Genomic DNA, 57,671 nt, shown 5'->3' with positions numbered 1-57,671 from the left:
GAGGAACAGGGTGCCGCCATCGGCCCGCTCGAAGCGGCCCTGATGGCGCTTGGCCGCGCCGGTAAACGACCCCGCCTCGTGACCGAACAGCTCGGTCTCCAGCAGGCTCTCGCTCAGGGTGGCGCAGTTGATGGTGACAAAGCTTTGATCCCAGCGCGCCGAGAGATAATGTAGGCGGTGGGCGATCAGCTCCTTGCCCGTCCCCCGCTCACCGATGATCAGCACGGGTTTGCGCAGCGGGGCGAGCCGTGAGGCCTGCTCGATGATTTCGAGGAATGCGTTGGATTCCCCCAGCAGGCTTTCCGTGGCCGTGGTCATAGTGATCCCTGTCAGTTGTTAAAGCTGGTCAATCTTACCAAAAGGTGGTGATTTTTATCACCACCTGCATGACATCTATTGAAACGGGGCAAAGCAGCCCCATATAAATCAACAAGTTAAATTTTGTTCCAGATTGGCACACAAGTTGCCATTGTCAATGGAGAAACAACGCCATGCCAATAACAGGAGTGCAATCATGAGTATTTTTTCCCGTCTGGCCGACATCATCAATTCCAACCTGACGGCCCTGCTCGACAAGGCAGAAGATCCCCAGAAGATGGTGCGCCTGATCATCCAGGAGATGGAGGACGAGCTGGTCAAGGAGCGTTCCAATCTGGCCCGCTTCCTCGCCAGCCAGAAAGAGATTGGTCGTCAGGTCGCCCGTCATCAGGAGCGGGTCGACGAGTGGCAAGCCAAGGCCGAGCTGGCTCTGACCAAAGGGCGTGAAGATCTGGCCCGCGCCGCCCTTATCGAGAAGAAGAAACAGACCGAGTTGTCAGAGACCCTCTACCGCGAGCAGCAAGCGGTCGACAGCGGTATCGAGAAGCTGGGTGAAGAGATCCGTCAGCTCGAAGCCAAGCTGGAAGATGCCCGCGCCCGTCAAAAGGCGATGGCCATTCGCACCGAAGCGGCCAGCAGCCGTCTCAACGTGCAGAGCCAGGTAGCCCGTGGCGAGAGCCAGGCGGTGGTGAGCAAGTTCGAGCGGATGGAGCGTCGCATCGACGAAATGGAAGCGCGCGCCGATTTGGGACAGTCCGACAAGGCGCTGGCGCAGCAGTTTGCCGAGCTGGAAGTGGACGATCAGATAAGCCGCGAGCTGGAAGCGATGCGCCAGAAGCTGGGTCAGGGCGACAGCAAAAGCGAAGGCAAACAGGGGGAGTAACAGATGGAAGATCTGCTGGGCGTATTGATGGTTCCCATGGTGGTCTTCATGGTGGTGGTGGCCCCCATCTGGCTGGTGCTGCACTATCGTGCCAAGGGGCGGATTGGCGCCGGTCTTGCCGATAGCGAGCGGGAACAGCTGCAAGGGCTGCTGGCTCGCACCGAGAAGATGCAGGAGCGAGTGGGCGCGCTGGAGTCGATTCTGGACGCGGAAGTACCCGGTTGGAGGAACAAGGTATGAGCAGTGTCAGTCGTGAAGGGCGTAACCTCTATCGCGATCCCCAGCGCGGCAAGATAGCCGGGATCTGTGCCGGTTTGGCAGAGTATTTCGGGGTGGAGACCTGGATCGTGCGGCTGCTCGCCATCAGTGGCCTTATCTTCGCCGGTTTCATCACCTTCACCGCCTATATCGCTGCCTGGTTCCTGCTCGATAAAAAGCCGGTCACCCTCTACTCGCAAGAGGATGCCGACTTTGCCGAGGTGCGGATGAAAGCGCGCAGCTGGCAGGCGGGGATCACCCCTCATCAGGCGCTGGGCCGCATCGCGCAGGAACTTGACGCGCTGGAGCCCAGAGTTCAGCGGATCGAGAAGCTGGTGACCTCCAGGGAGTTCACCCTGCAGCGGGAGTTTCGCAAGCTGTAGTGCTTGCCAAAGCACTCAATGTCGATGGTGGAATCTTCTGTGATGATCCACCATCGACGACAACTATCCAGACGTGGATAAGCGGTCGACCTCTCGCACGGCCAATCACGCCGGATGCAACCACCAAGGGAGAACGGATCAAGCCTTGATACTCAATAAACTGGAACAGAAGTTGACTCGCCTGCAACACAAGGCGAACGACGTGGTGAACCGGGTGCGGGATCGCCATATCCGGCTGGCGGTGACCGGCCTCTCTCGCAGCGGCAAGACCGCCTTTATCACGGCACTGGTCAACCAGCTGGAACACGCGGCCATCGACGGCCGTTTGCCGTTGTGGGATGCCCTGCGTCAGGGGCGTATCCTCGGCGCCCGCCGGGTGCCGCAGCTCAATGCCCACATTCCCACCTTTGCCTACGAACGTGGCCTCGACTCCCTGTTTGGCGTTCCACCAGCCTGGCCCGAGCCCACCCGCGGCGTGGCCGAAGTGCGTCTCGAAATTCGCTATCGCACCCGTCATCCTCTGCGCAAGCATCTGGGGGAGATCTCCACCCTCTACGTGGATCTGGTGGACTACCCCGGGGAGTGGCTGCTCGACTTGCCGCTCCTTGAGATGAGCTACGAGCAGTGGAGCGAACAGGTGCGCGAGCAGCTTCGTCGCCCAGAGCTGCAGGCACTCGCCGCCAGCTGGCTGACCCCCGGGTGGCAGGCCGAGCAGCGCTTCGAAGAGCGGCCGGTGGCTGAGCTGGCCGAGCGCTACACTGCCTACTTGCATGCTTGCAAACAGGAGCTGGGGCTGCACCTGATCCAGCCCGGCCGTTTCGTGTTGCCGGGGGAGTATGCCGGTGCCCCCATGCTGCAGTTTGTCCCCTGGGTGTGGGAGATGCCTGCCAGCGATCCCGCCGATGGCACTCTTTACGCCACTCTCAAGCAGCGCTTCGAGCAGTACAAACAGCATCTGGTGCAGGGTTTTTATGAGCAGCACTTTGCCGGCTTTGATCGCCAGATCGTGCTGGTGGATTGCCTGCAGCCGCTTAACGCAGGGGCAGCCAGCTTTGGCGATATGCAGCAGGCCATCGCCCGCATCATGGAGAGCTTTGCCTACGGCAAGAGCAACTGGTGGCGGCGACTCTTCTCGCCCCGTATCGACAAGCTGCTGTTTGTGGCGAGCAAGGCCGATCACGTCACCCCCGAACAACATGCGCCCATGGTCTCACTGCTGCAGCATCTGGTGCGCAGCGGCCGCGGCCAAGCCCGTTTTGAGGGGATCACCACTGAGTGCTTGGCGCTTGCCGCCATCAAGGCGACCGAAGTGGGCAAGGGGGTGGCCAATGGCCGCGAGTTCCCCGCCATCCGCGGCACCAGTCTGAGCGGTGAGCCGCTGCTGCTGTTCCCGGGTGAAGTGCCGCCCCATATTCCGCCCGCGCAGTGGTGGAACAGTCAGGGCTTTGATTTTCAGGCGTTTCGCCCTATGCCCATGAGCCCCCATCAGGCGTTGCCCCATATCCGGCTCGATGCGGCGCTGGAGTTTCTGCTCGGGGATCACCTCGAATAACGGTGTGCGGTCTTGGCACCTGAGCCGAAGGCTGCGCACAGGAGAACAATGCGATGAACGATCAGTTAAAAGAGCGGCCACCGCTGCAGGGCAAGGTGATCCTTGAGCCTGCCTTGACGGTGCCCAGTGACGAGCGCCCGCCCGCACCGTCCCAGCGGCTGGAGGAGGCGAGCTTCGAGCGCCTCGACGAGCTGGACGAGTTCACCGAGGTGGAGAGCGCCCTCGTCATCAAACCGCGTCGCCGTCATCGGCTGCTGGCGTGGGGGCTGGGGGCGGTCGGTCTGCTCTCGTTGGGCCAGTATGGCGCCTTTCTTTACGATCAATTCCTCACCACCCCGCTCTGGGGCAGCGCCTGGCTGGCGGCCTCGGCGCTGGTGGCGGCGGGGACCGCCAGCGTGGTGGGGCGCGAGTGGCTGCGACTACGCACTCTCAAGCGGCGTCAGGATGTACGCTCGCGAGCAGAAGATCTGCTTGCCCATCAGGGAGTCGGGCAGGGGCAGGCCTTTTGCGAAGGGTTGGCGGTCAAAAGTGGCGACAAGGGGCGCGAGGGGTATCAAACCTGGCTGGCCCAGCTCGATGAGAGCCACAGCGATCGGGAAGTGCTGACCCTCTACAGCCAGCTGGTGCTCGCCGAGCGCGACAAGCTGGCACAGGCGCGGGTGGCAAAATGGTCGGGGGAGGCCGCTGTGCTGGTGGCGCTGAGTCCGCTCGCTACCGTCGACATGATGCTGATGCTGTGGCGCAACCTGCGGATGATCGAGGATATCGCCGATGTCTACGCCATCGAACTTGGCTACTGGAGCCGCATACGTCTGATCCGTCAGGTGTTTCGCAACATGCTCTACGCCGGTGCTACCGAGCTGGTGACCGAGGTGGGGATGGACTTGCTGGGCGCCGAGTTTGCCGCCAAGCTCTCTGCCCGCGCGGCGCAAGGGGTGGGGGCCGGGCTGCTCACCGCTCGCCTTGGCCTGCGCACCATAGAGGCGTGCCGTCCGCTGCCCTGGTGTGCGGACGAGAAACCCAAACTCGGCGAGCTGCGCAAGCGGCTGATCGGCCAGCTGGCGGGGTACCTCAACAAATCCTGATAGCCCTGTCTGCACCTTGCTGCGATGATCCATGCCCCTGTCGTGCTCGCCAAGCCACAGGGGCATGGTTTTAATCGGCAGATCATTGAGTTGGCAGCAGTGCCTGGTTTTGGCGAGGCGCCCGTTTACGGTTAAGCTGGCAGTCAATCTTACCAATCACACTCATCGTACCAATCGGCAAGGATGCCCGATGAACTTTACCTTTCGCCAGATCCGTTATTTTGTGGCCGTGGCCGACAGCTTTTCAGTGAGCCGTGCCGCAGCCGAGCTTCATATCTCCCAGTCGGCGGTCACCAGCGCCATTCGCGAGCTGGAGACCGAGCTCGGCGCCCCGCTATTCGAGCGCAATCCGCGCGGCGTCACCCTCACCACTCAGGGGCACCAGTTTTTGCTCCACGCCCGCCGCATTCTCGGCGCCATGACCGAGGCGAGCCACTCCCTCAAAGCAGTAGCCCAGCAGGATCAGGGACGGCTCACTATCGGTGTGACCACCTTGGTGGCGGGTTACTACCTCTCAGAGGCGCTTGGCCGCTTTCGCCGCGCCTTTCCGGCGGTACAGATCGAGGTGAAGGAGGATGAACAGCCCTTCCTTGAGCACCAGATCGTCAACGGCGAGGTGGATGTGGGGATCCTGATGACCAACCGCACCATCCGGCAAGAGGCGTTTGATACCGAATTGCTGACCCGTTCGCCGCTGCGGCTCTGGCTGGCCGCCAACCACCCGCTCTGCGCCGAGTCGACCCTCTCGCTCATCGCGCTAGGGGAGGAGCCGATGATCTCGCTGACCGCCGATCAGCTCGATCAGATCATCGGTGGCGGCCTGCGTCGCTACGGCATCTCCCCCCGTATCGTGCTGCGCACCGCATCGGTGGAGGCGGTGCGCAGTCTGGTGGCGAGCCAGCTCGGGGTCGCCCTGTTGCCCGATTTTGCCTATCGCCCCTGGTCGCTGGAGCAGGAGCGGGTCGAGGCGCGCCCCATCAAGGAGCCCATTCCCGCCATCGATATCGGGCTAGTGTGGCGCCGTGGTTCTCGGCTGGATTGGACGGCGCGGGAATTTATCGATATTGCGCGGGATCAGAGCCGGTTGCGTGCCCGTCAGGCGCTCCCTCGCTAGCCATCTCTTGCGGGGGAGCCACCAAAAATCAGATTCATCTGCACTCGATATCGATTTAGCTGATACCTGAGCCACCAAAAATTGAAATATTCATCGTATTGCCACTCCCCTAAGCTCATTGCTGGTTAACAGGATGTTAACGCCGATGGTGGCGTTCCTTCACCTGATGCAAGTCAACACAATGCAAGGAGTGCATGATGAAATTGACCCCTCTGATGCTGGCTCTTGTGCCGGCGCTGCTGGCAGGCCAGACCCAGGCTGCCCCGACCGAGCTCGGCAAGGGTGAAGGCCAGCTCAATATCGTGGCCTGGGCTGGCTACGTCGAACGTGGCGAGACCGACAAGAACTACGACTGGGTGACCGGATTCGAGAAAGAGACCGGCTGCAAGGTGAGCGTCAAGACGGCGGCCACCTCGGACGAGATGGTGGCCTTGATGAACGAGGGGGGATTCGATCTGGTGACCGCCTCCGGCGATGCCAGTCTGCGTCTGATTGCCGGTGGCAAGGTGCAGGCGCTCAATCTGGCACTCATCCCGAGCTACAGCAAGATTGATCCCCGGCTGCAAAATGCCCCCTGGCACACTGTGGATGGCAAGCACTACGGCGTGCCCTACCAGTGGGGCGGCAATATCCTGATGTACAACACCAAGGTGTTCCCCAAGGCACCGGACTCCTGGAACGTGGTATTCGAGGAACAGACCCTGGCGGATGGCAAGTCCAACAAGGGGCGAGTGCAGGCCTTTGACGGCCCGATCCACATCGCCGATGCCGCCCTCTATCTAATGACCCATCAGCCTGCCCTGGGCATCAAGGATCCTTACGAGCTGAACGAGGATCAGTACAAGGCCTCCCTCGATCTGCTGCGCAAGCAGCGCCAGCTGGTGGGACGCTACTGGCATGATGCTTTCGTTCAAATCGATGACTTCAAGAACGAAGGGGTGGTCGCGTCAGGGTCCTGGCCGTTCCAGGCCAATGCCCTGATTGCCGACAAGCAACCCATCGCCACCACTGTGCCTAAGGAGGGCGTCACCGGTTGGGCCGATACCAGCATGGTGCACAGCGATGCCAGGAACCTCACCTGCGCTTACAAGTGGCTGGAACACTCCCTGAGCAACAAGCTGCAGGGGGATCTCGCCGCCTGGTTTGGCTCGGTGCCTGTGGTGCCTGCCGCCTGTGAGGGCAATGCCCTGCTGGGCCCGACCGGGTGCAAAACCAACGGTATCGACAACTTCGATCGGGTTCGCTTCTGGCGCACTCCGGTCTCCCAGTGCAAGAGCCAGGGAACTTGCGTGCCCTATTACCGCTGGGTTTCCGACTATATCGCCATTCTGGGCGGTCGCTGAGGCGGCGTGAGCAAGGTGGTCGGAACCACTGCCACCTTGCCAACGGCAGGGGAGCTGCGCCTCCTCTGCATGACTGCCAAAACCGGATAATCAAGCGGGCCGGACAGGAGTCCGGCCCATCCCAGTACAGACAAGGACGCCCCATGAACGCCGTACAATTTGACCGGGTCAGTCGCCACTATAGCGAGGTGAAGGCGGTCGATGACATCTCTTTCCAGATCCCCTCCGGGGAATTCTTTACCCTGCTGGGGCCGAGCGGTTCCGGCAAGACCACTTGCCTGCGGATGATCGCGGGCTTCGAGTACCCGAGCGATGGGGAGATCCGCCTGTTTGGCGAACCCTGCTCCACCGTGCCCCCCTATGATCGCAACCTCAACACCGTGTTTCAGGACTATGCCCTGTTTCCCAACATGGATGTGCGCGACAACATCGGCTATGGCCTGATGCTCAAGGGGGTCGCCAAGGCACAGCGTTACCGCAAGGTGGACGAGATGCTGGAGCTGGTGCGATTGCCCGGGGTCGGCAAGCGCCGCCCAAGCCAGCTCTCCGGCGGCCAGCGCCAGCGCATTGCCATCGCCCGGGCGCTTATCAACCAGCCACGCATCCTGCTGCTGGATGAGCCGCTGGGGGCCCTCGATCTCAAACTGCGCGAGCAGATGCAGCTTGAGCTCAAGGCGCTGCAACGCCAGCTGGGCATCACCTTTATCTTCGTCACCCACGATCAGCAGGAGGCGCTCTCCATGAGCGACCGGATCTGCATCTTCAGTCAGGGCAAGATCGAGCAGATCGCAGCCCCCGATACCATCTACGACGCTCCGGCGACGCCGTTTGTGGCCCGCTTTGTCGGCACCGTCAATCTGTTCGAAGGGGAGCAGGCCAGACGGCTGTGCGGTGACGGCAGCCAGATGATGGTGCGCCCGGAGCGGATCCGGCTCGCTGAGGCGGGCGCGCCGGGCTGGTCGGGGGAGATCCGCGAGGTGGAGTATCTGGGCCCCTTCGTCCGTTATCGGGTTGATCTCGGGGAGCAGCTCGAGATCATCGTCAATCACCCCAATGAGGGGCAGGCCCGTCTGGCCCGTGGCAGCAGGGTCAGTCTCAGCTGGCCGGAGCAGGCCATCCATCGCCTGAGCGGCGCCCATCAGGGGGCGCAGCCATGAGTGCCCCTCACAGTGCGAGTCTTGCCATGAACCATCAGCCCGAACCTGCCCGTTTCAGGCCGCTGCGGCGCCTCTCGACCCTGCTCTATGGTCGGCCCGGCCTGCTGCTGGCGATCCTGCTGGGGCCGCCGCTGCTGTGGCTCGGCATCATCTATGTCGGCTCCTTGCTGATGCTGCTCTCCAACTCCCTGTTCGGGCTGGACGAGTTCAGCGGTCAGGTGCGCCACGAGCTGGGGCTGCAAAACTTCGTCGCCCTGCTGCGACCGGAGAATCTGGATGTGATCGGCCGCACCGTCGGCATGTCGCTGCTGGTGACCCTGGCCTGCGCCCTGCTCGGTTTTCCGGTTGCCTACTACATGGCACGCTACACCAGTGGCAAGACCCGGGCGCTGTTCTATGTAGGGATCATGCTGCCGCTCTGGTCCAGCTATCTGGTGCGGGTCTACGCCTGGAAGCTGATCTTGGCCAAGGAGGGGGTAGTGAGCTGGCTGGCAGACAGCATGGGGCTGGAGTGGCTGCTCGATGCCATCCTCTCCCTGCCGGTGATAGGTGGCCCGTCGCTCTCCTTCTCGCGGCTCGGCACCTTTATCGTGTTCGTCTATGTCTGGCTGCCCTTCATGATCCTGCCCATTCAGGCGGCGGTGGAGCGTATTCCGCGATCCCTGCTGGAGGCGAGCAGCGATCTGGGGGCGACACCCGCCCAGACCTTTCGCAACCTGATCCTGCCGCTGGCGTTGCCCGGTGTGGTGGCGGGCTCCATCTTCACCTTTTCGCTGACCCTCGGTGATTACATCATCCCCGGCATCATCGGCAACTCGACCATGTATATCGGTCAGGTGGTCTACATGCAGCAGGGAACGGCGGGCAATCTGCCCTTTGCCGCCGCCTTCTCGCTGGTGCCGATCCTTATCATCGCCATCTATCTGGCGATTGCGAAACGGTTAGGAGCCTTTGATGCGCTTTGACCCTATCGCTTTGAACCGGCAGCAAGGAGGCCGTCATGTCAGCTAGCTCAGTGAGCCGTCAGGGAGAGCGCCCTTCGGGCCTGCTCAAGTACGCCTCCATCGGTGGACTCTTGTTCCTGCACTTTCCCATTCTGTTTATCTTCCTCTACGCCTTCACCAGCGAGAGCAAGAGTTACCAGTTTCCGCCCCCCGGGCTCACCCTCAAGTGGTTCGAGGTGACCCTCAATCGTCCCGATGTGTGGCGTGCTATCCAGCTGTCACTGGAGGTAGCGGGGCTGGCGACGCTGGCAGCCATGATCCTCGGTACCTTGGCGGCAGGGGCCATTGCCCGCAGCCGCTTCTTCGGTCAGGAGGTGGTGTCGCTCTTGCTGGTGCTGCCCATCGCGCTGCCCGGCATCGTCACCGGTATCGCGCTGCGCTCCGCCTACGGCTTGATGGAGATCCCGTTCAGCTTCTGGACCATCGTTATCGGCCACGCCACCTTCTGTGTGGTGGTGGTCTACAACAATGCGCTGGCCCGTTTTCGCCGCACCAACCAGAGCCTCATCGAGGCGTCGATGGATCTCGGGGCCGACGGCTTCCAGACCCTGCGCTACGTGATCCTGCCCAATCTGGCCACGGCGCTGCTGGCGGGGGGCATGCTGGCCTTTGCCCTGAGTTTTGACGAAGTGATCGTCACCACCTTTACGGCGGGCCAGCAGACCACGCTGCCCATCTGGATGTATCAGGAGCTGATCCGTCCCCGAGACAGGCCGGTCACCAACGTGGTGGCCCTCATCATAGTGGCCTTCACCACTATCCCCATTTTGCTTGCCTACTACCTCACTCGCGACACCCATGATGTTGCTGGCAGTGGCAAATGATGATTCAACGCGTGCGCAAGGATGCAACCATGAAACTCTCAACCCAACTCTTGATTGATGGCCAGTTTGTGACCGGCGAGGGGCAGGCCGAACCCATTCTCAACCCGGCTAACGGCGAACAGATCGCCGCCGTGCCCGAAGCCTCGTTCGAACAGGTGAACCGGGCGGTGAACGGTGCCCAGCGCGCCTTCGCCCAGTGGAGCCGCACCACCCCGGCAAGCCGCAGCAATCTGCTGCTGCGTCTGGCGGATCTCGTCGAGCGCCACGCCGAGGAGTTTGCGGCGCTGGAATCCCTCAACTGCGGCAAACCCTATCTGGCTGTGCTCAACGACGAGCTGCCCGCGGTGGTGGACTGCTTCCGCTTCTTTGCCGGGGCGGCCCGCTGCCTGCAAGGGCCGCTGGCGGGGGAGTATCTCGAGGGGCACACCAGCATGATCCGCCGTGATCCCATAGGTGTTGTGGGCAGTATCGCCCCCTGGAACTACCCGCTGATGATGGCGGCCTGGAAGATGGCGCCGGTGCTGGCGGCGGGCAATACGGTGGTGCTCAAACCCTCCGAACAGACCCCGCTCACCGCGCTGCGTTTGGCGGAGCTGGCCAGCGAGATCTTCCCCCGCGGCGTTATCAACGTCATCTGCGGGCGGGGCGAGAGTGTAGGGGCGCCGCTGGTGGAGCACCCGCTGGTGCGGATGGTGTCGCTCACCGGCGATATCGCCACCGGCCAGAAGATCCTGCAAAGCGCCGCCCGCACCATGAAACGCACCCACCTTGAACTGGGGGGCAAGGCGCCGGTGATCATCTTCGACGATGCGGATCTGGAGGCGGTGGTGGCAGGCATTCGCACCTTCGGTTTTTACAATGCAGGGCAAGATTGCACCGCCGCCTGCCGTATCTATGCCCAGGGCAAGATCTACGACAAGTTCGTCGCCGCCATGACCGATGCGGTGGCCTCCATCAAGGTGGGAAGCCAGTACGAGGAGGGGGTGGAGATGGGGCCGCTTATCTCGGACAGACAGCGCAACCGGGTTGCCAGCTTTGTCGAGCGGGCCCAGAGCAGCGGTCATGTGGAGGTGACGGCGGGGGGCAAGATCCGCCCAGGCAACGGCTTCTTCTTCGAGCCGACCCTGATTGTCGGGGCCCGGCAGGAGGATGAGATCGTGCGCCGCGAGGTGTTTGGCCCCGTGGTGTCGGTGACCCGTTTCAACGATGCCGAGCAGGTGGTGCAGTGGGCCAACGACTCGGACTATGGCCTCGCCTCGTCGGTCTGGACCAAGGATCTGAGCCTCGCCAGCAAGGTGGCCAGCCACCTGCAATATGGCTGCACCTGGATCAACACCCACTTCATGCTCACCTCCGAGATGCCCCACGGCGGCATGAAGATGTCGGGCTACGGCAAGGATCTCTCCCTCTATGCGCTGGAGGATTACACGGTGCCGCGCCATATCATGGTCAAGCTGTAGTGGGGATTGGTTAGCGGGTTGTCACAATTTATTTACAACTGTTTCAGGCAGCCGACTCATGGGTCGGCTGCTTTTTTTGTTGCCATTTCGTTACAGTGAAATCGTGATGAAACGGCAAGGCGCCTTGATGTGGCGCCAGAGGATGGAACCGCTATGGCAACCTTCTACACCGCCCACCAGCCGGATGCTGACGGGGTGATCCACTACTCGGCCGAAGAGCACGGCACCTGGCAGATCCTGATCGAACGTCAGCTGGCGGCGCTTGAAGGCAAGGCGTGTGACGAGTATCTGGCGGGCCTTGAAAGACTGACATTGCCGCGAGATCGCATCCCCCAGCTGGCGGAGCTCAACGAGGTATTGCTGGCGACCACCGGTTGGTCGGTGGCGGCAGTGCCCGCGCTTATCTCGTTTGACCGCTTCTTTGCCCTGCTGGCCAACCGCCAGTTCCCGGTCGCCACCTTTATCCGGCGCCGCGACGAGCTCGATTACCTGCAGGAGCCCGATATCTTTCACGAGATCTTCGGCCACTGCGCCATGCTGACCAATCCCGCTTTTGCTCACTTTACCCACCTCTATGGCCAGCTTGGCCAGCAGGCGAGCAAGGAGGAGCGGGTCTTTCTGGCCCGTCTCTACTGGTTCACCGTGGAGTTTGGCCTGCTGGCCACGGCGGACGGGCTGCGTATCTACGGCGGTGGCATTCTATCCTCCATCGGCGAGACAGCTTATGCCCTTTCCGGCAAGCCGCTGCTGCAACCCTTCGATCTACTGACTATGCTGCGCACCCCGTATCGCATCGACATCATGCAGCCCACCTATTTTGTGCTGCCGAGTCTCGATCATCTCTACCAGCTGGCCGGGGAGGAGATCATGGCTGCTCTGGCGGAGGCCAGTCGGCTTGGCCTCTATCCGCCACGTTTTGAGGTTGCCGCAGGCAAACAGGCGAGCTGACCAAAAGCAAACAACCCTATTTCATTTTCATTAATTTTTCATTAATTCAAGCAGGAGTAACCCATGTCCGAACTGGCCAGCCAACAGTGTGAAGCGTGTCGCGCCGATGCCCCCAAGGTGAGCGATGAGGAGCTGCGCGAGCTGATGCAGCTTATTCCCGACTGGCAGCCGCTGGTGGAGGAGGGGGCGCTGCAACTGCGACGGGAATTTACGTTTCGCAACTTCAAGGAGGCGCTGGCCTTTACCAACCGCCTGGGCGAGCTGGCGGAGGCGGAGTTCCACCATCCGGCCATCCTGACCGAGTGGGGTAAGGTGACCGTCAGCTGGTGGACCCACAAGATCGGCGGCTTGCATCGTAACGACTTCATCATGGCTGCGCGTACAGACCAATTGCCCAGATAATCTGAGAACAGGTTGAGGCGGAGTATCCCCCTTCCTGCATTTCTGACCGAATGGGGGAAGGTGACCGTCAGCTGGTGGACCCACAAGATCGGCGGATTACACCGCAACGACTTCATCATGGCAGCGCGTACCGATCAGTTACTCCGGTAATCGCGCCCCACACCAGCGTCATCGGTTGACCCGGGCCTGCCTGCGAAAGCGGGGCGGGCCCGCATTTTTATGGGCTGGCGCTCGCACTGGGGGGATCGAGACTGTATTATCCGCTCATTCATAGAGTTAGCTAGGAAGTGTGTCCCGAATGCGTCTTGAAGTCAGCTGTGAAGACCGCCTGGGCCTGACCCGGGAACTGCTCGACCGCCTGGTGGAGCACAATATCGATCTGCGCGGCATCGAAATCGATACCTCAGGCATCATCTATCTCAACTTTCCCGAGCTGGAGTTCAGTGATTTTCAGCACCTGATGCCGGAGATCCGCCGTATTCCCGGCGTCTACGACGTCAAGACCATCCCCTACATGCCTTCCGAGCGAGAGCATCACGAGATCGAGGCGCTGCTCAAGGCGCTGCCGGATCTGGTCTTCTCCCTCGACAGCAAGGGCAAGGTGACCCAGGCCAACCAGTCTGCCCTCACCACCCTCGGCTTGCCGGTGGAGGAGGTGCGCGGGGTGGCGCTCGGTTCGCTGGTCAAGGGTTTCTCCTTCACCCGCTGGCTGGAGGCGAGCGAGATCAAGCCGCAGACCTGCAAGCTCAGTTTCAATGGCGAAGAGTATCTGGCAGATCTGATGCCGCTGTTCGTGGCAGAAGCCCGCGGCAAGCAGGCGCTGGCCGGGGCCGTGGTGGTGCTCAAATCTGCCCGTCGGGTCGGTCTGCACTTCAGCGCGCTTCATGCGGTGGAAGTGGGGGGCTTCGAGCATCTGCAGGCCGAGAGTCCCAAGATGAAAGAGGTGCTGTCGCAAGCGCGCAAACTGGCGATGCAGGACGCGCCGCTGCTGATCGTCGGCGAGACCGGCACCGGCAAGGAGCTGCTGGCCCGTGCCTGTCACGGGGCCAGCCTGCGCTCCAGCCACCCCTTTATGGCCCTCAACTGCGCCGCCATGCCCGATAACGTGGCCGAGAGCGAGCTGTTTGGTTATGCCCCCGGCGCATTTGGCAACAACACCGAGGGCAAGCGCGGCGTGCTGGAGCTGGCGAGCGGCGGCACCCTGATGCTGGACGAGATCGGCGACATGTCTCCCCATCTGCAGACCAAGTTTTTGCGGGTGTTGCAGGATGGGGTGTTCCGCCGGGTCGGTGACGAGCAGGAGGTGAAGGTCAACGTGCGTTTCATCTGCACCACTCAGAAGCAGTTGCTGGATCTGGTGCACGAAGGAACCTTCCGCGAGGATCTCTACTATCGCCTCAACGTGCTCAGTCTGGCGCTGCCCCCCCTGCGCGAGCGCAAGGCAGACATCATGGTGCTGGCCCAGCAGTTTGTCACCCGCTTTGCCAGCGAGTTGCAGCGACCCCGTCCGCGCTTTACCCGCAACATGGCTGACTACCTGACCGCCTACCGCTGGCCGGGCAACGTGCGTCAGCTGCGCAACTGTCTCTACCGCGCCATGACACTGCTGGAAGGGGATGAGCTGGGGCCCGAGCAGATCGACCTGCCGGTGGCGGCCGATACCATGCCGCTGATCGACGAGTGGTTTGAGGGGAATCTCGACGATGCGGTGAAGCGCTTCGAGAGCCAGCTGCTGGCCCGGCTCTATCCCGCCTTCCCGTCGACCCGTCAGTTGGCCAAACGCCTGGGCGTGTCGCATACCGCCATCGCCAACAAGCTGCGGGAATATGGCATCAGCAAGAAGTAAGTTGTTCCGGATGCCAGCCAACAGAGAGCCCGTCACCAGACGGGCTCTCTGTTTTCTTTACACGGCTTCCGGGCGGGAGGGCTTCGGGAGACTTGTCAGGCCAGTGTCCACCAACTTACTATCTGGATACATGTACCCGAACCGCTATGCCACTGCAGCGGTGTTGTCAAGGCGGCCACTTCCCGATCATGCTGTTACTCTTTTCTCCCCGTTTCGCCGCTCGCCTGGCGCCCTTGCTGTTAGGGTTTGGTCTGCTGTTGCCTCACGCGCTGGCGGAAACGGCCGCAGAGAGCCGGGCGACGGCGGTCAGAGAGCTGGTGCTCGATATCCTGAGTTACACTCGCTGGCCCACCGAGCCTGCGGTGCTGCGCCTGTGTGTGGCGGCGCCGACGGAGTATGCCGGAGCCCTCTTTACCATCGATCGTCAGGCCAATGGCCGTGCCGTGCAGGTCAATCGCTACGACGCGAGTGATCCGGCCATCAGTGATAATTGCGATGTGCTCTATCTCGGCGTCGTCGACGAGCCGACCCGGATTGCGTTGTTTGCGCGCTTGCAGGGTCATTCAGTGCTCAGCATCAGCGAATACAACCACGACTGTTCCACCAGCTCGGTGTTCTGTCTGCAGACCGAGCCACAGAGTGTGCGAGTGCGGTTTAAAGTGAACCTCGATGCCCTGGCCCTGAGCGGCGTACGAGTACATCCCGCTGTGCTCAAGCTGGCCCGTGCCGACAAGGGGGTCCCATGAGGCGACAGGTCAGCGCGGATCCCCGTCTTCCGACCCTGCGTCAGAGCCTGGGGCGAACCCATCTGGTGGCCGCCATCACGGCCGTCAGCGTGGCGGGACTCTTTTTTACTCTGATTGCCTTGCTGGTAGTACGCTTCTACGCCGATCACAATCTGGAGCTGGTGGCCCGCGCAATCAGCTACAGCGCCGAGGCGGCGGTGGTGTTCCACGATGAAGAGGCAGCGAGCGAGGCGCTTGGCGGTATTGTCGCCCATGAGGAGGTGGCCGAAGCCAGTATCGTGCTGGCCAATGGTCAACAGCTCGCTAAATGGGTTCGTCCCGTCAGCAATCCGCTGGCCACAGTCGAAGATTATCTTGCCCGCCTGCTGTTACCGGGGCCGGTCACCTATCCCATGCTGCGGGGAGGTGATCAGATTGCCACCATAGAGCTGCGCGGTCATGGCGAGTATCTGTTGCTGTTCTTGCTCTCGGTGCTGCTGGTGATGGTGATTTGCCTGGTGTTGAGTGTGATGGGCGCCTTCTATGTCGCCGGGCGGATGCAGGTCGCGATCACCTCGCCACTGCGACAACTGGCACAGGTCGCCCACTCGGTGCGTCGACAACGCACTCTGGGGATGCGGGCGCCACCGGCCGATATCGTCGAGCTCAATGAACTGGGAGAGGATTTCAACGCCCTGCTGGATGAGCTGCAAGCCTGGCAGGCTCATCAGGCGCGGGAGAACGCCAGTCTGCTCCACCAGGCGACCCATGATGCGTTGACCGGGTTGCCCAACCGGGCGTTATTCGAAGCTCGCCTCGAGCATGCCATTGGCGAGGTAAGCGAGGGGGGGGCCCCGTTCGCCCTGCTTTATCTCGATTGCGATCGTTTCAAACAGATTAACGACACCCTGGGGCACAACGCCGGTGACGATGTGCTGGTGACCCTCTCCCGGCGGGTACAGCATCAGCTGCGCCCCGGAGATCTGGTCTGCCGGCTGGGGGGGGATGAGTTCGCCATACTGCTGACACCTGTGCATCTGGGGCAGGATGTGGAAGAGGTGATCGACCGCATTCAGCAGGCGATGAGTGATCCTGTGGTATTGCGGGATGGACAGCAACTGGTGGCAGGGATCAGCATCGGTTTTGCCATCCATCAACCCGGGACCCGCGCCAGCGAGCTGTGCGAGCTGGCAGACAAAGCCATGTATTTGGCAAAACGTACACGCCGTGAGGAGGTTGAGGCCGCCAAATCGGCGTGAGTCAAGGTGTAAAGGAGTCATAACAATGAAACTATCCCTCTCCATCAAGGCGGTCGTGCTGGGCCTGTTGTTCTCTCTGCTGGCGGGTTGTCAGAGCACCCCCAGGGGGTTGACCCCGGAACAGCTGGCAGTATTGAAGGAGCAAGGTTTCTATCTGACCGATGAGGGCTGGACACTGGATCTGGCCAACCGGGTGCTGTTTGCCAACAATGTGGGTGAACTCAATCCGCAGACCCGGCTGATAGTGGAAAAACTGGGCAAGGCCCTGCTTGGGGTCGGGCTCGACAAGGCGAGGGTGGATGGCCATACCGACAATACGGGCGAGAGCAGCTACAACCAGCAGCTCTCTCTGAAACGAGCCCAATCGGTGGCAGATGTGCTGATCTCGGTGGGGATGATGCCCGCCAATCTTGAGATCCGTGGCCGCGGTGAGACGGCCCCGGTTGCGGACAACAAGAGCGCAGCCGGACGAGCAGAAAACCGCCGGGTTGCCATTGTGATTGCCAACCAGTGATCTCTATCCGGCAGCATGCCGTGTGCATAACAAAAGAGCGCCCCGAGAGGCGCTCTTTTTGATCCGGCGACACTACTTCCCTGTGTCGACCTCGCTGTGCTTGCGCAAGCGGATGTTGATCATCTCCACCACCAGCGAGAAGGCCATGGCGAAGTAGATGTAGCCTTTCGGTATGTGCAGATCCATCCCCTCCGCCATCAGGGCAAACCCCACCAGGGTGAGGAAGGAGAGGGCCAGCATCTTGATGGTGGGGTGGTCATCGACGAAATCGCCAATAGACTTGGCGGCAAACATCATGATGAAGACGGCAATCATGATGGCCAGCACCATCACCGGCACGTGATCGGCCATGCCGACCGCGGTGATCACCGAGTCCAGGCTGAACACTATGTCCAGAATGGCGATCTGGATCAGGGTGCTGATAAAGCCCGAGGCCGCTTTGCTGACGCTCTCCGGCTCGGCGGCGCCTTCCAGAGTGGCGTGGATCTCGTGGGTACTCTTGCCGATAAGGAACAGACCACCCAGCAGCAGGATGAGATCGCGGCCCGAGATAGCCTCGTTCAGCACGGTGAAGAGCGGTTCGGTGAGACGCATCACCCAGGCGAGCGAGAGCAGCAACAGGATCCGGGTGCCCATGGCGAGCCCCAGACCCAGAATGCGCGCTTTTTGGCGCTGAGCCTCCGGCAGGCGACCTACCAGGATGGAGATAAAGATGATGTTGTCGATGCCCAGCACGATTTCGAGCAGGGTAAGGGTAGCGAGAGCGACCCAGGCGGAGGGATCAAGAACCCATTCCAGCATGATTGAACCTTGATTGAACATTGGTTGGAAAATTGAAGATGCGAATTCTAGCAGGGGTGCCACTGCTTGTCCCAGAGGGGCGAAAAGATAAAAATGGGGGCCATCGCAAGGGAGGCAGGCATGTTTCGATTAGGGTTCATGATTAATCCGGTCGCCGGGATTGGCGGCGCAGTGGGGCTCAAGGGGAGTGACGGCGTGGTGGATGAGGCGCTTGCTCGTGGTGCCGTGCCCAGAGCACAAGATCGAGCGCGGCAAGCCTTGTTGCCACTGTGCGAGCTGAGCATCCCGTTCGAACTGCTGACGGTGGCGGGAGAGATGGGGGAGGCGGTGGCCCGCGAGCTGGGGTTGCCCTGTCGGGTCATCTATCAACCGGTCGGGGAGAGCACCTCGGCCGATGATACCCGCCACGCCGCCGAGTTGATGCGCGAAGCCGGGGTCGATCTGCTGCTGTTTGCCGGTGGCGATGGCACGGCGCGGGATATCTGCGCCGCGGTGGGGGAGTCTTGCCATGTGCTCGGCATTCCGGCGGGGTGCAAGATCCACTCCGGCGTCTACGGGGTGACGCCCGCTGCCAGCGGGCGGGTGGTAGCGCGGATGATCGCAGGGGAACTGCTCAGCCTGATCGATGCCGAGGTGCGCGACATCGACGAGGAGGCGTTTCGCGTGGGCAAGGTGCGGGCCCGCCACTACGGCCAGCTGAAGGTGCCCGGCGATCTGCGTTACGTACAGGCGGTAAAACAGGGGGGCAAGGAGTCCGAAGAGCTGGTGTTGGCGGATCTCGCAGCCGGTGTGGTGGAGCAGATGGAGCCCGATACCCTCTATCTGATGGGCTCCGGCAGCACGGTGGCAGCCTGTATGGCTGAGCTCGGTCTGGAAAATACTTTGCTCGGTGTGGATCTGGTGGAAAATAGCCGACTTATCGGGCAGGATCTCAGCGCCGCCGAGATCCTGACCCGGATCCGCGGCCGTCGCTGCCGACTGATCATTACCCTGATAGGCGGACAGGGACATCTGTTCGGGCGCGGAAATCAGCAATTGAGTCCTGAGGTGATTCGGTGTGTCGGGCTGGACAATATCCAGGTGCTGGCAACCAAAGCCAAGCTTGCCGCCCTTGCGGGCAGGCCGCTGCTGGTGGACACCGATGATCCGCAATTAAACCGGGCGTTGCGTGGTTATCTGCGAATAACCACGGGATACAAGGATCAGGTCATCTACCCGGTGGCCAACCCGGAATAGGACGCCAAGGACGCTGCTGGCCTGGCGCCAGAGAGCCGCAATCAACCGGATTGCGGTTCCATACCCCCGAATTTTTTGCCGCAAATGAGGCTGCGTTACATGACGATTCACGATTTTGAGCACAAGTTGTTGGGACTGATCGACAGCATGGTTGCCACCGCGACCGACGATGAGCTGTTTGCGGGGGGTTACCTGCGAGGTCATATCTCATTGGCCGTTGCCCGGGCCGAGCTGGAAGGCAAGACCCTGGTGCGGGACGTCAAGAGCTATGTGCTGCGCAGCCTCAACGAGGCGATCTTGCAAGGTGAGCTATCTGAAGAGGATGAAAAACTGGTGCAGGCGATGTGGAGTCGTTTGCAACAAGATGCAGAAGCTTGATCGGATACACAATTCAAACTGAAGTTTGAGTTTATCCTTCCCCTGAAGTTAGTGAAAGGTTAATAATAAGTTTCGCCTTTTGTTTCAGGGATTAAACTATGGCCTCCTCCTCACGCATTGCCAATAAACTGCCGCTCGAGATGCTCTATCACTGGGAGCGGCAGTGTCCTGATCGAACCTACCTGCGTCAAACCATCAACCGCGAATATGTCGATTTCACCTGGGGTGAAGTGGCCGATGAAGCGCGGCGGATGGTGACGGCCTTGCGTCACCTCGGTCTGGTGGCCGGTGACAAGGTGGCGCTGCTCTCCAAGAACTGCGCCCAGTGGTTTATCGCCGATCTGGCGATGCAGATGGGGCAGTATGTGAGCGTGCCCATCTACCCGACTGCCAACGTCGATACCATCGAATATGTGCTGCGCCACAGCGAAGCCAAGGCGATCTTCGTCGGCAAGCTGGATGACTGGAAGAGTCAGGAGGCGGGCGTACCCGCCGATCTGCTGCGCATCGCCTTCCCCTATGACACCATGCCAGCCAGCCACCAGTGGGATGACCTGCTGGAGGCGCACGAGCCGATCCCTGACAGCCCGGTGCAGGCCCCTGACTCCCTGCTGAGTCTGGTCTACACCTCTGGCAGTACCGGCAAGCCGAAAGGGGCCATGCTGAGCGTCGAGCGCTACGCCTGGTCGTGCGAGAAGCTGGTGGAGACGGTGAGCCTGAGCCAGGCCGATCGGGGCTTCTCCTACCTGCCGCTGGCCCATATTACCGAGCGGGTCTACATCTATGGCGGCAGTCTCTATGGCGGCGCTACCATCGCGTTCCCCGAATCCCTCGACACCTTTATCGAAGATGTCAAACGCTGCCGTCCCACCGTCTTTATCTCGGTGCCGCGGCTGTGGGCCATGTTCCGCATCAAGATCCACGAGAAGCTGCCCCAGAACAAACTGGCGTTGCTGCTCAAGATCCCGCTTATCTCCGGCCTTATCAAACGCAAGCTGCAAAAGGGGTTGGGACTGGATCAGGCCCGGGTACTCGGCTGCGGCTCCGCGCCTGTCTCCCCTGCGCTGCTTGAGTGGTATCTGAGCATTGGCCTCAAGGTGACGGAAGCCTGGGGCATGACCGAGAACCACGCCTACTCCACCATCAACTACCCATTCCGCGCCGACAAGATCGGCACCGTCGGCAAGGCGGGGATCGGAGTGACCATCAAGATCTCTGACGAAGGGGAGATCCTCTGCCGCTGCGAAGGGATGATGCTGGGTTACTACAAGGACCCCGAACACAGCGCCGAGGCCATCGATGCCGAGGGGTGGCTCCACACCGGTGACATGGGCAAGCTGGACAAGGAGGGTTATCTCACCATCACCGGCCGGATGAAGGATGTGTTCAAGACCGCCAAGGGCAAGTATGTGGCGCCGGTGCCCATTGAGGGGCTGCTGGGTCAGGAGCCCATCATCGAACAGCTCTGTGTGATTGGGTACGGCATGCCCCAGCCCATTGCGCTGGTGCAACTGGCCGAGAGCGCCATGAAGGGCAATCGGGAGGAGGTCAACGCCAGACTGGAAGCGGCGCGGGTTCGGGTCAACGATCAGCTGGAATCTCATGCCAAAATTCGCGGCATTCTGGTAGTGAAGACACCCTGGAATATCGAGAACGGCGTGCTGACCCCCACCATGAAGATCAAGCGTCACCTGCTGGAGCAAAAGTACGCCCAGGTCGGGGATCGCTGGCCCTCATCCCAAGTGGTGGTGTGGGAGGAGTAAATCCCGTCTTTCCATAGCCTAACAAACAACAACGGCCCTTGATGGGCCGTTGTTGTTTGTTGGGCATCTCACTCGCCGCCATTTGGCGGGCAAGTGAGATGCGTGCTCCCGGTTAGATCTGTGCCAGCGCGGCGGCCAGATCGGCGATCAGATCGTCTGCATCTTCCACCCCGATGCTGAAGCGGATGAGGTCGTCATTGACCCCGGCGGCGAGGCGGCTCGCCTCGTCCATGGCTGCGTGGGTGGTACTGGCCGGATGGCAAGCGAGACTCTCGAGATCCCCCAGACTCACCGCCTGCACGAATAGTTGCAGGTTATCGAGCAGGGTGGCGCAGCGTTCAAACCCGCCTTCAAGTTCAATACTCACCATGCCGCCAAAGCCGCTGGCGAAGGCGCCGAGGGCATCGTGGCCCGGATGGTTGGCAAGCCCCGGGTAGATCACCTTCTTCACCGCCGGATGGGCCGCCAGAAACTCGGCCACTTTCTGCGCATTGTGCAGGTGGGCATCCATCCGCAGCGGCAGGGTCTTGACCCCACGCTGCAGCAGGTAGGCCTCCTGCGGGCCGATGGGAGAGCCGATGTGCTTGAGGGCCACGGTGCGGATCGACTTCATCAGAGCGTGGGAGCCCGCCACCACCCCGGCGATGATGTCGCCGTGGCCGCCCAGATATTTGGTACCGCTGTGCATCACCACGTCGACCCCGAGCTCCAGTGGGCGCAGCAGGTAGGGAGTAAGGAAGGTGTTGTCACACACTGTGATAGCGCCCACCTTGCGGGCCGCGTCCACCACCAGTCGCGGATCCACCACCTTGAGGGTGGGGTTGGTCAGGGTTTCGAACAGTACCACCTTGGTGGCGGGGCGGATATTGGCCAGCAGATCCCGGTCGCTCTCGTAGGCGGTGACCTTGATGCCGGCGCGGCTGAAGGTCTGCTTGAGGAACGCATCGGTGCCGCCGTAGAGCGGGCCTATATAGGCCACCTCATCGCCGCTGTCGGCCAGGGCATACATGATGGCGCTCACCGCCGCCATGCCGCTCGCCACCACCAGTGCTTCATCGGCACCTTCAAGCGCCGCCAGCTTCTGCTCCAGCTCGGCGGTGGTGGGGTTGCCAAAGCGGCTGTAGATAAAGCCGGGGGCCTGACCTGCGAAACGATCCTTGCCCGCTTGAGCGTTGAAGTAGCTGAAGGTGCTGCTCTGGTAGAGCGGGGTGGTGAGGGCGCCGGTCTGGGGGTCGATCCGCTGGCCGCTGTGTACGCTCATGGTTTTGAATTTCATCGTGTTGCTCCGTGATGGCCAGGCTCTGGCCATGACTTGTTTTGTTGTTCGTTGCTTGTTGTTTTTGTCAGCGCGGGTATGTGCATGCGGCTTGTGGCTTATGCATATACCCGCCTGCGGATCTTTACGCTGCTTAGGCCGTTATCGCTTCGCTTTCAGTGCGCGGGAGGCGAGCGGGTTCCACCGGCCCATAGTGCCGCGCCGCCACATCCGGGTGGGAGCGCAGCCGCCCTTTCAGCACGTTCTCCCCCACCTGATAGAAGAGCGGGTTGGTCGGGTCGCTCTCGGGCCCCTGTGCCTGCGCCGCCAGCGCGGGGGAGAGGCTGAGCAGGGGCACGGTGGCATCGAGCCGCGCCGCCATAAAGAAGGCGCAGGAGAGGCGCGAGACGCCGGGCGGCGGGCTTACCACCCGATGCAGGGTCGCCTTGAGATAGCCGTTGGAGGCCAGCTCCAGCAGCTCGCCGATATTGACCACCAGGGCTCCCGGCAGGGGGGGCGCGGAGATCCAGCCGTCGGCCGTCTCGACCTCAAGCCCCGAGTGATTGTCCTGCATCACCAGCGTCAGGTAGCCGGGATCCTTGTGGGCGCCGACCCCCTGACTGCTGCTGCCCGCCTCTTGCCCAGGGTAGTGAATCAGCTTCATGTGGTGGTAGGGGGCGCCGCGAATACTGTCGTCAAACACTTGGGCCGGTTGCTCCAGCACCTCGGCAAAAGCGGCCAGCAGGGTGAGGGTGATATCGCTCAGCCGATCTTGCCACGCCAGCAGATGGGCTTTCATCTCTGGCAGGGCGGTTGGCCACTGGTTGGGGCCGACCAGCCGCTGCCAGGGTTCACGGATCAGGGCCGCAGGCAGGGCTTGCGCCTCGTTCATGATATCGAACTGCTCACGCAGATCCGGCCGCTGGCGGGTCAGCTCGGCACCGACCCGGTTGTAGCCGCGAAAGTGGGGGCTGTTGACCATCTGCACCGCCAGCTTCTCCTGCTCCGGCAGGGCAAAGAAGCGCTCTGCCAGCGCCAGGGTTTCCCGCTGCTCGGCATCACTCAGGCCATGCCCTGTCAGATAGAAAAAGCCGACGTCGCGGGCGGCTGCGGCCAGCCTGGCCAACATAGGGCGACGCAGGTCGGGTGCCCCGTTGAGGGCAGCCAGATCGATGATCGGCAGTGGTGAATGTTCCATGTGCACCTCCTCACTCTTTCGTTATCTCTGGCGCCATCTCTTGCACTGCCTCCGCTGTTGGCAGACCTGATAAGCGGCAAACGGGATGGCGCGACAGTGTGGCGCCATCTGGGATAAAGGGGATGCTACTGTTCGGTGTTATAAGACGGAAACAACAAATTATTCTTAGTTATATACAAAATTCGAAATGGAATTCGGTGCCTGATGGGCTGAAGGTTTTTTGCGCAGCCATTGCGGGGTAAAGGGGCAACGATGAGGGGGAGAGTGATAACCAGAGGCAAGCTACCAGTGGCAAAAATGACCAAAACAGAAGGGAGGCGGATGCCTCCCTTCTGGTTGAGCGGGTGTTCACCTGACCGAAAGCACAGGCGAGTGACCGCGCATTCTGGCCTTAACCGCCTGCTGGCTCTCAGTAACCCAGGGTAAAGCGCTGGCGCAGGTGAGTCGGTTTTTCCACCTCGTTCAGCACGCCGTCGGCCAGATCACCGGCGGTGATCCCGGCAGGCTGTTCGCCGCTAAAGAGCACCTGATCGCCACCAATCCGATAGCCGCCGCGCTTCTCGCCCGGTTCGAGGAACACCGGGGGAGAGACAAAGCGCCAGTCGAGAGCGGTTTCACGGCGCAGGGCGGTGAGACCGTCACGGGCCGCCAGTGCCCCCTGTTTCCACTCGGCCGGAAACTCCGGGGTATCCACCAGTTGCACGCCGGGGGCGACCTCCAGACTGCCGGCGCCACCTACTACCAGCAGCCAGCTGTTGGCCGCTTTGGCTGCTGCGACAATCGCGTTGGCGCCCTTGAGGTACTGGTCGTAGATATCCGGTGTGGTCCAGCCCGGGTTGTAGGCGCTGATCACCCGATCGTGCCCCTTGAGCACCTCGGCCAATGCCTGCGGGTTTTGGGCATCCACCGCCACGGCGGTGACCTGCGGATGGGCGGCCACCTTGCTGACATCGCGTACGATGGCGGTGACGTGATGGCCGCGGCTGATGGCCTCGTTCAGGATGGCTGAACCGACAAAACCGCTGGCACCGATCAGGGCAATCTTCATGGGGAACTCTCCTTCACTGTTGGAATGGGGCTATCCTACGCTGCCATTTATGATTTAATAATCACCTCAAAAATGCATTTACTTATAAGCTGGATTTAATAATGGAACAGCTCAGACGTTACGCCATCTTCGCCGCCGTGGTGGAGGCGGGCAGCATGACAGGGGCGGCCAAATCCCTTGGCATGACCCCCTCTGCCGTCAGTCAGCATATCAGCCAGCTCGAAAGCCTGCTCGGGCTGCCCCTGCTCCATCGCTCCACCCGTCGCCTCAGTCTGACCGAGGCGGGAGAGGTGGTGTGGCAAGGGTGCCGGGCGTTGCAGCAGACCCTGAGCGAGACCGAGCTGCGCCTCTCGGAGGTGCGCGACGCCCTGCTCGGGGAAGTGCGGATCACCGCCCCGGTGGGGATGGCGGGCCAGCCGCTGGCTCTGGCCCTCTCGCCGCTGTTGCAGGCCCATCCCGGCCTCACCATCCAGATCATCGCCGACGACGAGAAGCGGGATCTGATTGCCGAGCGGATCGATGTGGCGCTGCGGGTCGGCACCTTGCCTGACTCGACCCTGGTGGCCCGCAAACTGGGACAGACCCGGATGCTGCTCTGCGCCGCCCCCGCCTATCTGGCGCGCAAGGGAGCGCCGCGCACGCCCGACGATCTGGCGACTCACGACTGGCTCTGTGGCGACATGCTGGGCAACGGTTTGCTGCTGCTCGATGAGAAGGGGGGCGAGCACAGGGTGAGGTTCAAGGCCAAGGTGCTCTGCAATAACGTGTTGCCCTTGCGCCAGTTTGCGCTGGCGGGGCAGGGGATCTCGCTGCAGCCGGAGGGAGAGATTGGCGAGGATCTGGCGCAGGGGCGTCTGCTCGAACTGTTGCCCGGTTTTCGGGTGGCGCCGATGGAGATCCACGCCATCACGCCGCAGCGGGAGATCCCGGAGAAGGTTCGGCGGGTGGTGGAGGCGCTGCGCAGCTACTTCGCAGGCACTTCCTGACACATATCAATGCAGCTTGGCCTAGCTGTCAGTTGGGCTCTTGCCCGCCAATGGGCTGGCGGCGCCACAGATAGAGTCCGATTGCCAGCAGCAAGCCGCCCAGAAAGAGCCAGCGAGCGCTCCCCCAATGGCCGCTGTCCGTCATCAGGGCCGCCAGCAGCAAGGGCCCCAGCAGCTGACCGAGGTTGGCGAGCTGGACAAAAAAGCCCTGCACGATGGCCAGTTGCACCGGCCCCTGACTCACTCCCTGCGCAGACGAGAGGATCGCCGGCGGCGCCATGCCACCCGAAAGGGAGAGGACGAGGCACAATCCATAGGCCCACCACGGCGACAGGCCGGGCCAGAAGGCGAGCATGCCGCACAGCGCCATCAGACCCAGTGCCCAGCAGATGAGCCGGTCTCGCGCTACGCCCCGGCGCAGCAGCCATGCCCCCATCAGGTTGCCGGGAATATTGGCGACCACCGCCAGCGCCGAAAGCAGGGCGATCTGGCTTTGGCCAATCCCGGGGCTGCCTTGCAACATGGTTGGCAGCCAGACAAAGAGCGCCCAGAGCATCAGGCTGTAGAGCGTGAACGCCAACCCGCAGCGCCAGAGTGCCTTCTGCCGGAGCACCGTGAGCTGGCGCAGCGGGTGGCCCGAGTTGATCGAGTTTTGGGGTGCCCAGACCCGCAGTTTATCTGCTGAGCGACTGGCGAGCAGAAGCAGCAGGGCAGAGAGTTGCGGGATCATCAGGAGCAGCCAGGCCAGCCGCCAGCCACCTTGCGCCGTGAGCCAGGGGGTGAGCAGCATACCCGCCGCCGCCCCGAGAGGCAGGTTGACCGCCCACAGGCTCAAGGCCAGCCGTTTATCCTCCTCCCGGGTCACCGCCACGATAAAGGCGGGCATAGCCACCGAGACCAGCAAAAAGCCAATCCCCTCGACAATGCGCGACAGCAGCATCATGGCCAGCCCGGTGGCGGGCAGCGCCAACGCACCGCCTGTGACGATAACCAAAAGCCCGACAACCCCGGTTTGCCGCCCACTCCAGCGGGTCAGCAACAGGCCGAGAAAGAGACTGCAGAGGATCGCCAGCGTATTGAAAGCTGAGGCGAGATAGCTGGCTTCAACCAGTGTCAGCCCCAGCTCGTTGCGCAGTATGCCGAGTACGGCGGGCACTTTGCCAAGGCAGAGGGCGCCGCTGGCACCGGCAAAAATGGCGAGGAAGACCAGAGGCCAGCGCGTGCTTTGTGGCTGGTGGCCAGCGAGCGTGCTCATGGCCGATATTGGCCGTTGCGCAGCCACTCATCGTTGAGCTGACCAAATTCGCCGCGCTGATAGGCATGCAGCCGATCTGCAATGGCGTCGTGGCTGTTCATGACGACGGGGCCATGTTTGACCAGGGGTTCATTGAGCGCCTGGCCTGAGAGCAGCACGAAGTGGCAGCGCTCGGTGGCCTCCAGTTGCAGAGCCACCGCCTCGCCGCCATCGGCAGGCAGGCTGACACCCATCCCGTGACCTGCCGGGATGAAGTGCCGCTCTCCCTCCGCCTGCAGGGTCAGCGATCCGGTCAGGGGATAGATCATGGCATTCCAGCCTGCCGCCAGCAGATGGGTGAAGCGGTTGCCGGGCGCGCAATGGCCATCGAGCAGGGTAAAGGGTTGGGGCAGTTCTGCCGAGTGTGGTGCCGTTATCCCGTTGCTGTGGCCTGCGACCAGCCGTACTCGCACCCCTTCGTCATGAAACTCGGGGATGGTGGCAGCGGCTGCGTGGATGGCAAAAGGCGACGCCATCTTCTGACGGGCAGGCAGGTTGACGAAGATTTGCAGGGCGTGGACATAGGGCGATGCCCCTTCCGGCTGCTCGGTATGCACGGCCCCGCGCCCGGCCGCCAGCCAGTGGAGCGCCCCCGGTTCGATGGGGCCCTGATTGCCGAGGGAGTCGTAGTTGACGTGGGGGCTCGTCGAATCCTCGAACAGATAGGTGACGGCAGAGATCCCGGCGTGGGGATGGGGCTCGAAGGTGGGGGCGGTCATCTGGAAGTGATCCGCCATCACCACGGGGTCTATCAGACCGTTGAAAAAGTGTTCGCCAAAATGGCTGGCTTCAAAGCCGCTGCCAATGCGCAGCGGTTGGCCCTTGACGGGGGCGGAGAGAGTCAGGCGTCTGGTCATCGATATAACCTCTTGAAGACATAAAGAAGCCTTCGGTCATCTGACCGAAGGCGGGCGAGTTACGACTTCTTGGCACCCTCTTGCATCTGCCACACCAGGGTGGCGAAAGGCATGTCGAGGGCGTTGTAGACATCGTGCGCCTTGGGGTCGACGTTGCTGCGTAGCATCTCGACCGCGGCAGAGGCGTAGTCGGTGACCGGGATACCGGCCCCCAGCAAGCGTTGCAGCCCAGTGGTGCGCTTGGCTTCGTTGAAGGTGCCGGAAGCATCGAGCACCACCCGGGCATCATAGCCGGCAGCCTTGGCAGAGAGGGCCGGGAAGCTGGCGCAGATCTCGAGGGATACCCCGGCGATGATCAGCTGTTTGCGGCCGGTCTTCTCAATGGCGGCGTGCACGGCGGGATCGTCCCAGGCGTTGATGACGGTGCGGTTGATCACCTTCACATCCGGCAGGGCACTGGTCAGTTCGGGCATGGTGGGGCCCCACATGCCATCGGGCATGGTCGCGGTCACGATCACCGGCACGCCGAGGGCGCGGGCGGCGTTGGCCAGCGCCACCACGTTGTGCTTGAGCTCGCCCACCGTGGTGTCGCGCACGCCGCTCAGCAAGCCGACCTGATGGTCGACCAGCAGCAGTACCGCATTGTCTCGGGAGAGCATCTCCAGATAGCGGTTGGGTGATACAGTCGGATGGCTGGCAGCCTCGGCAGCTATAGCCGGTGTCGCTGTGGTGGCCAGCGTGGCAGTCAGGGTCGCCAGACCGAGCAGGGTGGCAGAGCAGATTTGTCGCAGTTTCATGGTGAACTCCTTGTGATATCGGAACAGTCAAACGGCCCTTGCTGGTGCGGCGGATTGCCCGCGCAGCAACCGTCTGATGGGGACAGGGCCATTATGATGGCTGCAAAAATGGCGACAATCTGGTGAAATAGGTTCTTATCGTTCCATGAATGGAACGATGTAAATGCACCTCACCCTGACCAAGGCTGCCCGATGACACCACTGGAACTTGATTTGAATGATCTCTATCTCTTCACCCATGTGGTACAGCGACAGGGATTCACTGCCGCTGCGCGGGCGCTTGGCGTGCCCAAGTCGCGGATCTCGCGCCGGATCCGGCTGCTGGAGGAGCGGCTGGATACCCGTCTGCTGCAACGTACCTCACGCCAGCTCAGCCTGACCGATGCCGGTGAGGTGCTCTATCGCCACTGTCAGGCGATGCTGGCCGAGGCGCAGGCCGGAGAGGCGGCTGTGCGGCAACGGCAGCAGGAGCCGAGCGGTCTGGTGCGGATCAGCGTGCCCATTACCATTGCCGATGCGCTGCTTGCTCGCTTGCTGCCCGCTTTTATGGCGCAATACCCCAAGGTGAGGCTCGCCGTGCAAGCCAGCAACCGGCAGGTGGATCTGCTGGAGGAGGGGCTGGATGTGGTGATCCGCGGGGTGGCCTTCGAGCAGCCCCCCTCCAGCTTGGTGCAGGTGCCGCTCTGTACGGTGCAGTGGGGCGTGCTGGCGACCCCGGCGTGGCTCTCGCGCCACAATGCGCTGGCGCATCCACGGCAGCTGGAAGGAGAGGATGCCCTACTTTTCAGCTCGCTGGAGCGTCAGGCCGATCTGCTGCGGCTGCGGCACGACAGTGGGGAGAGTGAGGAGGTGGTGGTCAATGTGCTGCTGCGCAGCGACAATGTGCAAACCCTCAAACAGGCGGCGCTGGCGGGGCTCGGGATGGTGGGCTTGCCACTTTACGCCTGTGTGAGTGAGTTGGCGGATGGGCGGCTGCAACAACTGCTGCCCGAGTGGCGTCCCAAAGATGGCAAGCTGGTGATGCTCTATCCCGCGCGGCGCGGTCTGTCACCGGCGGTCAGGGCCCTCATCGACTTCATCAAGGTGCAGTTGCCTGCACTGCTGGCAGAGGTCGGTCAGCCACGCTGAGGAGAGCTATCCCTCCATCTTGCGGCGAATGCGCTCGAACAGGCTCTGCAGGCAGGCTTGATCCCGATCGGCGGCCCGCACCGCGCCGTACATATGGCGACGGATACCGCTGCCGAGGGGGCGGGCGCAGAGCATCCCCTGTCTGACAAACTCGTCGCTGGCCCAGCGTGGCAAGGCGGCGACGCCGAGGCCGGCGGCGGCCATCTGCAGCATCACCGAGGTGTTGTCCACCGGCTTGCAGCGGGCGGGCTCCACCCCGGCGGGTTGCAAAAAGCGGCTGAAGATATCCATGCGGCTGCGCTCCACCGGATAGACCAGCAGCACCTCCGGCCCCAGATCGCTCGGCTCGATGCGGCTCTGGTGGCAGAGGGGGTGATACGGCGCCATCACCAGAGTCAGATCGAAGGCAAACAGCGGCTCGAAGTGGAGATCGCCGCGGGCCTGCACATCGGAGGTGAGCAGCAGGTCGAGCTGGCCGCCGAGCAGGGCATTGATGGCATCAAAGCCCGGCACCGACTCCACCTCCAGATCCACCCCAGGCCACTGGCGGCGAAAATCTGGCAATAGCGGCAGTAGCCACTGGATGCAGCTGTGGCAATCGAGCGCCAGATGCAGCCTGCCCGCATCGCCGCTCTGCAAGGCCTGCAACTGCTTCTCGGTCTGGGCCAGGGCGGGCAGTACCTGACGGGCGAGGGCGAGCAGCTGGCTGCCTGCCGCGGTCAGCACCAGCGGGCGGCTTTTGCGCAGGTAAAGCTCCAGATTGAGGCGGGTCTCCAGCTCTTTGAGCTGGTGGGAGAGGGCGGACTGGGTGAGGTTGAGGGTCAGCGCCGCACCGGCCAGCGAGCCCTGCTCGGCCAGCGCGGTCAATGTTTTCAAGTGTTTGATCTCTATCCCTGCATTGCTTGGCACTGCCATAAGATGGCTCCTTGTGAGATTGCGTATGGCGCTGAGGTTGCGGCCGGCGGTTACCCTGCTGCGTTTCTTGACTCCGCCACCTTTTGCACCTGTAAAAATCGGCCTCTGTATCCTCGCGGTGAACCTGATTGGCGGTCAGTTGAGGATTATTTGAGAGCCACTTGAAGAGGATTCAATAGCCAGCGTCACCTTATCTTGTCATTTTGGATGTGTAAACATCTGGATGGCTAAACCATCCAGTTTCCATCAGATGAATGAGCATAAGGAAATGAACCTATGACACGAGCACACACCCTGGGCTTCCCCCGTATCGGCGCCAAGCGCGAGCTGAAATTTGCCCTCGAATCCTACTGGCGTGGCGAGACCACTCAGGCCGAACTCGTTGCCGTGGGCAAGACGCTGCGTGAACGCCACTGGCAGGCCCAGCACGGCGCCGGGGTCAATCTGCTGCCGGTGGGCGACTTTGCCTGGTATGATCAGGTGCTCGGCACCAGCCTGCTGGTGGATGCGGTGCCTGCCCGTCACCGTCATGGCGAGACCGATCTCGACACCCTGTTCCGGGTGGCCCGCGGTCGTGCGCCGACCGGCCCGGCGGCGGCTGCCGCCGAGATGACCAAATGGTTCAACACCAACTATCACTATCTGGTGCCTGAATTCAGCCGTGATCAGCGCTTCAAGCTGGGCTGGCGCCAGCTGTTTGACGAGGTCGAAGAGGCCAAGTCGCTGGGGCTGCCGGTCAAGGCGGTGCTGCTGGGGCCGGTCTCTTATCTGTGGCTCGGCAAGGAGAAAGAGAGCGGCTTCTCCCGCCTTGAACTGCTCGATCGCCTGCTCATCGTCTATCAGGAGATCCTGGCCAAGTTGGCCGCCCAGGGAGTGGAGTGGATACAGATCGATGAACCTGCGCTGACGCTGGACTTGCCGGACGAGTGGCGGCTGGCCTACCTCAACGCCTACGAGCGCTTGAGCGGCCCCTGCAAGCTGTTGCTCACCACCTATTTCGGCTCGGTGGCCCATCAGCGCGACATCATCACCAGCCTCAAGGTAGATGGCCTGCATCTGGATCTGGTGGCCGCCCCCGAGCAGCTGGAGACCCTGTTGCCGCATCTGCCCGCCCAGTGGGTCATCTCAGCCGGGGTGATCAACGGCCGCAACGTCTGGCGTGCCAATCTGGCCAAGCTGGCGCCGACTCTGAAGGCACTGAAAGCCAAACTCGGCGAGCGGCTCTGGGTGGCCTCATCCTGCTCATTGCTGCACAGCCCGGTGGATTTGACTCTGGAGCAGGAGCTGGATCCCCAGACCCGCAGCTGGTTCGCCTTCGCCTTGCAAAAATGTTTCGAGTTGGGACTGCTCAGAGAGTATCTGGATGGGGGCGAGCTCGACAAAATCACCGCCTACAGCCAGCCCATCGTGGATCGGGAGTCCGACAGCCGGGTGCACAAAAAAGCGGTGCAGTCACGGCTCGCCAGCCTCACCAACAGCGATTTTGATCGCCACAGCCCCTATCCGGTCAGGGCCGAGCTGCAGCGCTCGGATCTCAAGCTGCCGCTGCTGCCCACCACCACCATCGGCTCCTTCCCGCAGACCTCCCAGATCCGGGTGTTGCGGCAGGATTGGCGCTCCGGTCGCATCGATGACAGTGCCTACGAGGCTGGCATTAAGGCCGAGATCCGCGATGCCATCGCGCGTCAGGAGGCCATCGGGCTGGATGTGTTGGTACATGGTGAGGCTGAGCGCAACGACATGGTGGAGTATTTCGGTGAGCTGCTGGATGGCTTTGCCATCACCCGCTTCGGTTGGGTACAGAGCTATGGCTCCCGCTGCGTCAAGCCGCCGGTGATCACCCGCGATATTGACCGCCCGACTCCCATGACGCTCGAATGGACCCGATTTGCCCAGAGCCTGACCGACAAGCCGGTGAAGGGTATGCTGACTGGCCCTGTGACCATCCTCTGCTGGTCCTTCCCGCGGGAAGATGTGAGCCGCGAGCAGTCCGCCCTGCAAATCGGGCTGGCCATTCGCGACGAGGTGGCTGACTTGGAAGCCGCCGGCATCAAGATCATCCAGATCGACGAACCGGCGATCCGCGAAGGCTTGCCCCTGCGCAAGCAGGATCATCAGGCCTATCTCGACTGGGCGGTGCGCGCCTTCCGTCTGAGCGCAAGCCCGGTGGCGGACCGCACCCAGATCCACACCCACATGTGCTACAGCGACTTCAACCTCATCATCGAGGCGGTGGCGGCGCTGGATGCGGATGTGATCACCATCGAGACCAGCCGCAGCCAGATGCAGCTGCTCGAAGCGTTCGAACGCTTCAACTACCCCAACGAGATTGGCCCGGGCGTCTACGACATCCACTCGCCGAACGTGCCGAGCCAGAGCTGGATTGAGGGGTTGCTGCGCAAGGCGGCCAAGCAGATCCCGGCCGAGCGGCTCTGGGTCAACCCGGATTGCGGCCTCAAGACCCGGGGCTGGGAAGAGACTGAGGCCGCCCTCAAGGTGATGGTCGATGCCACCAGGGCGCTGCGGGCCGAGCTGGCGTAACCGGCTAGCCGTGACCGCCATCGGTAAGGTGGCGTGCTGACAAACGAACGAGAGAGGGGAAGCCATTGCTTCCTCTCTCTTTTTTCGTTGGCCACTTTTCCACTGGATCCTGAACCTTGCCGCAGCCCGCTTTGCACTAGGCTCAGAGTTGGCAGAAGTGGATGGAGTCGCGGCCATGAGAGTCAGTCTGGGGAGCGCAATCCTGTGGGGATTGCTGATGTGGCAGAGTGCATGGGCGGCACCAGCGGCCGAGTTGAAGATGGTCTACTTTGACGACTTTGCCCCATATTCGTGGCGTGACGAACAGGGCAGGATGCGCGGGCTGATGATAGACGTGATGGATCGGGTGGCAGCGCAGATGGGGCTGCGGGTGCGCCATGAAGGTTATCCGTGGCAACGGGCGCAAAAACTGGTGCGGATGGCGCAGGCCGATGGCTTTGTCACCATCGCCACCCGGGAGCGCCGCTCTTACACATTGGTGGTGGAGGAGCCCGTTACCACGACGGTTTTGACGGTATTTACCCGGCTTGGCCACCCCCGGATGAGCGATTTTCAGCGTGCCAGCCGCTTGAGCGACTTCAAATCACTTACCTTTCTCGACTATTTCGGTAACGGCTGGGGCAAGGAGAACCTGGCGGGCTTCACCGTTCATCACACCATCAATGTCGATAATGTTTTCAAAATGCTGGCGGCGGGTCGGGGGGACCTGATGGTGACCGACCCACTGGTGGCACGTTTCAAACTCAACCAGCTGGGATTGTCCGGGCAGGTGGTCGAGGTGCCGCTGCAGCTTGCCTCTACCCCGTTCAATCTCTGCATCGGCAAGCACTCCCGCTTCAATACCCGGATAACCGAGTTCAACCGTGCCCTGCAACAGCTGCGACAAAGCGGCGAGTTGGCGCGTATCGTCGAACGCTATCGTTGATGCGTTGCCGCCATCTGCTGTTTGCCATCGGCGTGTCTATCTTGGCGTCATATCGGCGATGGTTGCCCAGAAGGCATCGATCAAGGGCCCCTTGCTGTGGGGCGGACGGATAAGGCCAATGGTCCAGCAGGCTTCCCCATCTCTAAGGGGGAGGGTGAGTACATCCGGGTGCTCTATGGTGGTGGAGGAGGGGACCAGGGTCCAGGCGATCTCTGCCGCCGCGGTGGCGACGCCTGCGGCGAAGTCGTTGACGTACTGGATATCGCGAAAACGCAGCCCGCTCTGGGCCAGATAGTTCATCAGGTGATCGTAAAACGACGGGGCCTTGTCCCGACGCAGGATCGCCAGCGGCTTGTCCACCAGATCCGCCAACTCCCTCACATCGCGGTAGCTGGCGGGCAGTACGGCGACAAAGTGGGCTTCGACCACCGGCAGGGCGTGCCACCCCTTGGGGGCGGGCAGGCGGCAAAAACCGAGATCCAGCTTGCCTTCACTGAGCGCCAGCAGCTGGTGGTGGGTGGAGAGATCGTTGAGCTCGATGGTCACTTGCGGCCGCTCGGCGCGAAAACGGGCGATGGCCGCGGGCACCAGGATTTTGGTGGCCACGCCAAAGCCGATGCGCAGGGTGCCGACATTGCCCGCCAGCACGTCGCGGGCGGTGCGCGAGAGCTGCTCGCTCTGGATGACCACAGCGCGGGCATCCTCATACAGCGCCCTGCCCAGTCCGGTGAGGCGAGTGGTACTGGCGTTGCGCTCGAACAGCTCGCCGCCCAGCTCCTCCTCCAGCCGCCTGATCTGTTTGCTCAGGGCCGACTGGGTAACGTGTTGACGTACCGCCGCCTGGCCGAAGTGCAGTACCTCCCCCAGAGTGACGAAGGCTTTCAGATCCCGTAGCTCCATCAGGGCTCCTTTCATTCCTGTTGGGAATGTTGAGTGGTCAAATTTGTCATTGGACGGAATTTTAGAAGTGAAGGATGCTTATGCCAATTCATTTCGGGTGCCCCGACAGGGGGCATCGAGTTATCAGAGATGGTTGACACCATCAGCGCAGAAGGAGCAACACCAGGTGCATCACCACAAGTTCAACGACTTCCCGAGCGATTTTCTGTGGGGTGCCGCCTCCGCCGCCTATCAGGTGGAGGGGGGGTGGAATGCCGATGGCAAGGGGCCCTCGGTGTGGGATCTCTTCACCAAGCTGCCGGGCAAGACCTTTGAGGGGAGCAACGGCGATGTGGCGGTGGATCACTACCACCGCATGGAAGAGGACGTGGCGCTGATGGCCGAGATGGGGCTCAAGGCTTACCGCTTCTCGGTGAGCTGGCCGCGCATCTATCCCACCGGTCGGGGGGAGGTGAACGAGGCGGGTCTGGCCTTCTACGAGAAGCTGATCGACACCCTCTTGGCCCACCAGATCGAGCCGGTACTGACCCTTTATCACTGGGATCTGCCGCAGGCGCTGCAGGATGAGTACGGCGGTTGGGAAGACCGACGCATTATCGAGGATTTCGAGCGCTACTGCGTGACCCTCTATCAGCGCTTTGCCGGCAAGGTGAAGTACTGGGTGTCGCTTAACGAGCAGAACTACAACCTGACTAACGCCTATCAGCTCGGCACCCATCCGCCCGCTGTGCAGGATCGCAAGCGCTTCTTTGCCGCCAACCATATCGCGTTTTTGGCCAACGCCCGGGTGATCAAGGCGTTTCGCCAGCATGTGCCAAATGGCCTCATCGGCCCGAGCTTTGCTTACTCTCCTGCCTATCCGGCGTCGTGCGATCCGAAAGATATGCTGGCCTACGAGAACGCCGAGGAGTTCAACAACCTCTGGTGGCTGGATGCCTACTGCTTTGGCCGCTATCCGCAGGCGGCGCTCGCTTACTTGCGGGAAAACGGTGAGGCGCCGGAGATCCTGCCGGGCGATATGGAGCTGCTGCGCGAGGGGACGCCCGACTACATCGGCGTCAACTACTACTACACCCTGACCTACACCGATAACCCCTTGGGCGGTCAGACCCTGCAGCGGATCAACACCACCGGCAAGAAGGGTACTACGCCATCGAGCGGCATCCCCGGCCTCTACAAGACGGCGCCCAATCCGCACCTGGAAACCAGCAACTGGGACTGGGCCATCGACCCGACCGGGATGCGCATCGCGTTGCGTCGCCTCTCTTCCCGTTATGGTCTGCCGCTGATGATCACCGAGAACGGTCTTGGCGAGTTCGACAAGCTGGAGGCGGGCGACAAAGTGAACGATGAGTACCGCATCGATTACCTGCGCAGCCACGTAAAGGCGTGCCAGGAGGCGATGCAGGATGGGGTGGAATTGCTCGGCTACTGCGCCTGGTCGTTCACCGACATCCTGAGCTGGCTCAACGGCTACCAGAAGCGCTACGGCTTCGTCTATGTGGAGCGTGACGAGCAGGGGGGCTCCCTTCGCCGGATCAAGAAGGCGAGCTTCCACTGGTACAGCCAGGTGATCGCCAGCCAGGGCAAGCAGCTCTGACGGTTTATCGCGTCGCGTAACCAGGGGGCCCGGGCAATCCCCGGGCCCGTGCTGTTTGTGGCGGGGGAGAGGGGGCAAGCCGGTTTCTCACCGTGCGACTCATCCCTGTTTGCTGATTTTTGTCCTGCCAAAGCTGCCGACCCCTGCTATTATCTGCGGCCGAACATGAGCCAATAAAAATCAGGATATCGTGATGACTGACCACACTTTTATTCCCGGCAAGGACGCGGCGCTGGAAGACTCCATCGAACGCTTCCAGACCAAGCTGCAAGCTCTGGGCTTTGATATTGAAGAGGCCTCCTGGCTCAACCCCGTGCCGAACGTCTGGTCGGTGCATATTCGGGACAAAGAGTGCGCCCTCTGCTTTACCAACGGCAAGGGTGCCAGCAAGAAGGCGGCACTCGCGTCTGCCCTTGGCGAATATTTCGAGCGTCTCTCCACCAACTACTTCTTCGCCGACTTCTATCTGGGCGAGCAGGTCGCCAACGGCGATTTCGTTCACTACCCGAACGAGAAGTGGTTCCCCATCGAGGGTGACCAGTTCCCGGCCGGTCTGCTAGACAGCTTCACCCGCAAGTTCTACAACCCGGACGGTGAAGTGACCGCCGACATGCTGGTGGATCTGCAGTCAAACAACGAGGAGCGCGGTATCGTCGCCTTGCCGTTCGAGCGCCAGTCAGATCACGAGACCGTCTACATCCCGATGAACATCATCGGCAACCTCTATGTCTCCAACGGCATGAGTGCTGGCAACACCAAGACCGAAGCGCGCACTCAAGCGCTCTCCGAAGTGTTCGAGCGCCACGTGAAGAACAAGATCATCGCCGAGGCCATCAGCCTGCCGTTGATCCCGGACGAGGTGATTGCCCGTTATCCGGGGATTGCCGCCTCCATCGCGGCGCTCGAAGCGGAAGGTTTCCCCATTTACAGCTTCGATGCCTCTTTGGGTGGCCGTTATCCGGTCATCTGTGTGGTGCTGCTCAACCCGAGCAATGGCACCTGCTTTGCCTCCTTCGGTGCCCACCCGCGCTTCGAAGTGGCCTTCGAGCGGACCGTCACCGAGCTGCTGCAGGGCCGTGGTCTCAAGGATCTCGACGTGTTTGTGCCGCCGTCATTCGACAACGAGCAGGTGGCGGATCACCACAACCTCGAGACCCACTTCATCGACTCCTCGGGCCTTATCAGCTGGGATCTGTTCAAGCAGGATGCGGACTTCGAGTTTGCCGACTGGGACTTCCGTGGCACCTCGCAGGAGGAGTTCGATCACCTGATCGGCATCTTCCATGAGCTGGAGCAGCCGGTCTATATCGCCGACTACGAGCATCTGGGTGTCTACGCCTGCCGCATTCTGGTGCCCGGCATGTCCGACATCTATCCGGCCGAAGATCTGTTGCTGGCCAACAACAATATGGGCGCCAACCTGCGCGAAGTGATCCTGGCACTGCCATCACTTGATTGGGATGCCGAGCAGTACATGGCGTTTTTTGATCAACTGGATGAAGAGGGGCACGACGAGCGTACCCGTGTACGCGAGCTGCTGGGCATCGCCGCTGCCAAGGGGACCGCGCTGCACACCCTGCGCGTTGGCGAGCTGAAAGCCATGCTGGCGCTGGCCGCCGGTGAGCTGGAGACCGCACTGGATCTCATCGACTGGACCATGGAGTTCAACCAGTCGGTGTTTACTGCCGAGCGTGCCAGCTACTACCGCGCCCTGCGTGCCTGCGTCGAGTTGTTCCTCGACGAGGAGCGGGATCCGGAGCAGTATCGCGCCGTCTTCACTCGCATGTATGGTGAAGAGACGCTGGCACAGGCATGGGCCAACGCCACTGGCGAAGCACGCTTCCACGGGCTGGAGGCGGCCGATCTGTCGCTCTCCCAGTTCCCACTGCACCAGAAGCTGCTGGCGGCCTACGAGAAGCTGCAGAAGGCCAAGCGAGCCCATCACTGGGCGTGATCGTTGCTGTAAAGGAAGGGGCCGTGTGGCCCCTTCTGTTTATCGTGCGGCAAGGCACGGGATAGTTATTCAAAGATGAAATAAAAAACAAAAAATACCCCTAAGGGGGTTGATGGCAGGGCAGGGGATGTGCTGTCGATCTGCAAAGATATCTTGCCAATACCATATTTCCATGATCGAAAATAAATTCTTTAAAATCATTGCATTAAAAATGTGATATTTCTGTTTCAGCTGATACATGGTGTAAAGTGGCGAAGCCATCGCACTAAAATATTTGTAGTAAAATTACATTCGCACTCTGATAAACTTGATCAATGTCAATTTTGGCTATTTGGCCCTTTGTTATGATTTCAACAGGCAAAACATTCAGGTAGAAAATAATTGAAAGCTGAATCTCCATTCGATTGTCTCAAGCCCGAAGCCATCGCTGCACTGGCTGAAGACATCACCTATGCCAAGGCTACCAAGCCGGCATACAAGGTCATTCCACTGGCCATTACCGCAGGCGCTTTCATCGCCATCGCATTTATCTTCTACATCACAGTGACGACCGGAACCGGTTCCATGCCTTGGGGTATGGCCAAGCTGGTTGGCGGTCTCTGCTTCTCTCTCGGACTTATTCTCTGTGTGCTGCTCGGTGCCGAGCTGTTCACCTCCACCACCCTGACACTGGTGGCCAAGGCTGCCAATCGCATCAGCTGGGCTCAGCTGCTCAAGAATTGGGGTCTGGTCTACTTCGGTAACCTGATTGGCGGTCTGCTGATGGTGGCGCTGATCATCGTTTCTGCCGAGTACACGGCAGCAGACGGTCAGTGGGGCCTTAACGCCCTCAAAGTGGCCCAACACAAAATTCACCACACCTTCTTCGAAGCGGTGGCGCTGGGTATCCTCTGTAACCTGATGGTATGTCTTGCTGCATGGATGGCCTTTGGTGCCCGCAGCGCGACTGACAAGGTAGTGGTTATGCTGCTGCCGGTTGCCATGTTCGTTGCCTCAGGTTTCGAGCACAGCATCGCAAACATGTTTATGATTCCGGTTGGTATCGCTATCCACAGCGTGGCTAGTCCGGAATTTTGGCAGGCCATCGGCCAGGATCCGGCAACCTTTGCTGACCTGACCGTATCCAACTTCGTCCTACACAACCTCATCCCCGTGACCATCGGCAATATCATCGGTGGTGGCGTGATGGTTGGTCTGACTTACTGGTTTATCTTCCGTCGTCATCATTAAGGATGATTGCGGGATACTACATCAATACCGTGTGAGGTAATGAAAAATGGCAGAACTTAACGAACAGTTCCAAAAAGCATGGGAAGGCTTCGCGGCCGGTGAATGGCAGACCTCTGTCAACACCCGTGACTTCATCCAGAAGAACTACACCCCGTATGAAGGTGACGAGTCCTTCCTGGCTGGCGCGACCGAAGCGACCACCAAGCTGTGGGACAAGGTCATGGAAGGGATCAAAATCGAAAACCGCACTCATGCGCCGGTTGATTTTGATACTGACCTGCCCTCCACCATTACCGCACACGATGCCGGTTATATCGATCAGAGCCTGGAGCAGATCGTTGGTCTGCAGACTGACAAGCCGCTGAAGCGCGCCATCATCGCCAACGGCGGTATCAAGATGGTTAAAACTTCTTGCGAAGTGTACGGTCGTCAACTGGACCCGATGGTCGAGAAGATCTTCACCGAATACCGCAAGACTCACAACCAGGGCGTGTTTGACGTTTACACCAAAGACATCCTGAACTGCCGCAAGTCTGGTGTTATCACCGGTCTGCCGGATGCCTACGGCCGTGGCCGTATCATCGGTGACTACCGTCGTGTTGCTCTGTACGGTGTTGACTTCCTGATGGCCGACAAACTGGCCCAGTTCAAGTCCCTGCAAGCTGACCTGGAAAACGGCGTCAACCTGGAAGCCACCATCCGTCTGCGCGAAGAGATCTCCGAGCAGCACCGTGCCCTGGCACAGATGAAGGTGATGGCTGCCAAGTACGGTTGCGATATCTCCGTACCGGCCAAGAACGCCAAAGAAGCCGTACAGTGGACCTACTTCGCCTACCTGGCGGCAGTCAAGTCCCAGAACGGTGCTGCCATGTCCTTCGGTCGTACCTCCAGCTTCCTGGATATCTACATCGAGCGTGACCTGCAGAAAGGCCTGATCACCGAGCAAGAAGCCCAGGAGCTGATGGACCACATGGTCATGAAGCTGCGTATGGTTCGCTTCCTGCGTACTCCGGAATACGATTCACTGTTCTCCGGCGACCCGATGTGGGCGACCGAGACCCTGGCTGGTATGGGCGTTGATGGCCGTACTCTGGTCACCAAGAACAGCTTCCGTATGCTGAACACCCTGTACACCATGGGCCCGTCCCCTGAGCCGAACCTGACCATCCTGTGGTCCGAGAAGCTGCCGGTCGGTTTCAAGAAGTACTGTGCCAAGGTATCCATCGAGACCTCTTCCGTTCAGTACGAGAACGACGATCTGATGCGTCCGGATTTCAACAACGATGACTACGCCATCGCTTGCTGTGTATCCCCGATGATCGTTGGCAAGCAGATGCAGTTCTTCGGTGCTCGTGCCAACCTGGCCAAGACCATGCTGTATGCAATCAACGGTGGTATGGACGAGAAGCTCAAGATCCAGGTCGGTCCGAAAACCGAGATGGTCAAGTCCGAGTACCTCGACTACAACGACGTAATGGATCGTCTGGACCACTTCATGGATTGGCTGGCCAAGCAATACGTTGCTGCGCTGAACATCATCCACTACATGCACGACAAGTACAGCTACGAAGCCTCTCTGATGGCGCTGCACGACCGTGACGTATATCGCACCATGGCGTGTGGTATCGCTGGTCTGTCTGTAGCCGCTGACTCCCTGTCTGCCATCAAGTACGCCAAGGTCAAGCCGATTCGTGACGAAGATGGCGTTGCCATCGACTTCGAAATCGAAGGCGAATACCCGCAGTTCGGTAACAACGACGCTCGCGTCGATGATATCGCCTGTGACCTGGTTGAGCGCTTCATGAAGAAGATTCAGAAGCTGAACACCTACCGTGGTGCTGTTGCTACCCAGTCTGTTCTGACCATCACCTCCAACGTGGTATATGGCAAGAAGACCGGTAACACCCCGGATGGCCGTCGTGCTGGTGCTCCGTTCGGCCCGGGTGCCAACCCGATGCACGGTCGTGACCAGAAGGGTGCTGTTGCTTCCCTGACTTCCGTAGCCAAGCTGCCGTTCGCTTACGCTAAAGATGGTATCTCCTATACCTTCTCCATCGTTCCGAACGCACTGGGTAAAGATATGGAAGCCCAGAAAGCCAACCTGGCTGGCCTGATGGACGGTTACTTCCACCACGAATCCAACGTAGAGGGTGGTCAGCACCTGAACGTTAACGTGATGAACCGTGAAATGCTGCTGGACGCCATGGAAAACCCGGAGAAATATCCGCAGTTGACCATCCGCGTATCCGGTTATGCCGTTCGCTTCAACTCTTTGACCAAAGAGCAACAGCAAGACGTCATCACCCGTACCTTCACTGCTTCTCTGTAATCGAGACATAGTGAGCAAAAACCGGCGCCAAGGCGCCGGTTTTTTTATGCGTGTGATTCAGGGGAGTAGGCTTACATCCAGTTCCATCGTAATCACAACATGTATGGAGATGGTATTCACCTGACAGTTGTCATGGGGTATTTGAACAGTGCTATGGCGCAGGTGTTCATCAGGATTGAACTTGGCACAGCCTGTAATGCGATAACGCGTTATTCACGCTCTAAGGGGATAGGCGGTTGCTTTGCCTGCCATTGCATCAGTGTTGCTATAGATCGTGGAACAGGCTTATCAGGATTCGGGGTGAAGAGAGACGACATCGTGTGTATAAAGCAATACCCGTAAGCCTGTGACTATGGCATCAGTCTCTGCCTACTTCCCAAATGTGTAGTTGGGAGAAGGGGTCAGGTTTAGCCTGCCAGATATGAGTGGGGCTTAAGCCAACACACTACAAACCCTGCATGCAGAAACAACAAGGGCTGCACATTGTGCAGCCCTTGCCTCTGGAGAATAGCGGGTTGAGCGTGTCAGCTGGCCCAGGTGATGATGTGATCGATCCATTCACCCGCCTGATCCTCGTGAATGACTTTGCCACGGACGGATTGACCAGCCTGATGCATCGCGGAACGACTGCCGGTCAGCAGAGGATGCCACTCTGGAAGAGCGTCACCTTCAGACAGCAGGCGATATGCGCAGGTTGAGGGGAGCCAGTCATATTCGGCGATCTTGTCATGGGTGATCTGCAGACAGTCAGGCTCTTTTTTGAAACGATTGGCGTAATCAGAGCACTGACAGGTCTTGGTGTTAAGCAAATTGCAGGCGACATTGGTGAAAACCAGTTCGTCGGTATCTTCATCGATCAGCTTGTTGAGGCAGCATTTTCCGCAACCATCGCAGAGGGATTCCCATTCGGATTCAGTCATCTGCTGCAGACTCTTGGTCTGCCAAAAGGGGGCTTGCATCATACCGCTCACTTATTACACCTGATAAAACGCGTGGTTATACCCCTTGTTACCCGGTATTTCAAGGAGAGGGTCACTCCGGGGGGAAATTTGTCGTGATCAGCTCAAATGAATGCAATGACTTTCAGCCTCATCATATTGCTCAAACGGGTTCGCTGGTGGGCAGGAAGTCCCACAGGTTTGAATACTTGGGCTGCATGATTGTCCAGTTCAGGTTTTATTTTCTGCTTCTTTATCCGTTACATCTTTTGATGTTTGTCTGCTTGCAGCAAGCAGGGTCAAATGATCTCCGATGCCTACCGTCAGGCTGTTGCACGCTTGTCTTTCAAATAAAGCCGCTGGTCACATATTGTTTGCGCCCTTCTGTCACTGCGACCCGCGGGAGAGCCTGCGTAGGCGTTCGTTTTTTGTCTTAATGATTGAGATAGATATCTTGCTCTGAATAGGCCAGCAGAGGTGTGCCGAGGTTAGTCCGTTTCGCGCCAAAGAAGCGGGTGAGTACGCCAGATTGCTGTCCCAGTCGCTGCAGCTTGACGTGATCCAGCTCGATCTGCTCGGGTAGCCAGGTAAATACGGCGGCGCAGTGACCATTGCCCAGACTGCGCTCCAGGGTTTGCTGCCAGTTCTTGATTTTGGGGCTATGTACCACCAGCACTCTCTTGGGATCGATACCTCGCTCTTCCAGACGGCTGACTGTGGGGCGTCCCGGCGGGGCGATCAACAAGATCCAGCCGGTATGAGCCTCCCCAAGCTTGGTCAGCTCGCTCAGAAACTGATCATCAGACTGGATAGTCACACCATAATGAGCCAACTCCGCTTTGCAGGCGGTTCTGGTTGGCCAGGGCTTGCTCATGACACGATTCATCGCAAAGGGCAGTGAGTGCAGGGGCTGGTTCATATATGGGGTTCCTGTATGAATATCCAAGCTGTATGTGTATACAGTAGTTCTATCCTGTGGCAGTGACAAGGTGTTTTTGCTGAAAAATGTGATGGTGTTGGCATGTGTCGTTAGTAAGGTTATGTTTTTAAACACTATTTAATATAAAGCTGGTTGGGTGTTTTTCGTACTATGGACAAACCTTGCGTAACCGCCCATGGTTATACAGGTCATTTACAGGAGGTGCCGCCATGGATATCAGTACCTTGCAACGTCTTGATGCCAACATCTTGCTGGGCATCATCAATGAGAAGCTAAGGCTTGAGTGTGACGGGTTGGAGGAGCTGCTGGCCTATTACGATATGAGTGAAGAGCAGTTGGCAGGGCGTCTGGATCAGATTGGGTACCATTACGATCCATTGAGCAATCAGTTCAAAGCACATCTTTAAGGATGCAATGATTGCTTCATATTTATACGGTAATTTTTCAGGCACATTGAAACCGGTTTCAATGTGCCGTCTTGCTGCCTATTTTCAGGGATTTTCAAGGCTTGGCAATCTCTGAAAACCTATTCATGCCAGAATATTTTTATTTTTTCATTAAGCTTATGATAATAAAGGGAATGTTTGTTTTTGTGCGATCAATTTAAGGAAAGGGTTTTCAAGCTTTTCAGGCTGTTTTTATCGGTTAAAGTGTGACTTGCGTTAACTTTTAATTCTGCCGCTTTAGTTAGTATTCTCACGCCGGTACATATTTTGAGATAACAACAGCGCCGGTCCCGCAAGCGGGATAACAATTTTATTTGTAACGAAGGAATATGGTTTATGGCTACCAAGAAGAAGACAGACCAGGATCTCCAACTGGATAAAGATCAGCTCAAGGCGAGTATCGTGCGTCACCTGCGTTCTACCTTGGGAACAAGCGAACAGAAAGCCTCTCCCGAAGCGTGGTGGAAAGCCACTGCGGCGGCCGTCAATGAACAGGTGTACGAGCGCCTGACCCGCACTCAGCAGACTCATTTCAAGAAAGATACTCGTGCGATTCACTACCTCTCTGCTGAATTCCTGATGGGAAGATTGACCTCCAACAACCTGCACAACCTCTCCCTCTACAAGACTTGCGAAGAGGCGCTGGGCGAACTCGGCCTGGAACTGACCGACCTGTGCGAACAAGAGCCGGATATGGCACTTGGCAACGGCGGCCTGGGTCGTCTGGCTGCCTGCTTTATCGACTCGCTGGCCACCCTGAACTATCCGGCGGTTGGTTACGGTATCCACTACGAACACGGTCTGTTCCGTCAGGAAATTCAGGATGGTCGCCAGATTGAGCGCCCAGACTCCTGGCGTGAATATGGCAACCCCTGGGAGATCTGCCGTCCCGAGTCGGTGCAAGAAGTGCCGCTCTATGGCTACGTCGAGACCGTGTTTGGTGACAATGGCGGCCTGAAGAAGGTGTGGCACGCCGGTCGCAAGATTAAAGGGGTGCCTTGGGATATTCCGGTGGTCGGTTTTGGCGGTCACACCGTCAACATCCTGCGTTTGTGGGAATCCCGCGCCTCCGAGTTTTTCGACTGGGACGTATTCAACGCCGGTGGTTACATCGACTCCCAGGCTGAGAAAGCCCAGGCCGAGACCATATCCAAGGTACTCTATCCGAACGATGAGACCGATGCCGGTAAAGAGCTGCGTCTGATCCAGCAGTACTTCTTCTGTGCTTGCTCCATCAAGGACATCATGCGCCGCTACAAGCGGGTGCATGGCGCCGACTTCAGCAACTTTGCCGCGCAAATTGCCATTCAGCTCAACGATACTCACCCGACTGTCGCCATCCCGGAACTGATGCGGGTACTGGTTGACGAGGAAGATCTGAACTGGGATGCCGCTTGGGCCATCTGCTATCAGGTCTTCTCTTATACCAACCACACTCTGCTGCCGGAAGCGCTGGAGAAGTGGTCGGTCAGCCTGTTCGAGAAAGTACTGCCTCGCCATCTGGAGGTGATTTACGAGATCAACGCCCGCTTCCTGAACGAGTTGGTGGAGCCCAAGTGGCCGGGCAACGACGCCATCAAGGCCAAGCTCTCCATCATCGAAGAGGGGGCCGTGCGCAAGGTTCGCATGGGCAACCTGTGCGTGATCGGTTCGTCCAAGGTGAACGGTGTGGCCGAGATCCACTCCAAGCTGGTGAAGGAAGATCTCTTCCCCGAGTATGCCGAGCTGTGGCCGGAAAAAATGTGCAACGTGACCAACGGGGTAACCCCGCGTCGCTGGCTGCTGGCCTGCAACCCGGAGCTGGCGGGTCTCTACAACGAAGTAGTGGGCAAGGAGTGGCCGCTGCAACTGGACAAACTGCGTGGCGTGGTGAAGTTTGCCGACGACAAGGCGTTCCAGCAGCAGTTCATGACCATCAAGCGTCACAACAAAGAGAAGCTGGTCAAGGTCATCAAAGACGAAACCGGTATCGATGTCAGTGCCGAGGCGATCTTTGACGTTCAGATCAAGCGTCTGCACGAGTACAAGCGCCAGCAGCTGAACCTTATTCACATCATGGCACTCTATCGTCGTCTGCTGGCCAACCCGGACTATGACATGCATCCACGCGTGTTTATCTTCGGCTCCAAAGCGGCGCCCGGTTACAAGCTGGCCAAAGACATCATCTATGCCATCAACAAGCTGGCGGATCGGGTCAACAACGATGCTCGTATCCAGGGCAAGCTGAAAGTGGTGTTCATGCCGAACTACCGCGTGAGTCTGGCCGAGAAGTTGATCCCGGCGGCAGATGTCTCCGAGCAGATCTCTACTGCTGGTTACGAAGCATCCGGTACCGGCAACATGAAGATGGCACTCAACGGTGCAATCACCATCGGGACGCTGGATGGAGCCAACATCGAGATCGCCGAAGAGGCGGGTGCCGAAAACTGTGCCATCTTCGGTCTGAACGTGGACGAAGTGAAGTCGCTGAAGGCGCGCGGTTACAACCCGTACGACTTCTACTATGCCAACTCAGAGCTCAAGGCCGTGCTGGACTGGTTTGATACCGACTACTTCACGCCTGGTCGTCCGGGTGAGCTGGCCTCCATCAAGCGCTCTTTGCTGGAAGGGGGAGACCCTTACCTGACCCTGGCGGACTTCCAGTCCTACTCGGATGCACACAAGCTGATCGATACCTGGTATCGGGATCCGGCACTGTGGGCGAAGAAGGCTATCATCAACTCGGCCACCATGGGTAAGTTCAACTCAGACCGTTCCATCCAGGACTATGTGGATCGTATCTGGAAGCTGAAACCCTGCAACATCGGTTGATCACCTCTTAATATGAGAACCCCGCTATGCGGGGTTTTTTTATAGCTGCTTGGATTCGTAAATATTTGTACACCATTTGCAAAAAGCTTGATCATCTGTGATAGATGCACAGGGCATCACATATTATTTTAATGTCGTTATTACCAGCCTTTCCCGGGAACACCTCATCTCATGGCACCCGTATCGCTCATAAGTCTGAAGTCATCATCATGTGTACTCTCGCTGCTGTCGCATGGCACAAGCTGACGATGGTCAGGGATGTGACAGATGGCCGTTGGGGTGCAGGAAAAGAGAAAGCCCCGATGATACGGGGCTTTGTTGGAACCTGGTGTAGATTGAGGAGCCCGGCGAGCGAGCCACCAGCCATCAATGCAGTATGTCGCCCATAAAATAGGCAAGCAGGGTCAAAATGACGGTGAAGACCAGGTTCAGCACCAGGCCGGCCCGCATCATTTCACGCTGCTGGATATGGCCGCTGGCGAAGACAATGGCGTTGGGCGGGGTAGCCACTGGCAGCATGAAGGCGCAGGAGGCACCGACAGCGATCAGCACGGATACGACAATGGGAGAGACTCCCAGTGCCTCTGCGACTCCGGCAAACAGTGGAACCAGCAGAGCGGCGGTAGCGGTGTTGGATACCAGCTCGGTCAGGAACACCACGAAGGTGGCAAGACAGAGCAGGATGACGAAGATCGGCATGGTGGCCAGACCGTTGGATAGGTGCTCCGCCAGGAAGGCGTTGGCCCCGGTCTGCTTAAGGATGGCGCTCAGGGTCAAGCCGCCACCAAACAGCATCAGTACTCCCCAGTCGGTGTTCTGGTTGATGTCATCCCAGCTGGCCACCCGGCTGACGGCGATGGCGATGATGGCTCCCATGGCGATCAGTGTATCAAATTGAGGTATTCCTCCCAGCGCTTGGGCAATAGGCTGGGAGCCAATCCACAACAGCACTGTGGTCAGAAAGATCAGCATGGTCACCTTGCGTTGGCCGGTCCACTCTATGGTCACTCGCTCGGTGCTGACCTGATGTGAGAGGTTGGGGCGGGTTACCAGATAGAGCAGCCCGATGCCTACTGGCATGAAGATGAGGACAACAGGAATGCCAAATTTCAGCCAGTCAGTGAAGCCCAGCCCCATCTGGGCGGCCGCAATGGCATTGGGCGGGCTGCCTACCAGGGTGCCGATGCCGCCAATACTGGCGCTGTAGGCCACACCAAGCAATACGAAGACCAGTGTGCGGCGCTCCTTGTGAATGTCGAGACCTTTGAGCATGCCAAGGGCCAGCGGCATCATCATGGCGGCGGTAGCGGTATTGCTGATCCACATGGAGAGTGCCGCAGTAATACTGAAGAGTACGATGGCAGCCCAGCCGAGGTGTCCCTTGGCGAGCTGCATCACCTTACCGGCAATCTGGGTGTCTAGCCCCTGTTTGGATAGCGCTGCCGCCAGGGCAAAACCGCCAAAGAAGAGGAACAACACCGGGTTTGCGAAGTCGGTCAACGACTTGCTCATATCAAACACCCCGAGCAGGGTGGCAAGTACCGGGATGGAGATCGCGGTGATAGTGATGTTGACCGCTTCGGTCAGCCAGAGAATAGCTATAAAGACCAGAATGCCCAGCCCCTTGTTGACCATAGGATCAAAAGGGAGCCAAGCGAGCATGATGCATAGCAGAAGCAGATCCAGGATCACGATCCCGGTCTTGATATCCAGCCAACGAGATGGAGCAGAGGGTACAGCCGATGTGTGCATATCGTTCTCTCGGTTAATTTATGGTTGTTTTTGTGTTGCCGAGATTACATCCATTCACTTGTTTGAAACAGGCTCACATATTGAAAATCAGTCTCTACTCACACACTCATTGATAAAAATGAGGAAATAAATACATAAATCAAACATTGCTGAAACATAAGTTAAACATCCATGAACTGTTCCAGCCACTGCTTGAACATGTTCTTGGGCAGGGATCCATTTATCTGGTTCACCACTTTACCCTGTTTGAAGACCATCAGGGTGGGGATGCTGCGAATGGCGTAACGGGCGGCAATGGTGCTCTGCTGCTCGGTATCGACTTTGACAAAGCGCATCCGTGGTTCGAGTTCATGGGCAACATCATGAAATACTGGAGCAAACTGCTGGCAAGGGCCGCACCAGCTGGCCCAAAAATCGACAACGACCGGAATATCGGAGTTGATCAGGGTATCGAAGTTATCCGCCTTCCCGAGGCAAGGGGTTTGGCTGAACAGGGACGCCTTGCAGTGCCCACATTTGGCGGAGTGGGTTACATGGGTGGAGGGCAGGCGGTTTCTTGTAAAGCAGTGGCTACAATAAGTAGTGATAAATGACATAATAGTCTCCTTGAAGATCGGTTCTGGTGGCTGTGATGAAAATAGTGCCAGAGTTAAAATAGTGAAATAACGTTAACACAGCGCTCGGCTGGGGTGGACACCTCCACTCCGAGCTCTGCTCAAGCCGGACAATTCAGCGGCCATTATAAGTAGAGAGTCAAAACGGGATGAATAAAGGATCACGGAAGAGCCCTGTGGTACTGCTGCTTGTTGCTGCCTTGTTGCTCGGCTTCTCGGTTCTTTGCTGGCAACTGCTTAGTCAACAGCAGCGTGCATACAGCCTGAATCAGGCAGCGGAGGCAGTGCTGAACCGGATCAACACCGACAGTGTTTACCTGCTTGGTCGTGAGAGTGCCAATGATAGCAATGTTCAGCAACGGCTCGTCCAGTTATCCGGTATCCTCGATAGCTTTGTTCACAGGGTTCGTAGTGATGCTGAGGTTGAGCAAACGCCTCTTTCACAGAGGTTGCTGCAGGATTTGGATCTCTACCAGATGGAGCTGGCCAGACTGTACAGCATGGAAAAGGCGGTGGAATATATCGTGCAACCCTTTCAGCATCAGCTTGAGAAGGTACGCGCTATCACGCCGGCAGAGAGCCTCTTGCATCGTGATCTCAATGAGTTGGCCCAACTCAGCCATTTTTTGCAACACAGCGCCGATAACCAGTATCAGCAACAGCTGAGCTTGTTGCAGCGTGCTCTTGCTTCCCATTACGGCTCGCAACCCGAGGTGATCACCTTGGTTAACCTGAGCAAGGATTTGAGTCGTCAGGTGATGGCTTATCATACCCTGCGCCATCGTCTCATCGATATGCAGGTGAGCGATAACCTGGTGCGCTGGAAGATGGATAAGCTGGAGCGGGCTTCATCATTGCTGAACCGCTTCTATTTAATGGTGCTTGGCGGTGCCTTGATCAGTTTTGTGCTGGTGGCCTATACCCTATGGCGTCGTAATCAGAAGTTGAGCGAGTTGTCCCGTCAGACGGCCTTGCTGGCACAGGCCAAAAGCGATTTTCTGGCCAATATGAGCCACGAGATCCGCACCCCCATGAATGCCATCATCGGTTTCAGCTCACTGGCACTGCAGACCGAGCTGGATCAGCAACAACGGGACTATCTGGGCAAGATAAAGTCTTCATCAGATACCTTGCTGCTGCTTATCAACGACATTCTCGATCTGACCAAGGTGGAGTCCGGCAAGCTGACGTTGGAGGAGATCGACTTCGATCTCAGCGAGCAGCTCGACTCGCTGGCGGGCATGTTTGCCGATCTGGCGGAGCGCAAACATGTGGAGGTGATCATTCGCAAATCGCCGGAGGTGCCTGTCTTCTTGCGTGGGGATCCTCTGCGGCTGGGGCAGGTTCTGGTCAATCTGGTGAACAATGCCATCAAATTCACCGAACGTGGTGAGGTCGAAGTCTCCATCGATCTGGCCAACTCCCATCCAATGCGGATCCGCTTCAGTGTGCGCGATACCGGCATCGGCATTGCCGAAGAGAAGCAGACCCAACTGTTTCAGGCGTTTACCCAGCTGGAGGCGGGCAATACCCGCAAATATGGCGGCTCGGGTCTTGGGCTCAATATTTCCCAGCGGCTGGTGGAGCTGATGGGGGGGCGGATCACCGTAGAGAGCAAGCCTGGCGTCGGCTCTCTGTTCAAGTTCGATATCCCGATGGCGCAGGCGGTCTACGGTGTGGCTGGACGGAAAGTTTTCTTCGAAAACCAGCCGCTGGTGATGGTGATGGATGACAACGAACTGGTGCTGGATCTGGCTCGGGACATCCTGACTCGGGCGGGTGTGCGAGTGCTGCCGGTCAACTCCCTTTCCCGTGCCCGTCAATTATTGCGTGAAGAGGGGCCCAATCTGCGGTTGGCAATCCTCGACTGGCGCATGGGGCAGGAGGATGGACTCGATCTGGCGCTGGAGATGTATCAGCACAGCCAGTGGCGGCGGATACCCATCCTGATGGTCAGCGCCTGGGCCAGAGAGGGGCTGCACGCCAGGATGGACAGCATGGGGCTGACCCATTTTCTGCCCAAGCCGATGACCGAGAATGCCCTGCTGGCCAAGGTGGACGAGTTGCTCAATGGCAGCTCTTATGAACTCAATCTGCGCAAGGCAGAGGCTCAGGGGGATCAGCAGCACTTCAAATCCCTGTTGCAGGGTACCCGAGTGCTGTTGGCCGAAGACAACCGGGTCAATCAGCAGCTCATCATCGAATATCTACGTCGGGTCGATGCGGTAGTGTGCGTGGTTAACAATGGTCGCGAGGCGGTGGAGCGGGTCGCCGAGCAGCCTTTTGACGTGATTCTGATGGATTTGCAGATGCCGGTGCTGGACGGACTCGATGCCACCCGCCAGATCCGCAAGATGGTCGACAAACACGATGTGCCCATCATTGCCCTCACCGCCAGTGCCATGCCCGGTGACAAGGAGCGCTGCCTGGGGGTGGGGATGAATGGCTATGTCACCAAGCCGGTGAGCAAGCTGGATCTCTACAACAACCTGCTGCAGTGGGTGAAGCCGCAAGGGGTGGAGCAGGCGGGGATCATGGAGGTGAAACCGCCGGATATGATCGGAGTCCTCGATCTGCAGGATGCCCTCAAGCGGCTGGAGCAGGACAAGGAGGCATTGCAGATCCTGTTCAAGCTGTTCATGTCGGAGCATAAGGACGACCTGTGGGAGATCCGCTCTGCCCTGCGCCGTCAGCAGCCCGAGGTGGCCAGCAAGCTGCTGCACACCCTCAAGGGGGTGTCTGCCAATATCTCGGCGGCCCGTCTGCAATTGGTGGCTGGCGAGCTGGAGTGGCGCCTGCGGCAAAACGAGGTGCTAAGCGAGACGGATCTGGAGCAGTTGCAACAGGTGTTCAGCCAGACCCGGGAAGAGGTGTCACACTTCCTGTTGACCGGTGAGCAGCATGAAAATTCGTATAATCCCTATTCATCAGGGGATGATCGCATGTCACAGTGAATTAAATAGTAATTATTCTCAACCATCCCGGTTCGGGATATGATGAGCTTTCGTTCGAATCGCCTCCAGCCGGAGGCGATTGTTTTCATTCTTCTATTTCTGCGTGGCTTCTCTGATGGCCGCTCCTTGGAGCGGTCACGGGCAGAGAGCGCTAAAGGTTGGTGGTGTGAGCGTATTTCTACGATTGAGCTGGTTTTTCAAGGAGCAGTGGCCCCGTTATCTGGCTGCCATCTCCCTGCTACTGATGGTAGCCCTGTTGACCGTTATTCCACCCAAAGTGGTGGGCTGGGTGGTGGATGGCATCACCAAGGGCGGTCTCGACAATGGTACCCTGATGCGCTATCTGGCCGGGCTGTTCGGGCTCGGCGTACTCATCTATCTGCTGCGCTACGTCTGGCGGGTGATGCTGTTTGGTGCCTCCTACCGGCTGGCCTATGTCCTGCGCAATCGCCTGTTCAGCCATTTCACCCGGATGAGCCCCGATTTTTATCAGCGTCACCGTACCGGCGATCTGATGGCCCATGCCACCAATGACATTCAGGCGGTGGAGATGACCGCTGGCGAAGGGGTGCTGACGCTGGTGGACTCCATCATGGTCGGGGTGCTGGTGCTCTCCATCATGTGCAGCCAGTACTCCTGGCAGCTGACGCTGGTCTCCTTGTTGCCGCTGCCGGTGATGGCCTACTTCATGAACCGCTTCGGTACCCAGATCTACACCCAGTTCAAGGCGGCGCAAGGGGCCTTCTCCAAGCTCAACAACAAGACCCAGGAGGCCCTTTCCGGCGTGCGAGTGCTGAAATCCTATGCGGTTGAATCGCTGGAAGATGAGGGCTTTACCGAGCTGACCAAACAGGCGGGGGAGCGCAATATGGCGGTGGCCCGCATCGATGCCAAGTTCGATCCGGTCATCTATCTCTGTATCGGTTGCTCCTACTTCCTCGCGGTGGCGGGGGGCAGTGTGCTGGTGTTGCAGGGTGAGCTGACTCTGGGTGAGCTCACCAGCTTCACCATGTACCTCGGCCAGCTGATCTGGCCGATGTTTGCCATCGCCTGGCTGTTCAACATCATCGAGCGGGGCAGCGCCGCCTACTCCCGTATCGAAAGCCTGCTTGGGGAGCGCAGCGATATCGAAGAGCCCGCCCAGCCGGCCGCGTTTACCTCTGCCTTTCCTTTGCAGATCAAAGGGGTGAGCTATCAACTCGAGCAGCGCACCCTGCTTGCGGATATCGACGTTACCCTCAAGCAAGGGGGGATGCTCGGGGTGGTGGGGCGCACCGGGGCAGGCAAGAGTTCCCTGCTCAAGCTGCTGATGCGCCTTGCCAATCCGACTCACGGTTCGATTGTCATGGGGGGCGTACCGATTGACCAGCTGCCGCTCGCCACACTGCGCAGCCAGTTTGCCTATGTGCCACAGGAGCCATTCCTGTTTTCCACCACCATCGCTGCCAATATTGCCCTCGGCAAACCCGATGCGAGCCGCGAGGAGGTCGAACGGGTGGCACGCATTGCCTGTGTCCACGATGATATCGTGCGTTTCCCCAAGGGTTATGAGACCGAGGTGGGCGAGAAAGGAGTGACCCTCTCCGGCGGCCAGAAACAGCGGCTGGCCATTGCCCGCGCCCTGCTGCTGGGTGCGCCCATTCTGGTGCTCGATGATGCGCTCTCGGCGGTGGATGCCCACACCGAGCAGCAAATTCTGCATGCCCTCAAAGCCCATCGTCGCACCCTGATCCTGGTCAGCCATCGCATGACGGCGGTGGAGCAGGCCGACGAGATCCTGGTGCTGGAGCAGGGGGCCATCAGCGAGCGGGGTCATCACGGTACCCTGATGGCGCACAATGGCTGGTATGCAGATATGGTGCGTTACCAGCGACTCGAAGAAGCGGTGGAGGAGAGCCTGTGAATCCGACCATTAAACGACTGCTCGCCTACTGCGCCCAGTATCCTCGCTGGCTTATTCAGGCGGGGATCTGTTTGCTGCTCGCAACCGGCGCCGAAGTGGCCGGACCGCTACTGATCAAGCTCTTTATCGATGACTATCTGGCGCCTCGCAATATTGTGCTGCCCACCATTGCCCTGATCGCAGCGGGCTATCTGGGCTTGCAGGTGCTCTCGGCGGCGGGTTTCTATTTGCAATCCCTGCGCTTCAATCGCATCGCTCAGGCGGTGGTGCAAACCCTGCGCGAGCAGGTATTTGCTACAGCCATCCGTTTGCCAGCCCGCTACTTTGACAAGCATCGCTCCGGCTCGCTGATTTCCCGCATCACCAACGACACCGAGGCGATCATGAACCTCTATGTGCAGGTGATCGGTTTGCTGGTGCAAAAGGTGGTGCTGTTGTGCGGCATCCTCATCTCCATGGCGCTGCTGGATCTGCGGCTGATGCTGGTCTGCTCCCTGCTGCTGCCCGCGGTGGGCGGGGTGATGTGGCTCTACCAGAAACTGAGCGTGCCGGTGGTGCGAGCGACTCGCAGCCTGCTCTCCGACATCAACAGCCGCCTCAACGAGTCGCTGCAGGGGATGCCGGTGATCCAGGCGATGGTGCAGGAGCGCCACTTTGCCAACGCCTTTGCCGAGGTGAACCAGCAACACTGGTCGGCACGGATCAAGAGCCTCAAGATCAACGGCATTTTGCTGCGCCCGCTCATCGATCTCTTCTACATGCTGGTGCTGATCGGTCTGTTGGCGCTGTTTGCCCATGAGGGGGGGAGCCACGCCGGTGCTATTCAGGTAGGGGTGCTCTACGCCTTTATCAGCTATCTGGGCCGGATGATCGAGCCGCTCATCGAGATGACCAACCAGCTTAACCAGTTGCAGCAGGCGATGGTGGCGGGGGAGCGGGTCTTTGCCCTGCTCGATGAAACCCGCGAAAGCACCGAGGGTGAGATGATCCCGCTGGAAGGGCGGGTCAGTTTCGAGCGGGTGAGTTTTTCCTACGATGGTGAGCAGCAGGTGCTGCGGGAGGTCAGTTTTGCCGCAAAACCGGGCCAGATGCTGGCGCTGGTGGGCCATACCGGCAGCGGCAAGTCCACCATTATCAGCTTGCTGATGGGCTTCTATCCGCTGGATCAGGGGCAGATCCGCTTCGATGATCACGCACTGGATACCCTGTCGCTGGCGGCGGTGCGCCGCAGCATCGGGCTGGTGCAGCAAGATCCCTTTATCTTCGTCGGCACCCTGGCGGAGAACCTGCGTCTCGGCCGGGCCGGAATAGACGAAGCGCGGCTCTGGCAGGCGTTGAGCGAGGTGCAGCTGGCCGACTTTGTGCGCAGCCTGCCACAGGGGATCAACACCCTGATGGAGGAGGGGGGCAAGAACCTCTCCGCCGGTCAGCGGCAACTGCTCTCCTTTGCCCGTGCACTGGTGGGAGATCCGCGTATCCTCATTCTGGATGAAGCGACGGCCAGCGTGGACTCCCAGACCGAGTTGGCGCTGTCGCAGGCGATCTCTGCTGCCCGTCGTGGCCGCACCACCATCGCCATCGCCCACCGCCTCTCGACCATCGTCGATGCGGACGAGATCCTGCTGCTCTCCCGCGGTCAGGTGAATGAGCGGGGTACCCATGGTGAGTTGATGGCCCTCGGCGGTCACTATGCCCAGCTGTTCGAGATGCAGAGTCAGGGGGCCTGGCTGGAAGAGAAGCGCGCCTGATCGGCACATTTGCTGTAACAGCGACATGAGCGAAAAGAGGGAACCGGTGCGGTTCCCTCTGTTTTTTTGCGTTGGGCAAAAGGTCGTAACCGTGATCCCTGTGCTTGTCGAATGGCGCAGATGCAGGCAACATGTTGTTTACATTAACTCATCGGATCAGTTCGCATATGGATTTGCAACGCTTCAAAGCCAATCTGGCGCTTCGGCTGTTTGCCTGGCGCTATATTCCCGTCATCGGGTTTTGTGCCCCGATCATCGAAGAGATGAACGCCAAGGCGCTGCGCATTCGCATTCCTCTTGGCTGGCGTACCCGCAACCACCTGGGCAGCATGTATTTTGGCGCGCTGGCGACCGGCGCCGATCTGGTAGGCGGTCTGCTGGTGATGGAGAAGGGGCGGCAGCGGCGCAAGAAGGTGCACTTCGCCTTCAAGGATGTGCAGGGGGAGTTTTTGAAACGACCGGAGGGGGATGTGCAGTTCGACTGCGCAGCGGGGGAGGAGATTGACGCCATGATCGACGAGTCGTTGGCAAGCGGTCAGCGCATCAATCGCCCCATCCGGGTGGTAGCCACCTGTCCGTCATTGAACGGGGATGAGGCGATGGCGCGTTTTGTGCTGACCCTGTCGATCAAGGCCAGCTAGCGGGTTGCCGGAGAGTGGCTCCCCGAAACGGGTTTAGCCAATCTCCGGGCTGATGCCCTCTTTCACCACGACCTTCATGCCGTTGAAGTTGACCACCTGTTCGGCCACGATCTTGCAGCGCTTGCGGGTCTCGACCTGACCGTCCACCTCGACCAGCCCTTCGGCAACGAGGGCTTTGGCGGCGCCGCCACAATCGGCCCACCCCTGATGTTTGATAAGGTCACACAAGGCAACGAAGGGGTGACCTTCGAGCAGAAACGTCTCCATGGGAAATCCTCTAGATGGATGAATGCCGGATACAGCAGGACGACTATTTTAGGCAGTTCGCTCAGGCAAAGAAAGGAAGAGGGACTACTCGCTGTGAAAAAGTGGCCGATTGTTCTTGAGGTGGCGCTTTCGCAAGTCCTGATGGAGAGGTGAGAGGGCCAACCGTGACGTATCGTGACGCACCTCGTCCATGCTGGTGTGCCCACACTCTCCCCTGACTGTTAGGATCGGGCCACTCTCAATGGCCCAAGGAACTTCCCATGACACTCTCCCGCCTGCTGCTGGCATGCAGCGCCCTTACTCTGTGCGGTGTCGCGCAGGCCAGTACTCCGGTGCAGGTCTCGCTGCCCGGGGTCAATTTGCCCGCGTCCCATCAGGTGGAAGGGGCGCGCGCCTCGCTGCTCTACGGTCGGACCGGTCAGGTGAAGGGTATTGATCTGCCGATCT

Annotated in this window: 50 protein-coding genes and 1 pseudogene (2 of these 51 only partly in view); 36 read left to right on the top strand and 15 right to left on the bottom strand. The window is 59.7% G+C overall.

Going from position 1 to position 57,671, the window contains the following annotated elements:
* Window positions 1-318, bottom strand: the 5' portion of a protein-coding gene (pspF, locus tag G5168_RS12040; protein WP_005333674.1) for a phage shock protein operon transcriptional activator. Its footprint begins 711 nt before the window's first position; only the first 318 of its 1,029 coding nucleotides appear in the window; its start codon is at window positions 316-318; the stop codon falls past the left edge of the window.
* A gap of 196 nt (window positions 319-514) precedes the next feature.
* Here pspF and pspA point away from each other — a divergent pair, with 196 nt between their 5' ends.
* From pspA to G5168_RS11950, 18 genes and pseudogenes are all read left to right on the top strand, one after another.
* Window positions 515-1,201, top strand: a complete 687-nt coding sequence (pspA, locus tag G5168_RS12035; RefSeq protein WP_005361184.1) for a phage shock protein PspA — start codon at window positions 515-517, stop codon at window positions 1,199-1,201.
* A 3-nt stretch (window positions 1,202-1,204) separates the two neighbouring features.
* Window positions 1,205-1,441 (top strand): envelope stress response membrane protein PspB, encoded by a 237-nt coding sequence (pspB, locus tag G5168_RS12030; protein WP_005333672.1) that lies wholly within the window; start codon window positions 1,205-1,207, stop codon window positions 1,439-1,441.
* Complete coding sequence (gene pspC, locus G5168_RS12025; protein ID WP_005333670.1) at window positions 1,438-1,842, top strand: envelope stress response membrane protein PspC; 405 nt, start codon at window positions 1,438-1,440, stop codon at window positions 1,840-1,842. Before pspB ends, pspC begins: the two co-directional genes overlap by 4 nt.
* 145 nt (window positions 1,843-1,987) lie before the next feature.
* The gene (locus G5168_RS12020) at window positions 1,988-3,394 is read left to right on the top strand and encodes a YcjX family protein (protein ID WP_421252264.1); all 1,407 of its coding nucleotides are present in this window, start codon (window positions 1,988-1,990) and stop codon (window positions 3,392-3,394) included.
* A 53-nt stretch (window positions 3,395-3,447) separates the two neighbouring features.
* Entirely contained in the window at window positions 3,448-4,479 is a 1,032-nt protein-coding gene (locus G5168_RS12015) for a YcjF family protein (protein WP_040069345.1), read from the top strand.
* Between the two features lie 190 nt (window positions 4,480-4,669).
* The gene (locus G5168_RS12010) at window positions 4,670-5,593 is read left to right on the top strand and encodes a LysR family transcriptional regulator (protein WP_421252263.1); all 924 of its coding nucleotides are present in this window, start codon (window positions 4,670-4,672) and stop codon (window positions 5,591-5,593) included.
* 197 nt (window positions 5,594-5,790) lie between these two features.
* Window positions 5,791-6,936 carry an ABC transporter substrate-binding protein gene (locus tag G5168_RS12005; protein WP_227342656.1) on the top strand — a complete coding sequence of 382 codons (1,146 nt, stop codon included), beginning with the start codon at window positions 5,791-5,793 and terminating at the stop codon, window positions 6,934-6,936.
* Between the two features lie 143 nt (window positions 6,937-7,079).
* Complete coding sequence (locus G5168_RS12000) at window positions 7,080-8,093, top strand: ABC transporter ATP-binding protein (RefSeq protein ID WP_421252262.1); 1,014 nt, start codon at window positions 7,080-7,082, stop codon at window positions 8,091-8,093.
* Window positions 8,090-9,058, top strand: coding sequence for an ABC transporter permease (locus G5168_RS11995; RefSeq protein ID WP_005346227.1), 969 nt, complete (start codon window positions 8,090-8,092; stop codon window positions 9,056-9,058). The genes G5168_RS12000 and G5168_RS11995 overlap by 4 nt, the downstream gene beginning before the upstream one ends.
* 35 nt (window positions 9,059-9,093) lie before the next feature.
* The gene (locus G5168_RS11990) at window positions 9,094-9,921 is read left to right on the top strand and encodes an ABC transporter permease (RefSeq protein WP_421252261.1); all 828 of its coding nucleotides are present in this window, start codon (window positions 9,094-9,096) and stop codon (window positions 9,919-9,921) included.
* Window positions 9,922-9,950: 29 nt separating this feature from the next.
* Window positions 9,951-11,381, top strand: coding sequence for a gamma-aminobutyraldehyde dehydrogenase (locus G5168_RS11985; RefSeq protein ID WP_040069353.1), 1,431 nt, complete (start codon window positions 9,951-9,953; stop codon window positions 11,379-11,381).
* Between the two features lie 153 nt (window positions 11,382-11,534).
* Window positions 11,535-12,329 carry a phenylalanine 4-monooxygenase gene (gene phhA, locus G5168_RS11980; protein WP_227342660.1) on the top strand — a complete coding sequence of 265 codons (795 nt, stop codon included), beginning with the start codon at window positions 11,535-11,537 and terminating at the stop codon, window positions 12,327-12,329.
* 63 nt (window positions 12,330-12,392) lie between these two features.
* Window positions 12,393-12,731: a 4a-hydroxytetrahydrobiopterin dehydratase gene (locus G5168_RS11975; RefSeq protein ID WP_005352635.1), complete on the top strand. Its 339-nt coding sequence runs from the start codon at window positions 12,393-12,395 to the stop codon at window positions 12,729-12,731.
* Between the two features lie 42 nt (window positions 12,732-12,773).
* Window positions 12,774-12,881 (top strand): annotated as a pseudogene (locus G5168_RS11970) (4a-hydroxytetrahydrobiopterin dehydratase); the annotation flags it as partial.
* A gap of 148 nt (window positions 12,882-13,029) precedes the next feature.
* Complete coding sequence (gene tyrR / locus G5168_RS11965) at window positions 13,030-14,577, top strand: transcriptional regulator TyrR (RefSeq protein ID WP_335837946.1); 1,548 nt, start codon at window positions 13,030-13,032, stop codon at window positions 14,575-14,577.
* A 188-nt stretch (window positions 14,578-14,765) separates the two neighbouring features.
* A complete protein-coding gene (locus G5168_RS11960) occupies window positions 14,766-15,323 on the top strand; it encodes a YfiR family protein (protein WP_227342662.1) in 558 nt (185 codons plus the stop codon).
* Entirely contained in the window at window positions 15,320-16,561 is a 1,242-nt protein-coding gene (locus tag G5168_RS11955) for a diguanylate cyclase domain-containing protein (protein ID WP_227342664.1), read from the top strand. The genes G5168_RS11960 and G5168_RS11955 overlap by 4 nt, the downstream gene beginning before the upstream one ends.
* A 25-nt stretch (window positions 16,562-16,586) precedes the next feature.
* A complete protein-coding gene (locus tag G5168_RS11950; RefSeq protein ID WP_227342665.1) occupies window positions 16,587-17,075 on the top strand; it encodes an OmpA family protein in 489 nt (162 codons plus the stop codon).
* Between the two features lie 72 nt (window positions 17,076-17,147).
* Here the strand turns inward: G5168_RS11950 and G5168_RS11945 are convergent, their stop codons facing one another.
* Window positions 17,148-17,876 (bottom strand): TerC family protein, encoded by a 729-nt coding sequence (locus G5168_RS11945; RefSeq protein WP_227342667.1) that lies wholly within the window; start codon window positions 17,874-17,876, stop codon window positions 17,148-17,150.
* 120 nt (window positions 17,877-17,996) lie between these two features.
* Between G5168_RS11945 and G5168_RS11940 the strand changes: the two genes are divergently transcribed.
* The 3 genes from G5168_RS11940 (at window position 17,997) to G5168_RS11930 (ending at window position 21,253) form a co-directional block, all read left to right on the top strand.
* Window positions 17,997-19,112 (top strand): ATP-NAD kinase family protein, encoded by a 1,116-nt coding sequence (locus G5168_RS11940; protein ID WP_227342669.1) that lies wholly within the window; start codon window positions 17,997-17,999, stop codon window positions 19,110-19,112.
* 99 nt (window positions 19,113-19,211) lie between these two features.
* The gene (locus G5168_RS11935) at window positions 19,212-19,490 is read left to right on the top strand and encodes a YfcL family protein (RefSeq protein WP_005333639.1); all 279 of its coding nucleotides are present in this window, start codon (window positions 19,212-19,214) and stop codon (window positions 19,488-19,490) included.
* A 98-nt stretch (window positions 19,491-19,588) separates the two neighbouring features.
* Window positions 19,589-21,253 carry an AMP-binding protein gene (locus G5168_RS11930; protein WP_005333638.1) on the top strand — a complete coding sequence of 555 codons (1,665 nt, stop codon included), beginning with the start codon at window positions 19,589-19,591 and terminating at the stop codon, window positions 21,251-21,253.
* Between the two features lie 112 nt (window positions 21,254-21,365).
* On the opposite strand, the gene G5168_RS11925 is transcribed toward G5168_RS11930, so the two are convergent.
* The 3 genes from G5168_RS11925 to G5168_RS11915 form a co-directional block, all read right to left on the bottom strand.
* Window positions 21,366-22,529, bottom strand: coding sequence for a trans-sulfuration enzyme family protein (locus G5168_RS11925; RefSeq protein WP_227273826.1), 1,164 nt, complete (start codon window positions 22,527-22,529; stop codon window positions 21,366-21,368).
* A gap of 133 nt (window positions 22,530-22,662) precedes the next feature.
* On the bottom strand, window positions 22,663-23,706 hold the full coding sequence (locus G5168_RS11920; RefSeq protein ID WP_421252260.1) for an isopenicillin N synthase family dioxygenase: 1,044 nt from the start codon (window positions 23,704-23,706) through the stop codon (window positions 22,663-22,665).
* Between the two features lie 409 nt (window positions 23,707-24,115).
* A complete protein-coding gene (locus G5168_RS11915; RefSeq protein WP_227342672.1) occupies window positions 24,116-24,754 on the bottom strand; it encodes an NAD(P)-dependent oxidoreductase in 639 nt (212 codons plus the stop codon).
* Between the two features lie 101 nt (window positions 24,755-24,855).
* On the opposite strand from G5168_RS11915, the gene G5168_RS11910 reads away from it, so the two are divergent.
* Window positions 24,856-25,740, top strand: a complete 885-nt coding sequence (locus G5168_RS11910) for a LysR family transcriptional regulator (protein WP_421252259.1) — start codon at window positions 24,856-24,858, stop codon at window positions 25,738-25,740.
* 28 nt (window positions 25,741-25,768) lie between these two features.
* On the opposite strand, the gene G5168_RS11905 is transcribed toward G5168_RS11910, so the two are convergent.
* Genes G5168_RS11905 through G5168_RS11895 form a run of 3 tightly spaced genes read right to left on the bottom strand, consistent with a single transcriptional unit; the run spans window position 25,769 to window position 28,688 of the window.
* Entirely contained in the window at window positions 25,769-26,995 is a 1,227-nt protein-coding gene (locus tag G5168_RS11905) for a CynX/NimT family MFS transporter (protein ID WP_421252258.1), read from the bottom strand.
* Entirely contained in the window at window positions 26,992-27,891 is a 900-nt protein-coding gene (locus G5168_RS11900) for a pirin family protein (RefSeq protein ID WP_421252257.1), read from the bottom strand. Before G5168_RS11900 ends, G5168_RS11905 begins: the two co-directional genes overlap by 4 nt.
* Before the next feature lie 59 nt (window positions 27,892-27,950).
* A complete protein-coding gene (locus G5168_RS11895; protein WP_227342679.1) occupies window positions 27,951-28,688 on the bottom strand; it encodes an isochorismatase family protein in 738 nt (245 codons plus the stop codon).
* A 192-nt stretch (window positions 28,689-28,880) separates the two neighbouring features.
* On the opposite strand from G5168_RS11895, the gene G5168_RS11890 reads away from it, so the two are divergent.
* Entirely contained in the window at window positions 28,881-29,816 is a 936-nt protein-coding gene (locus G5168_RS11890) for a LysR substrate-binding domain-containing protein (protein WP_227342681.1), read from the top strand.
* Between the two features lie 6 nt (window positions 29,817-29,822).
* Here G5168_RS11890 and G5168_RS11885 read toward each other — a convergent pair whose 3' ends face one another.
* Window positions 29,823-30,731, bottom strand: a complete 909-nt coding sequence (locus G5168_RS11885) for a LysR substrate-binding domain-containing protein (RefSeq protein WP_227342682.1) — start codon at window positions 30,729-30,731, stop codon at window positions 29,823-29,825.
* 276 nt (window positions 30,732-31,007) lie between these two features.
* Between G5168_RS11885 and metE the strand changes: the two genes are divergently transcribed.
* Both metE and G5168_RS11875 read left to right on the top strand, forming a co-directional pair.
* The gene (metE, locus tag G5168_RS11880; RefSeq protein WP_421172569.1) at window positions 31,008-33,272 is read left to right on the top strand and encodes a 5-methyltetrahydropteroyltriglutamate--homocysteine S-methyltransferase; all 2,265 of its coding nucleotides are present in this window, start codon (window positions 31,008-31,010) and stop codon (window positions 33,270-33,272) included.
* A gap of 175 nt (window positions 33,273-33,447) precedes the next feature.
* Window positions 33,448-34,197: a substrate-binding periplasmic protein gene (locus G5168_RS11875; protein WP_120414108.1), complete on the top strand. Its 750-nt coding sequence runs from the start codon at window positions 33,448-33,450 to the stop codon at window positions 34,195-34,197.
* A gap of 36 nt (window positions 34,198-34,233) precedes the next feature.
* Here the strand turns inward: G5168_RS11875 and G5168_RS11870 are convergent, their stop codons facing one another.
* Entirely contained in the window at window positions 34,234-35,097 is an 864-nt protein-coding gene (locus G5168_RS11870; RefSeq protein WP_021231364.1) for a LysR family transcriptional regulator, read from the bottom strand.
* A gap of 166 nt (window positions 35,098-35,263) precedes the next feature.
* Between G5168_RS11870 and G5168_RS11865 the strand changes: the two genes are divergently transcribed.
* From G5168_RS11865 to pflB, 4 genes are all read left to right on the top strand, one after another.
* Window positions 35,264-36,697: a glycoside hydrolase family 1 protein gene (locus tag G5168_RS11865; RefSeq protein ID WP_021231363.1), complete on the top strand. Its 1,434-nt coding sequence runs from the start codon at window positions 35,264-35,266 to the stop codon at window positions 36,695-36,697.
* Window positions 36,698-36,890: 193 nt separating this feature from the next.
* Entirely contained in the window at window positions 36,891-38,651 is a 1,761-nt protein-coding gene (ycaO, locus tag G5168_RS11860; protein WP_043824548.1) for a 30S ribosomal protein S12 methylthiotransferase accessory factor YcaO, read from the top strand.
* 381 nt (window positions 38,652-39,032) lie between these two features.
* On the top strand, window positions 39,033-39,881 hold the full coding sequence (gene focA / locus G5168_RS11855; RefSeq protein WP_005333620.1) for a formate transporter FocA: 849 nt from the start codon (window positions 39,033-39,035) through the stop codon (window positions 39,879-39,881).
* A 46-nt stretch (window positions 39,882-39,927) separates the two neighbouring features.
* Entirely contained in the window at window positions 39,928-42,210 is a 2,283-nt protein-coding gene (pflB, locus tag G5168_RS11850) for a formate C-acetyltransferase (RefSeq protein WP_005352571.1), read from the top strand.
* 524 nt (window positions 42,211-42,734) lie between these two features.
* Here pflB and G5168_RS11845 read toward each other — a convergent pair.
* Both G5168_RS11845 and G5168_RS11840 read right to left on the bottom strand, forming a co-directional pair.
* Window positions 42,735-43,169, bottom strand: coding sequence for a YcgN family cysteine cluster protein (locus tag G5168_RS11845; protein ID WP_005352569.1), 435 nt, complete (start codon window positions 43,167-43,169; stop codon window positions 42,735-42,737).
* Window positions 43,170-43,581: 412 nt separating this feature from the next.
* Window positions 43,582-44,067: a hypothetical protein gene (locus tag G5168_RS11840; RefSeq protein ID WP_064335890.1), complete on the bottom strand. Its 486-nt coding sequence runs from the start codon at window positions 44,065-44,067 to the stop codon at window positions 43,582-43,584.
* A 230-nt stretch (window positions 44,068-44,297) separates the two neighbouring features.
* On the opposite strand from G5168_RS11840, the gene G5168_RS11835 reads away from it, so the two are divergent.
* Both G5168_RS11835 and G5168_RS11830 read left to right on the top strand, forming a co-directional pair.
* Window positions 44,298-44,495 carry a DUF4250 domain-containing protein gene (locus G5168_RS11835; RefSeq protein ID WP_005333612.1) on the top strand — a complete coding sequence of 66 codons (198 nt, stop codon included), beginning with the start codon at window positions 44,298-44,300 and terminating at the stop codon, window positions 44,493-44,495.
* 375 nt (window positions 44,496-44,870) lie between these two features.
* Window positions 44,871-47,345, top strand: a complete 2,475-nt coding sequence (locus G5168_RS11830) for a glycogen/starch/alpha-glucan phosphorylase (protein WP_216978915.1) — start codon at window positions 44,871-44,873, stop codon at window positions 47,343-47,345.
* A 366-nt stretch (window positions 47,346-47,711) separates the two neighbouring features.
* Here G5168_RS11830 and G5168_RS11825 read toward each other — a convergent pair whose 3' ends face one another.
* Window positions 47,712-49,097 carry an SLC13 family permease gene (locus G5168_RS11825; RefSeq protein ID WP_421249919.1) on the bottom strand — a complete coding sequence of 462 codons (1,386 nt, stop codon included), beginning with the start codon at window positions 49,095-49,097 and terminating at the stop codon, window positions 47,712-47,714.
* A gap of 161 nt (window positions 49,098-49,258) precedes the next feature.
* A complete protein-coding gene (gene trxC / locus G5168_RS11820; protein ID WP_216978913.1) occupies window positions 49,259-49,693 on the bottom strand; it encodes a thioredoxin TrxC in 435 nt (144 codons plus the stop codon).
* Between the two features lie 167 nt (window positions 49,694-49,860).
* On the opposite strand from trxC, the gene G5168_RS11815 reads away from it, so the two are divergent.
* From G5168_RS11815 to G5168_RS11800, 4 genes are all read left to right on the top strand, one after another.
* On the top strand, window positions 49,861-52,665 hold the full coding sequence (locus G5168_RS11815) for a response regulator (protein WP_421252256.1): 2,805 nt from the start codon (window positions 49,861-49,863) through the stop codon (window positions 52,663-52,665).
* A gap of 166 nt (window positions 52,666-52,831) precedes the next feature.
* A complete protein-coding gene (locus G5168_RS11810; RefSeq protein WP_421252255.1) occupies window positions 52,832-54,568 on the top strand; it encodes an ABC transporter transmembrane domain-containing protein in 1,737 nt (578 codons plus the stop codon).
* The gene (locus tag G5168_RS11805) at window positions 54,565-56,316 is read left to right on the top strand and encodes an ABC transporter transmembrane domain-containing protein (protein ID WP_421252254.1); all 1,752 of its coding nucleotides are present in this window, start codon (window positions 54,565-54,567) and stop codon (window positions 56,314-56,316) included. The genes G5168_RS11810 and G5168_RS11805 overlap by 4 nt, the downstream gene beginning before the upstream one ends.
* Before the next feature lie 167 nt (window positions 56,317-56,483).
* Window positions 56,484-56,957 (top strand): DUF4442 domain-containing protein, encoded by a 474-nt coding sequence (locus tag G5168_RS11800; RefSeq protein WP_005352552.1) that lies wholly within the window; start codon window positions 56,484-56,486, stop codon window positions 56,955-56,957.
* A 33-nt stretch (window positions 56,958-56,990) separates the two neighbouring features.
* Here the strand turns inward: G5168_RS11800 and ybcJ are convergent, their stop codons facing one another.
* Window positions 56,991-57,224 (bottom strand): ribosome-associated protein YbcJ, encoded by a 234-nt coding sequence (ybcJ, locus tag G5168_RS11795; RefSeq protein ID WP_033137049.1) that lies wholly within the window; start codon window positions 57,222-57,224, stop codon window positions 56,991-56,993.
* Window positions 57,225-57,484: 260 nt separating this feature from the next.
* Here ybcJ and G5168_RS11790 point away from each other — a divergent pair, with 260 nt between their 5' ends.
* Window positions 57,485-57,671 carry the start of a VC2662 family protein gene (locus G5168_RS11790; RefSeq protein WP_005352548.1) on the top strand. 377 nt of this gene lie beyond the right edge of the window, so the window shows 187 of its 564 coding nt (coding positions 1-187); it begins with the start codon at window positions 57,485-57,487; the stop codon falls past the right edge of the window.

The organism is Aeromonas sp. 600724 (genome assembly GCF_049175135.1).
Taxonomy (GTDB): domain Bacteria; phylum Pseudomonadota; class Gammaproteobacteria; order Enterobacterales; family Aeromonadaceae; genus Aeromonas; species Aeromonas veronii_A.
Note: the sequence above shows the minus strand (reverse complement) of the source record. Positions and strands in the feature narration are given on the sequence as shown.

Excerpts from the sequence above, each read along its gene's own strand:
- G5168_RS11830 (WP_216978915.1), top strand. The coding sequence starts at position 44,871 with ATGGCTACCAAGAAGAAGACAGACCAGGATCTCCAACTGGATAAAGAT.
- G5168_RS11890 (WP_227342681.1), top strand. The coding sequence starts at position 28,881 with ATGACACCACTGGAACTTGATTTGAATGATCTCTATCTCTTCACCCAT.
- G5168_RS11930 (WP_005333638.1), top strand. The coding sequence starts at position 19,589 with ATGGCCTCCTCCTCACGCATTGCCAATAAACTGCCGCTCGAGATGCTC.
- G5168_RS11995 (WP_005346227.1), top strand. The coding sequence starts at position 8,090 with ATGAGTGCCCCTCACAGTGCGAGTCTTGCCATGAACCATCAGCCCGAA.
- G5168_RS11815 (WP_421252256.1), top strand. The coding sequence starts at position 49,861 with ATGAATAAAGGATCACGGAAGAGCCCTGTGGTACTGCTGCTTGTTGCT.
- pspA (WP_005361184.1), top strand. The coding sequence starts at position 515 with ATGAGTATTTTTTCCCGTCTGGCCGACATCATCAATTCCAACCTGACG.
- tyrR (WP_335837946.1), top strand. The coding sequence starts at position 13,030 with ATGCGTCTTGAAGTCAGCTGTGAAGACCGCCTGGGCCTGACCCGGGAA.
- G5168_RS11975 (WP_005352635.1), top strand. The coding sequence starts at position 12,393 with ATGTCCGAACTGGCCAGCCAACAGTGTGAAGCGTGTCGCGCCGATGCC.
- G5168_RS11910 (WP_421252259.1), top strand. The coding sequence starts at position 24,856 with ATGGAACAGCTCAGACGTTACGCCATCTTCGCCGCCGTGGTGGAGGCG.
- ycaO (WP_043824548.1), top strand. The coding sequence starts at position 36,891 with ATGACTGACCACACTTTTATTCCCGGCAAGGACGCGGCGCTGGAAGAC.
- pspC (WP_005333670.1), top strand. The coding sequence starts at position 1,438 with ATGAGCAGTGTCAGTCGTGAAGGGCGTAACCTCTATCGCGATCCCCAG.
- G5168_RS11870 (WP_021231364.1), bottom strand. The coding sequence starts at position 35,097 with ATGGAGCTACGGGATCTGAAAGCCTTCGTCACTCTGGGGGAGGTACTG.
- G5168_RS11925 (WP_227273826.1), bottom strand. The coding sequence starts at position 22,529 with ATGAAATTCAAAACCATGAGCGTACACAGCGGCCAGCGGATCGACCCC.
- G5168_RS11800 (WP_005352552.1), top strand. The coding sequence starts at position 56,484 with ATGGATTTGCAACGCTTCAAAGCCAATCTGGCGCTTCGGCTGTTTGCC.
- G5168_RS11935 (WP_005333639.1), top strand. The coding sequence starts at position 19,212 with ATGACGATTCACGATTTTGAGCACAAGTTGTTGGGACTGATCGACAGC.
- ybcJ (WP_033137049.1), bottom strand. The coding sequence starts at position 57,224 with ATGGAGACGTTTCTGCTCGAAGGTCACCCCTTCGTTGCCTTGTGTGAC.
- G5168_RS11825 (WP_421249919.1), bottom strand. The coding sequence starts at position 49,097 with ATGCACACATCGGCTGTACCCTCTGCTCCATCTCGTTGGCTGGATATC.
- G5168_RS11940 (WP_227342669.1), top strand. The coding sequence starts at position 17,997 with ATGTTTCGATTAGGGTTCATGATTAATCCGGTCGCCGGGATTGGCGGC.
- G5168_RS11875 (WP_120414108.1), top strand. The coding sequence starts at position 33,448 with ATGAGAGTCAGTCTGGGGAGCGCAATCCTGTGGGGATTGCTGATGTGG.
- pflB (WP_005352571.1), top strand. The coding sequence starts at position 39,928 with ATGGCAGAACTTAACGAACAGTTCCAAAAAGCATGGGAAGGCTTCGCG.
- G5168_RS11885 (WP_227342682.1), bottom strand. The coding sequence starts at position 30,731 with ATGGCAGTGCCAAGCAATGCAGGGATAGAGATCAAACACTTGAAAACA.
- G5168_RS12000 (WP_421252262.1), top strand. The coding sequence starts at position 7,080 with ATGAACGCCGTACAATTTGACCGGGTCAGTCGCCACTATAGCGAGGTG.
- G5168_RS11960 (WP_227342662.1), top strand. The coding sequence starts at position 14,766 with ATGCTGTTACTCTTTTCTCCCCGTTTCGCCGCTCGCCTGGCGCCCTTG.
- G5168_RS11955 (WP_227342664.1), top strand. The coding sequence starts at position 15,320 with ATGAGGCGACAGGTCAGCGCGGATCCCCGTCTTCCGACCCTGCGTCAG.
- G5168_RS11945 (WP_227342667.1), bottom strand. The coding sequence starts at position 17,876 with ATGCTGGAATGGGTTCTTGATCCCTCCGCCTGGGTCGCTCTCGCTACC.
- G5168_RS11895 (WP_227342679.1), bottom strand. The coding sequence starts at position 28,688 with ATGAAACTGCGACAAATCTGCTCTGCCACCCTGCTCGGTCTGGCGACC.
- G5168_RS11845 (WP_005352569.1), bottom strand. The coding sequence starts at position 43,169 with ATGCAAGCCCCCTTTTGGCAGACCAAGAGTCTGCAGCAGATGACTGAA.
- G5168_RS11900 (WP_421252257.1), bottom strand. The coding sequence starts at position 27,891 with ATGACCAGACGCCTGACTCTCTCCGCCCCCGTCAAGGGCCAACCGCTG.
- G5168_RS11990 (WP_421252261.1), top strand. The coding sequence starts at position 9,094 with ATGTCAGCTAGCTCAGTGAGCCGTCAGGGAGAGCGCCCTTCGGGCCTG.
- G5168_RS12010 (WP_421252263.1), top strand. The coding sequence starts at position 4,670 with ATGAACTTTACCTTTCGCCAGATCCGTTATTTTGTGGCCGTGGCCGAC.
- G5168_RS11915 (WP_227342672.1), bottom strand. The coding sequence starts at position 24,754 with ATGAAGATTGCCCTGATCGGTGCCAGCGGTTTTGTCGGTTCAGCCATC.
- pspB (WP_005333672.1), top strand. The coding sequence starts at position 1,205 with ATGGAAGATCTGCTGGGCGTATTGATGGTTCCCATGGTGGTCTTCATG.
- G5168_RS11950 (WP_227342665.1), top strand. The coding sequence starts at position 16,587 with ATGAAACTATCCCTCTCCATCAAGGCGGTCGTGCTGGGCCTGTTGTTC.
- phhA (WP_227342660.1), top strand. The coding sequence starts at position 11,535 with ATGGCAACCTTCTACACCGCCCACCAGCCGGATGCTGACGGGGTGATC.
- G5168_RS12015 (WP_040069345.1), top strand. The coding sequence starts at position 3,448 with ATGAACGATCAGTTAAAAGAGCGGCCACCGCTGCAGGGCAAGGTGATC.
- G5168_RS11920 (WP_421252260.1), bottom strand. The coding sequence starts at position 23,706 with ATGGAACATTCACCACTGCCGATCATCGATCTGGCTGCCCTCAACGGG.
- G5168_RS12005 (WP_227342656.1), top strand. The coding sequence starts at position 5,791 with ATGAAATTGACCCCTCTGATGCTGGCTCTTGTGCCGGCGCTGCTGGCA.
- G5168_RS11835 (WP_005333612.1), top strand. The coding sequence starts at position 44,298 with ATGGATATCAGTACCTTGCAACGTCTTGATGCCAACATCTTGCTGGGC.
- G5168_RS11840 (WP_064335890.1), bottom strand. The coding sequence starts at position 44,067 with ATGAACCAGCCCCTGCACTCACTGCCCTTTGCGATGAATCGTGTCATG.
- G5168_RS11905 (WP_421252258.1), bottom strand. The coding sequence starts at position 26,995 with ATGAGCACGCTCGCTGGCCACCAGCCACAAAGCACGCGCTGGCCTCTG.
- G5168_RS11985 (WP_040069353.1), top strand. The coding sequence starts at position 9,951 with ATGAAACTCTCAACCCAACTCTTGATTGATGGCCAGTTTGTGACCGGC.
- trxC (WP_216978913.1), bottom strand. The coding sequence starts at position 49,693 with ATGTCATTTATCACTACTTATTGTAGCCACTGCTTTACAAGAAACCGC.
- metE (WP_421172569.1), top strand. The coding sequence starts at position 31,008 with ATGACACGAGCACACACCCTGGGCTTCCCCCGTATCGGCGCCAAGCGC.